Here is a 57363-nt window from a genome sequence, read left to right as displayed (position 1 = left end):
TCCTTTCCGTCGCTGATCAAGCCCAATGGCGGCGGTGGCAGTTTCGGCATCACCGAAAACTGCGTTGTGCACGACGCCGCCGAGGCGCACACCTATCTGCAGTGGCTGGCGAGGCAGAACCTGTATCCGCCGGAAGCGATCTGCCAGGATTTTCTTACTGGCGATGAGTACACCGTGGGCATGATCGGCAACCCGGCCAGCGGCTTTACCGTGCTGCAGCCCCTGGTGATCGACTACAGCAGGCTGGGCTCCGACCTTCCGCCCATCCTCACCCACGGCTCCAAGGCGGACCCGGACTCGCCCTACTGGGACAAACTCAGTTTCCAACAGGCGGAGCTGGACGACGTCACCCGGGGGCAGATGGTCGACGCCTGCGCCAAGCTGTTCAAGCGGCTGGGTTTCCGGGACTACTCGCGCATTGACTTCCGCTGCGGCGCCGACGGCGTGCCACGGCTGATCGACGCCAACACCAACCCCACCTGGTACTGGGACGGCAAGATGGCGATGATGGCCTCCTGGGCGGGCTACAGTTATGCGGACATGCTGCGCATGATCCTGGAAGCCGCCCTGGCGCGCAGCGGCGCCCATCGATAGGCGGGCGGGGGAAACCCCGCGCCACCGCCTGCTAGATCAGATGGCGGGGAATCCACTCGTCCCACTCGCGCTCGAAAAACAGCGCATCGCCATCGTAGGCATGAAGCGTCGCGCGTAGCCGGAAATGCTGCGGATCGGCCGTCAGCCGGGTCACGCATTCCACCCGCGCCGACCAGTCGTCGCGCTGCAGAACGCAGTTCTGGTCAATACGGGCCTCGGCCCCGCTGGCGTCGTATTCATGGGTGCGGAACCACTTACCCAGGCTGTACCCGGCCGTGAGATCAATATCCTCAATATAGGCCAGGGAGGCACCGCCGAAATCACCACCCTCGTTGTAGATGCGGTAGGTGGTTTCGTTATTGATCAGGTTACGCTCCACGGTGCGCCGGAAATCCCCGGAGCTGAGCGCTTCCGGCTCGGACTGAGGGCCGCGCTCCGGCGGTTCGAAGGGACGCAGCTGCTCGTCCTCCTCGCGCGGCGGGCGCACAGGCAGGTGCAGTGAACTGACGCCGGTATGGAGCGTCAGGCGAACGGGCTCCGGTGCCGGCCAGATCATGGGCCAGTAACTGGTGGATACCGCGAGGCGCATGGTGTGGCCCGGGGCGAAGGCGTAGGCAACATCCTTCATCTGCACGCGCACACGGTAGCGCTTGCCGGCTTCCAGGGGGGCCGGGTGTTCGCGGCTTTCACGCTGGGTGAGGTTGAGTACGCCCCAGGTGACCCGCGTCGAGGCCCCGTCCGGCGCCACGTCATTGAGGCGCACGATCACGTACGCAACCGGCCGGTCTACCGTTACTTCCAGTTCCGCCACCGGTGCGCCCAGGATCTCGATGCGTTCCGAAACCGTATCGCCGTCAAAGACCAGGGATTTGCCGTCATCTTCCCGCTGGTCGATTGCCATCTCGCCTTCACCACCAAAGCCGTACCAGTCACCACCGGCCAGCCCCGTGGTCTCGGGGGAGGTAATCCGCATCCGGTCCTCCGGCTCCGCCCTGCGCCCCATTGACAGCACATTGAGATACAGGGTTTCGTTCTGGATGCGCTCAGAGGGCCAGCTCGGCTCCGCCACCCAGCGCCCCGGACGGTATTCATAGAGCGGTGCGGGCGGCACATGCTCCTCCATCCAGACGCGCATCGGCGGTTCGTCCATAATGCCGTTGTCGATATCCTTCAGCCAGTAGTCCCACCAGCGCAGCATCTCCTGGAAGAAGCCGATGGCCGGTCCCGGCAGCGCGTTGTGCGGAAACGCGTGGGACCAGGGCCCGATCAGCGCCTTACGCGGCGCACTCAGGCCTTCCATCATGCGGGGAATGGCATTGGGGTAGCCGTCCGCCCAGCCGCCCACGGCATAGACGGCACACTGGATGTCATCGAAGTTCTCGCAGACCGAGCCATGTTTCCAGTAGTCATCGCGCTGCTGGTGGCCCATCCAGACCGCCGGATACAGGACCTGGTTCTCCAGCCGGTAACGCCACTGTTCGCGCCAGTCATCGCCGTAGAGCGCCGGATCCGGCGGAAAGGCCGCCGTGGCGAAGAACACCGAGCCCCAGTTGAGGTTCTCGTTCAGCAGGCAGCCCCCCATGTAGTGGGCATCATCCGCGTAGCGGTCATCCGTGGAGCACATCGTGATGATCGCCTTCAGGCATTCCGGCTGGTGCGCGGCTACCTGCAGCGCGTTGAACCCGCCCCAGGAGATGCCGAACATGCCCACCGGCCCGGAGCACCAGGGTTGGCTGGTGATCCAGTCCAGCACCGCGAGGCAGTCGTCCTGTTCCTGCTGCAGGTACTCATCCAGGATAAGCCCGTCCGAATCCCCGGAGCCGCGCAGGTCAAGTCGGATCGAGGCGTAGCCATGCCCGGCCAGGTAATGGTGCAGGGGCTCGTCCCTTAACCGGGTGAAATCGCGCTTGCGATACGGCATGCATTCCAGGATGGCCGGTACCGGATGCTCTTCGGCGTCTTCCGGCAACCAGATGCGGGCGGCCAGACGGCAACCGTCGGGCATGGTGATCCAGGTATTCTCGATTTCACGGACGGTGCGGGGGAACGAATCAACAACCTTCATAGAACATGCCTCACTGGCAAATGACGACCCTGGGTCGGGCGGAACGGCTGTCGCGTGTACTGCGATTGCGAACGCTGCGAGTATAGCAGAACCAGCGTGGAGCCAGAGGCCGTAAAACGCTCACGGGCAACGAAATTTTCGTTCCTTCCCCGCCGCTGGACGCGCCCGGTACAGGTCAGCTGCCATGACGGCGCCGCTGGTCCAGAAACTCTTTCAATACCCGCCCTGTTTCGCTCTCACTGCCCGCTCCCGCAAGGGCTTCCGGCGGGCCTTCAGCAACCACCCGGCCGCCCCCGTCACCGCCGTCCGGGCCCATGTCCAGCACCCAGTCCGCCTCGGCAATCAGATCCAGGTTGTGCTCGATCAGCACCACGCTGTTTCCGGCGTCCACCAGCCGGTGCAGCACATGGATCAACCGCTCCACGTCCGCCATGTGCAGCCCGACCGTGGGCTCATCCAGGATGTAGAGGGTGTGGGGCTGGTTCTGGCGGCGTACATCCGGCCGCGCCCGCGCCAGCTCGGTGACCAGTTTCAGGCGCTGGGCCTCGCCGCCGGAAAGCGTCGGGCTCGGCTGCCCCAGGCTCAGGTAGCCCAGCCCCACCGCCTGCATCAGCTCCAGCGCGTGGTGGATCTTTGAGTGCGCTCGGAAGAACTCGACGCCCTCGTCCACGCTCATGCGCAGCACTTCGCCAATATGCTTGCCGCCATAGGTGACAGCCAGAGTTTCCGGCGTGAAGCGATCGCCCCCGCAGACCTCGCAGGGCACGGACACGTCCGGCAGGAAGTTCATCTCCACCCGCTTCAGGCCCTGGCCGTCACAGCCCGGACAGCGCCCCTCCTTGGTGTTGAACGAGAAACGGCCGGCGTTGTAGCCGCGCAGGCGCGCCTCCTCGGTGCCGGCGAACAGCTTGCGGATGCCGTCCCAGATGCCCACGTAGGTGGCCGGGCAGGAACGCGGCGTCTTGCCGATGGGCGTCTGGTCCACCTCGAACACCCGGTCCAGGTTCTGCCACCCCTCGATGCGCCGACACCCACGGGTCGTGGGCGTCTTATCCCGTCCTGCCCCGTTCAGGACTCGCAGGTTATCGTGCAGGATGCCCCGCACCAGTGAACTCTTGCCGGAGCCGGATACGCCGGTGACGCACACCAGCCGCTCCAGCGGCAGGCGTACGTCCACCCCACGCAGGTTGTGCAGGCTCGCCTCGCTGACGTAAAGCCAGTGCTCCGCCTCCGCCGGCCGCCGTTCCTCGGCAATCAGCGGGTGGCGGATGGGATCGGCCAGGCAGCGGCCCGTGGTGGATTCCGGATTGGCCTCCAGCTCCGCGACCGTGCCCTCGGCCACCACGCGCCCGCCATTGACCCCGGCCCCGGGGCCCAGGTCAATCACGTGTTCCGCGCGGCGTATAGTGTCTTCGTCGTGCTCCACCACCAGGATGGTGTTGCCCTTGCCTTCCAGCCGGCCCAGGGTGTCCAGCAGCATGCGGTTGTCCCGCGGGTGCAGGCCGATGGTGGGCTCGTCCAGGATGTAGCACACGCCCTGGAGGTTGGAGCCCAGCTGGGCGGCGATGCGGATGCGCTGGGCTTCGCCGCCGGAGAGCGTGGGCGCGGCCCGGTCCAGGTTCAGGTAGGCCAGCCCCACCTGCTGGAGGAAGTCCAGTCGGGCCCGGATCTCGGGCATGATGTCCTGGGCAACCTCGGCATCCCTGCCCGTCAGTGCCAGGGCCTCGAAGCGCCCGGCTGCCTCGGCCACCGAGAGCGCCGTGTATTCCGCGATGTTGCGGTCGCGGAAGTAGACCGACAGCGCCTCCGGCTTGAGCCGTCGCCCGGCACAGGCGCGGCAGACGCCGGGCTCGTGGTCGTCGTCCGCTTCCAGCCAGACGGACTCCTCGCCGGTCTGCTCCTCATCGAAACCGCTCAGGGCCAGGCCGGTGCCGTAGCAGGAGGGGCACCAGCCGTGCTTGGAGTTGTACGAGAACAGGCGTGGGTCCAGCTCCGGAAAGCTCTGCCCGCAGCCCGGGCAGGCGCGCTCGGTGGAGAAGATGGTCTCACCCGCGCCCGTCAGCAGCTTCATGGTGCCGTGGCCGTAGGCCAATGCCTCGCCAATGAGCCGGTCCAGCGTCGCCTCGTTGCCCGGCGTTACGGTAACCGTGCCCATGGGCAGGTCAATGTCATGCTCCTGGTGGCGCGCCAGGCGCGGCCAGTTGCCCGTGGGCTGGTACTCGCCGTCCACCCGCAGGTGCTCGAAGCCCTTCTTGCCGGCCCAGGTGGCCAGGTCCGTGTAGTAGCCCTTGCGCGCCACCACCATGGGCGCCAGCAGCGTCGCCTCCCGGCCACGGGCGTCGCGCAGAATCCTTGCCCGGATCGCCTCCGGCGTCTGTTCGTCGATGGGAATCATGCAGTCCGGGCAGTACTGGGTGCCCAGCTTGACGAACAGCAGCCGCAGGAAGTGGTAGAGCTCCGTCATGGTGGCCACCGTGCTCTTGCGCCCGCCACGGCTGGTGCGCTGCTCGATGGCGACTGTGGGCGGGATGCCGAAGACCGCGTCCACATCCGGCCGCGAGGCGGGCTGGACGAACTGGCGCGCGTAGGCGTTCAGGGATTCCAGGTACCGCCGCTGGCCTTCGTTGAAGACGATGTCGAAGGCCACCGTACTCTTGCCGGAGCCGGAGAGCCCCGTGAGCACCGTCATCTGGTTGCGAGGGATCCGGATATCCACGTTCTTGAGGTTGTGCTCACGGGCATGGTGAATGGTGATCGCATCCGGGTCACCGCTGTAGGGCGCCGGTGCCTCCGCCACCATGGGCTGGCTTTCGGCTTCCGCGCCCTGCCCCAGGTAGTCCCGGAGTGCTTTCCCGGTGTGGCTGCCGGGCACCGCCATCACCTGCTCCGGGGTACCGCTGGCGACCAGTTCCCCGCCCCGGTCACCACCCTCGGGGCCAAGGTCGATCAGCCAGTCCGCCGCCGCCATCAGGTCCTGGTTATGCTCGATCACGGCCAGGGAATGCCCTTCGGCCAGCAACCGACGGAAAGCGCCGAGAAGCGTGGCCACGTCGTCCATGTGCAGGCCCGTGGTGGGCTCATCAAACAGGAACAGCAAGTGGTCGCTTGCCCCCTTGCGACTGGCGGCTTTCGCCAGATGGCCGGCCAGCTTGAGGCGCTGGGCCTCCCCCCCGGAAAGGGTCGGCACCGGCTGGCCCAGGCTCATGTACCCCAGGCCCACCGCCTGCAGCGGCTCCAGGCCCTGCAGCACTTTCGGGTAGTCCGCAAAGAAGCTGACCGCCTGGTTCACGGACATCTCCAGCACATCCGCAATGGACTGCGGGGGCACCGGGCTTTCCGTGGACGGCGGCAGCGTTATCTCCAGGATCTCGGGCCGGAAGCGCCGCCCGTCGCAGTCCGGGCAGCGCAGGTAGACGTCGCTCAGGAACTGCATCTCCACATGCTCGAAGCCGTTGCCGCCACAGGTGGGGCAACGCCCATTACCGGCATTGAAGCTGAACGTCCCCAGAGTGTAGCCGCGCTCTTTCGCCTCCGGCAGGCCGACGAAGACCTTGCGGATGGCATCGAAAGCACCCACATAACTGGCCGGCGTCGAGCGCGTGGTCCGCCCGATGGGCGACTGGTCGATGAGCACGGCATCATCGATACGCTCGTGGCCCTCAATGGCATCATGGACCCCGGGTACCTCCCCGGGACGACCCTTGAGCTCAGCGACGGCGCGGTAGAGTACGCTCTCCATCAGGGTGGACTTGCCGGAGCCGCTGACGCCGGTAAGCACCACCAGGGCGTTCAGGGGAAGATCAACGTCCAGGTTTTTGAGGTTGTGTTCGCGGGCGCCACGAATGCGGATGGCATTCTCAGGATCCACGGGGCTAGCGCTAGAGGCCTTTTCGCCTGCGTTCACTTGGCGGCGACCGGTCAGATAATCCGCCGTCAGTGACTGGCTGTCCGCCATGAGCTCACCCGGCGAGCCTTCAAACACGATACGCCCGCCCTGCTCACCCGGCCCCGGGCCCATGTCGATGATGCGGTCGGCGGCGTGCATCACCTGCGGGTCGTGCTCCACCACCAGCAGGGAATTACCGGCATCGCGCAGGCGGTGCATGACGCCGATGATCCGGTCCATGTCCCGTGGGTGCAGGCCAATGCTGGGCTCGTCCAGAACGAACAGGGTATTCACCAGCGAGGTGCCCAGCGCAGTGGTCAGGTTGATGCGCTGGACCTCACCGCCGGAAAGCGTGCGCGACTGGCGGTCCAGGGTCAGGTAATCCAGGCCCACGGCCACGAGGTACCCGATGCGTGCCCGGATCGCATCCAGAAGCAGGTCCGCGGCCTCGTCCAGGGGCGCGGGCAACTGAATACGCTCGAACAGCGCCGCGACCCGCCCCAGCGGCAGGTTCATCAGATCCGCCAGGTTCAGGCCCGGCTGTTGCTCCAGCGTTGATTCCGCCAGGGTGACGCCAACGGGCCGGAAGCGCTCAGCCGGATCAACCACCGTATCCGCATCCGCCTTCGAGCCCAGCCGCCAGAGCAGCGACTCCGTCTTCAGACGGGCGCCATCACAGGTGGGGCAACGGTCGTAGGAGCGGTAACGCGAGAGCAGCACCCGGATGTGCATCTTGTACGACTTGCTCTCCAGGTAGTCGAAGAAGCGCCGCACGCCGTACCAGCCGCCACGGCTGACGTTCCAGCGCCAGTTCCTATCGCCTTCGATCACCCACTTCCGGTCAGCTTCGGGCAGGTCCCGCCAGGGAATGTCTGTGGCCACACCTTCCATGCGGCACTTCGTCATCAGATCCTGCTGACACTCGGAATAACTCTCCGTCTGCCAGGGCTTTACAGCGCCTTCTTCAATTGATTTCGAGTCATCCGGAATCACCAGTCGGTAGTCGATACCCATGACCCGCCCGAAGCCCCGGCATTCCTCGCAGGCCCCCATGGGCGAGTTGAAGGAGAAGCTGTTCGGGATGGGGTCGGTGTAGTCCCGGTCGCAGTCCGGGCAGTGCAGGCCCCGGGAATAGAGCCATTCCGCCTCGGGTTCACGGTTGTCGTCCAGCGGCTGCACGATGATCCTGCCCTGACCGGCCCTGAGGGCGCCCTCAATGGCCTCGGTGAGGCGATCCCGCCGGTCCTCGGAGAGCCGCACTCTATCCTGTGTGACGCGCAGTGTGCCGTCGTCGAGCGTCTCCACGCGGGTGTAACCCTGGCGTTCCAGTTCCGTGCGCACCCGGTCCTCGCCAACATCCCCCGAAAGCGCCATATCGAAGGCGATCACCGCACGCCGCCCCGCGCCGCGTTCCAGCACGTCGGCGACGATGCTGTCCTCGCTGTCCCGCCGGACCTCGCGCCCGCAGCCGCCGCAGTAGAGCAGCGCGGCCCGCGCGAACAGCAGCTTAAGGTGGTCATTGAGTTCCGTCATGGTGCCGACCGTGGAGCGGGAGTTGCGCACCGGGTTGGTCTGGTCGATGGCGATGGACGGCGGGATGCCCTCAATCGAATCCACCGCCGGCTTGTCCATCCGGTCCAGGAACTGCCGGGCGTAGGGCGAGAAGGTCTCGACGTAACGACGCTGGCCCTCGGCGTAGACGGTGTCGAAGGCCAGCGAGGACTTGCCCGAGCCACTGGGGCCTGTGACCACGGTCAGCTCTCCCACGGGGAGGTCGACGTCAAGGTTGCGCAGGTTGTTCTGGCGGGCACCGCGGACGCGGATGACGTTCTGGTTTCGACTCATGGACGACACAGCTCAAACGTTGGAAAGACACTAAACCTATGGCGGTACGCGTCCGGAATGCAAGGGGATTGCCGATTCAGGCAAGCCCCGCTTCCAGCCAGGCGACCCATTGGCGGATGGCGGCGGCTCCGGCTTCCTGCCCCGCCTCCAGCAGCACAGCCCGTTCGCGCGCCTCGGCGTCCAGAGGTTCACGGGCATCCAGGTACCCTTCCCGGTCCAGCCATTCTTCCAGCTGGTCCGTCTTGTCGCCCCGGAAACGGGCCACCTGCCCCTCCCGCAGGGCGTCCACCAGTGCCCGGGGATCGCCCTCAAGCTGCTCCGCCAGCGCTGCCACGGGCTCGATGAAATTGTCGCTGACCGCACCCGAGGCTTCCAGGGCATTGCGATCCACCGGCTGCCCGCGGCCCTGCTGCCAGGCGGCCACCCAGGCCCGGGCAACGCGCCCCCGCGCGAGCAGCTCCCGGCGCTGCTCCGCCTCCGGAACCGCGCCTGCACCAGCGGGCCGGGCAAGCAGGTTCTCGAGCCGGCCCACCGTATCCACGCGCCAGTCCTGGAGCAGGTGATGGGCCAGCGGGAGATCGTCACGCAGCAGGTGGAACAGGTGGATGGCACCAGCGCCCTGGCGGGGACGGATCGCCGGAACCTGGAGGCGCGCGGCCCAGTCCTCGGGCGCCAGGCCCTCCGGAGCGGGCACTGTGGCCGGCGGATCCAGCTCGTACCGGTCCGGTTCCGGGGTCGCGGTGCCGCTGCGCAGTGCCTGGAGGTCCCGATGGGTGACGCTCCAGCCGAGCGCCTCTTCCCAGCGCACCCTGTCCGCCGGCTCAGCGGAGAGGTAGATCACCTGCCGGCCCTCGTCCCGGACGAGCGTACGCAGGCTGGCCGCGATGGCGCGGAAGCGTTCCGGGTCCGAGGTGGTCAGGACCTCGTCCAGGAACAGCGGCAACGGCTCGCAGCCCTGCTCCAGCTCCCGCACCCAGGCCAGCCGCACGGCCATCAGCAACTGCATGTGGGTGCCGGTGGAGAGCTCGTCCAGTGCCTGCTCGCGTTCCCGGTCCCGGTCGCGCACGCGGAACCGGCCCTGCTCATCCATGCCCAGCTCGTAGCGGTGGTGGGTGAAGCGGGCAAAGCGCTCGCGGGCATCCGCCAGTACCGCGGGCTCGCGCTCGGTGCGGTGGGCTTGTTCCACATCCGCCAGCAGGAAGCGACCGGCTTCCGCCATCATGGTAGTGTCGTAGGCATCGGCCAGGGCCTCGCGCGCCCGGTCCCGTTCGAACCGGGCGGTTTCCAGGGCGCGGTCCCGGCCGGCCTCATCCAGCCGCGTCGCCAGGCGGCTGCGTTCTTCCACCCACTGGTCATAGGCCTCAGCTTGCTGCTGGAACCGGCTCAGCCGGGCTTCAAGGCCGGCGCGATCATCCGCCTCCACCAGCGCCACCAGTTCATCGATGGTCTCGATGCCGGCCGCCTGCTGCTGTTCAGCGCGCGCTTCCGTCTTCAGGGCCGCACACAGCTCCTGGTGGCGGGGTAGCTGCTCACAGAGTGCGTCCAGTCGGGAACGCTCCCCATCCGGCAGATCCAGTTTCCGGTACAAGGCCGCAATGGCATCTACCTGCTCGCGGTGATCAGCCTCAACTTCCTCCCGCCGCGCCTGTAACCGGGCAAGGGCCTGGTCGGCACTGGTTACGGTGTCGGCCCGGCGCCCCAGGTCCTCAAAGCCTGCCCGGAGCCCGGCGGTCGTGGTGTCGTCCGGCAGCAGCCCGTAACGCTCAAGCAGGGTGCGGACGGGCGCGCGCTCCGCTTCAACCTGTTCATCCAGGCGGGCCAGGCGCTGTTCCAGGCGCGCCCTTTCAGTGCGGGCCTGGTCCAGTTCCGCCGCCAGTGCCAGGAAACGGGCCGCGCTCTCGCCGATCAGGGTGGGCTCGAAGCCCACGGCCTCCGCCAGTGCCTGCTTGTTGCCCTCCAGCTGGGAATGCTCCTCCTGCAGCTTTTCGATCTCTTCCGAGAGACGCCGCGCCTGCCGGGCTGACTCCTGCTGGTAGTCCGCCCGCGCCAGCGCGGTTTCCAGTTCGCGCAGGCGGTCGCTGACCGGTTCCGGTTGCCAGTTCTCCAGCGTAACGCCCTCCTCTTCCGCACGCCGGCGGGCCTCGCGGGCACTGGTGACCAGCGAGACACACTGCTGGGCAGACCAGCCAGCGGCTACCAGGGCGACCATCGCCGGTGCCCAGGCCAGGGGCAGGCCGTAGAACAGGCCGGCCATGGCGGCGAGTGCCGCGGCAACCAGGGCCACGGCACTGCCGGCAAACAGGCCACGCCGCCGGGCCGGTTCAAGCTGGCGCAACCAGCGCCGCAGCTCATTGATGCGGCGGCGCAGCGGCTCCGGATCTTCCACCTCCGTATTCGCGTGGTCCTGCCGGGCCTCCAGCTCCTGGAGCCGGAGCCGGACGGCACGCAGCTGTTCAGCCAGTTCACCAGCCTGGTTAACCGCCTCCGGTGTGGGCTCGGGGGCCCGGCCTTCCGGGGGCTGCAGCGCCGCGACGGCCCGGGATTCACGGGCCCCTGCCTCATCCAGCCGCTCCTGGATGCTGGCCCGCTCCGCCGCCTTACGGTCCATCTCTTCCAGGTGCTGACGGGCTGATGCCAGCTCAGATGCCTCCGGAACCGGGTCGCCCAGCCCAGCTGCTCTTTTTTCCTCCCGGGCCTCGTCCTGCTGGCGACGGTTATCACGAAGCTGTTCGGCCAGACGGTCCCGGTACCCTTCCAGTTCGTCCAGCCGCTCCCTTTCATTCCCGTGCAGGCGCTCCATGGCTTCCGGGAAGGTTGCCAGCTCGCTTTCCAGCTCCCGCCGGCGCTGGCGGGCCGCGAGCCATTCCAGGGCCTGTTGGGTCCGGGTTACTTCGGTGCGGGCCGTGCGTGCGGCCTCGATGCGCTCATCCAGCTCCGTCAGCCGGTCGCGCTCACGCTCCAGTGCGGCGTACTCACGCCGGCACTCCGCCAGTGCCTTCTCCTTACGCTGCAGCGTGCTGGATTCGGAACGGCCCTGGCGTGCCTTGATTTCGAACAGCGGGTCCTGGCGCACCATCGTCAGGTCAAAGCCGCCGGCCAGTTCCCGCTGCAGCTGTTCCAGGATGGCAGTCTCCGTACTGCCGGCCTGGAGCAGGTCACCCATTGAGAGCCAGTAGCAGCGCAGGAAGTCCCCGGGCGGCAGTTCGGGCGCGTCCGTGGACTGGCCGTTGCGCTGCCAGACCACCTGCTGGCCGCTGCGGGTCACCACCAGGGTGTCATCGCCGGCCTGGAAGCGGGCCTCAAGCGTGAGGGCCCCGTTACGGGGCACCGCGTCCTGTGCAACCAGGTGACGCAGGGCACGCACCAGGCTGCTCTTGCCCGAGGCGTTGGGGCCGGTGACCAGGGTGAAGCCGGTGTCGAAGCCGTCCACGTGCAGGCGCTCACTGAAGCCCGGCAGGTGGGTGATGGTCAGTTCGCGCAGCTTCATGCGGCCCCCTTCTCCTGCTCGAGCAGGCGTTCCAGCGCTGCCATGCCCGCCCTGCGGAGCCAGTCGACCACGTCGCTCTCATCCGGCTCACCGTCGCTCACGGCCTGCCACTGGGTGTTCGCCGCCTGGGCCCGCAGTTGCTGGCGGGCAGACTGGAGAAGTGCCTGGCGTTGCGGGTCGTCCGGGGCCTGTTCCAGCAGCTGCAGACGCCGGGCCAGCAGACCGACCGGATCGGCGCGGCGCGCCAGGACGGCAAGGTCGATGGTCGGCTGGATGTCGTAGCGCAGGGTCTCCACGAAATAGTGGATCCGGCCACTGCCGGCATGAAGAGTGTCCAGCGATTCCCGCGCCATCAACTGCGCAACCCCGGTACCCAGATCCGTCCGGCCGGTGAATGCCACCCGCAAGGCCGCCGCCTCTGGGGGGCGGTGATGGGCGGACAGGCTCTCATCCAGCTCGCCAACGGCGGCCAGCAGCCGGTCACGGGCGTCTTCCGCGGCCTCGATGCCGGTGAGGTCCACGGACACGGACGTCCAGTGCAACGGGGCGATCCGCCACTGGGTAACGGCCTGGAGGCCACGCCCGTCCAGCTCGAACAGCCAGGGGCCGCGCGGTCCCGCTTCCCCCGGATCCAGCCCCGTGGCGGACCCGAGATAGCCACTGGGCTCGACGGTACTCAGGGAGTCAGGCTTATGGATATGACCCAGCAGCCAGCCATCGAGACCTGCGGCTGTCAGCTCGGCACTGGTCACGGGCGCGTAGGGGCTGGCCGCCTGGTCCCGGTCCGCGTGCAGTACGCCCAGGTTAATCCCCGGTCCCCGCGTCAGCCTCACGCCCCGGAGCGGACTTTCCGGGACACGCGCCGTCGGGAAGGACCAGCCATGGAGCGTCAGTTCCGTATCACCGGCCGCCAGCGTGAGCTGTTCCCATTCACCACCCCGCCCCAGCAGTTCAAAGCCGGTGAGCTGGTCCGCCAGTCTCGGCAGCACCCGCACGTCATGGTTGCCCACCACACCCAGGATCCGGATGCCCCCATCCAGCAGGCGTTTCACTCCGGCGGACAGCTCCCGGTAGGCCTCGAAGAAATCATCCTCATCCTCGACCACATCCCCGGCCAGCACCACGGCATCCACGCCCTGTTCCAGCGCCTGGTCCACGATCCGGCGCCAGGCCCCGGCGGTCCCTAGCTCGGCGGAACGCCCGGCAAGTTCTTCCGGAAGGCGGCTCGGGCGGGCCCCCAGGTGCAGGTCACCGACGGCGAGAAAGGAGAACGTCATTCAGGGAAAGCTCCAGTCGGTTGTTCAGGTTCATCATCACGGCTGTGACCCGCGACACACAGCGCCGCTGCCAATCGCCTTGCCGGCGGCCCTCATCCTGCTAATCTCCAGTCAACAAATCAATCATACCCAGGGATATCCATGAACACGGAACGCTTCCACTACTCCCCAACCGCCCTGCGGACCGGCTACAACGCCATGCTCATCGGGCTCGGCGCCGTCGTCATAGGCGGATTGGCCGCCTCCTTTGGTCTAAGGGCCGCAGCGAGTGACCAGGGCCTCTGGCAGGCGCTGGCCTATGACAGCGACGGCGAGCTCAATCTCCAGCTCCTGATGCTGCCACCGCTCCTGCTCCTCACGCTGGCGGGGGTCATCCTGGTCAGGATGGGGCGCATTGAACTGGATGATCATGGCATCCGCATCAGCATGCCCCGGCTTTCCGGAGCCGGCCTGGTGGGCATCGCGACCGGCGATCACTGGGTCCCGTGGGAGCAGATCCGGGGCATACACACGGAAGTCCCGGACGCCGGCCAGCTCAGCCATGCCCTGGGGCGTGCACGCCTGCTGATCGAGACGGAAGGCGGGACCCTGAAGGTTTCGCCCTTCAATTATGTGCGCAAGGGCGGTCCGGACCACCGGCTGAGCACCCGGGATATGCTGAAAAAACCGGAAAAGGGTTATGCCCGGACCCTCGTCGATTCCGCCCCGCTTGTGACGTCACTCAGGGAGCGCGGTTACCTGAAGGAAGCGCCACCGGAAGGTGGAGAGGCCGTGGAAACGGTTCCCGGGAGCCGGCAGTACGACCTGCTCCATCATAAGGGCATGATCGCCCAACTGGTACTCCTGGCCGCGCTCGGCGGCTATGCGCTCACGGACTTCCTTTTCCTGACCGAGTACCGGATGGTGGGCGCGATTCCAATCCTGCCGTTTGCCGCCAGCGGGCTTATTGCCACCGCCCTTGCACTACCACTGGGTCGTGGCGCGCCGGTCACCGAGAGACTCGGGGTCGCCGTCCTGGTGGTTGCCGCCGCGCTGGCCGCGACCTACCCCGGGCTGATGCGGCACGCCCTGGAATCCACGCCCCAACCTGACACCCTCGTCTATGAAGCCCGTGAAACGGCATTGTTCCAGCACCCGGACGCGCCGGAACTGGATTTCCGCGGCCGGAACCTGGATGAGTTCTGGTCACAGGTTGCACCCGGTGAGGAGTACAGCTTCCGTATCCACTCGGCGGATACCGGGGCACAGGTGCTGGACCTAAGACCGGTCCACGCCCAGACCCGAATGTTCTACCAGACCCGGGATGCGGACTGAGCGTATCGGCGAAGACCGTCATCCCTTCAGTTACCCGCCCTGCCCGGTTACAGTACCGCCATGGCGAACAGTGGCTTTGCAGCAATCCGGCGCCAGTATGGTTTCCGCAGTATCGGCATCGGCAACTGGGTGACCGCGGAGGAACAACAGCGGGCCGCTGGCCGGTTCGCCGCCGCCCTGGAAGACCTTAAGGCGATTCTGGGCGGCCCGGAATCGCTTATCTCCCTGCGAGGCAGTCTGTCGCTGGAATACGGGATCGGCGGTCAGCGTGGTGTTTCCGCACACTACACACCCGCCAAACGCAGCCTGTCCCTGGCCAAGAACGCCGGCGCAGGCAGCCTGGCCCACGAATGGTTCCATGCCCTCGACCATTACCTCGCGGCACACGCCTTCAGGAGCGCCCCGACGGACTGCTTCGCCAGCGCTGCCTGGCTGAAGGAACTCCCCCCGGTGGAGCACCCGCTGAACAGCCTGCTGTTCCAGTGCTTCCGCCGGATACTGGTCAGCGAGGACGGCCAGGAGCCGAGTGCTCTGTTCCAGGCCTCCGCCCGGATGGACCGGAAGCTCGGAGCCCACTATTACAGCCGCCCCGAGGAAATGGGCGCACGGGCCTTCGAGGCCTTTGTGCAGGATGCGCCGGTCAGCAGCCCCTTTCTCGTCCGCGGCACCCGCCAGTCCGACGAGGCGCGCGCTGGGCTGTACCCGCAGGGCCCTCAGAGACAGACCATCAACCAGGCCTTCCACGCGTACTTTACCCGGCTGGGCAACGCCCTGCTCCGGGAATCAGGCAATGCAACCGCCTGAACTGGACGGGCTGAGGGCCGGCACTGTAACGTTGCGCCGCCACCCAGCCCCGCAGCTGACATTCACCCCGATGAGGAGACAAACACCAATGGCACGCATCCCCTACGCTGAAAAGGGCCAGGAAGCGGAAGGCGCGACCCCGGTCTATGAACAGTTGGAGCAGGCCATGGGCCTGGTGCCGAACGTCGTCAAGCTGCTCGGACACTCCGGCCCGGCGACCCAGGGGATCGGCACCCTGCTCGACATCTACTTCGGCCAGCTCTCGATCACCGACCGTGTGCGCGAGATCGCATACCTGACCGTGGCGCGCCTGAACGGGTGTGACTACTGTCAGGGGCATCACGTGCCGGCAGCCCGCCAGGCCGGGCTTCTGGACATGCAGATTGAGGATCTGGGTGAAGACGGTTTCGACAGCGGTGAGTTCTCGGAGCCGGAACGGGCGGTCATCCGCTTTGCCTACGAGACCACCCGGGACGTGAAGGCTTCCGATGAAGCCATGGAGGAACTGAAAGCACACTTCTCCAATCAGGCGATCGCAGAGATCACCTTCGTGGTCGCCTCCGGCAACTTCATACAGCGTGTGGGTAAAAACCTGGGCGTTGAACTCGAAGGCTGAGAACAGGGGCAGGCCCTGACCTGCCCCTGAAGCACTCAGAGTGCGCCCGAATTGACCGAGGCAAGCATCTTCCCGACAGCGTCATAGGCAGGATCCGGCCGCCAGTTCCGGTTCGAGCCAAGGTAGCTCCGCGGATCCAGCTCGATGAGGCCGATCAGCACTTCCGCGACGATCCGGGCGCCCACTGGTCCGAGCCCCTCGCCGGCGTCCGCTTGCCCACCGTAACGACCACGGCCGATCACTTCCGCTTCCATCAGCACGTAGAACCAGAGCGGTACACCGGCGGTTATGTCATCGTTCGAGCGTTCCCGGACCCTGTTCATGACATGCTCGATCTCCGACTCAGGACGCTCCATGGCCTGCGCGACGGCCTCGCCCGCCGGCAGCCGGAAGCTGTTGCCCCGGAGCAGGTTGCGGGTCGCCAGCGAGCGCACACCGTCCGCGGGAACAAACGGTAGTTCCAGCAGTTCCGGGGCCATGCTGGCGTTGAGTCGGTCGGCGCGCTGGACCTGGCGGCCTTCGGGCGTGTCGAAGAGTTCATGCCAGTCCACAATGGCCCGCTGATCCGCCAGTGGTGAAAAACCGCCGCCCAGCACACTGCCGAAGAACTCGAACGCCGTACCGCCCTTCTGGGTCTGGATCGTCATGGGCACCATGGAATGCCCGAAGCGGTAGGCTGCAACGGCGAACTCCACCGGGATATAGGGGGTGCTGCAACGATAGAACCGGCGACCGTGGGCGAGGATATCCGCCACCACGAGGTCACCGCACATGAGCGGAAGGAACTCATTCACCACCGCCCACTGGTAGTGCCAGACGACGGACTGACCGGCCGCCTCGAGCAGCGATTCATGAACAAGCTCCGGGTCCTCCGCGTGCAAAGCCTCACACTGCTGGTTATGGAACCGGATGAAGGCCAGCTGCATCTGGCTGATGATCCGGTTTTCGTCGTTCCTCGGATCCCCGATGGTCGCCGCACCGGACGCCACACGTGCCAGGTCGTCCGCACTGAGCGGATCCCCTCCCGCACTGTCAGCACCGGTAACCAGCTTGGCATTGAGGAACGGATCGGACTGGGGACCCTGGTGGTACAGGTAGGGCTGAACTTCAGGCCCGGCGCCGTAAACGGAGTCCAGGTCAAGCGTGGGCGAGCGCGTGTTCTCGGTCGACGCAGCCTGATTCACTCTGTCGAAACTGGATTCCGTGTCCAGCGTGATGTCGTGGTCAATGAACTGGCCGAAAATCACCATCCCTGCGGGGACGGAATGGGTACGTGCGGCATTGCCACCCGAATCCATCGGACCACCCGCGGCGCCGAGACCTTCCAGGACGCCGGGGTCCGTATAGGCACCGGGCAGCTCGGGAAACAGTCGCCCGAAACGATCCTCGCTGATGGGGTGATTGGGGGATTGGCAATGCTCTGACAGCCCCTTCAGAGGCTGCAGGCCGTGATGATGGGTCATGGCGTTCCTTCCCTGATGTGGAACATGGATGAGTCAGTTCCGCGACTCCCTTCACCGATACCGGCACTTCCAACCACAGCCGGGACCACCCCGTACTCAAGGGGACACCCACGGGAACCACCGATTGCATTCTACAACCGTTCAGGGAGCGTAGCGCGAACAGGGGAACGCAACAACCGTCTCGCAGGGCGAGCAGCTTTGCAGGCTCAAAAGGCTGGACTACGCCAGTGCGACTGGCTGACTCTGGAGGATAAAAATGGTCGGCGTGGCAGGATTCGAACCTGCGACCCCTTCCTCCCGAAAGCAAAATTGACCCCCTAAAACCAATCACCTATAAGCCATAAACGTCTGATAACAGGGGTTTAGAAACCGCCCCTGTTTTTTGTTGTTCGCATTTTTCCGCCCTTTTGTGTTACGTTTGCATTACGCATTACGAACTTGCGACCCCTTCCACCCAACTAAAGGGGGCCGCTTGAACGGAACCACAGACCCATGCCAGGGGGACAAATGGGACGCAGAAAAGACGACCGCGAATGCTCGCTAACCGACGCTCAGGCGGAGAAGTTCGACCGGGAAGCATCCGAGAACAAAACGCTGTGGTGTGACCGCCCGACCGGCCTGCACCTGATGAAGCGCAAGCGGGGCAGCACCTGGCGGTATCGCTATCTGGATGAAACCGGAAAGCCCCGGATCGTTGCCGTGGGCAAGCTGAAGGAACTGAAGCCGGAACAGGCGGCGGCTATCGTCAAAAAATGGCGCGAGGATGACGCCAACCCAATCGACGACCGCAAACAGCAGCGCCAGGAAGCACTCAGCGCCGCACAGCAGGCCGAACGCCGCACCCTGCGCAACTACCTAGAAACGTTTTACCGCCGCCACATGGAGGCGTGGAAGCCGGAGAACGCGAAGAATACCGAGCAGCGTATCCGCAACCATTTTTCCGAGTTTCTGGACAGGGATATGGCGACCCTGAGCAAGCAGGATATACGGGACTGGCAGACGCGTATTGAGGAACTAGGCCGCGCATACTCTACCCTCCGGCGCACCTATGGCGACCTGAAAACCCTACTCAATCAGGCTGTAGAGGATGAGGTATTGGATGCGTCCCCGCTGGCATCCGTGAAGCTGCGTTCCCCGAAGATGACGGAACAGGAACGCGAGGACAGGATAGAAAAGGCTAAGGAAGCCGAGCGGCGGATGCTGACCGATGACGAGATCCGCAGCATCCTAGCCGGGCTGGAGGCTTTCGCAGAGGAAATCCGAGCGGAGCGGCGCAGTAGCCGCGCCCACGGGAAAAGCTACCTTCCCGACCTGGACGCGGTGAACCACCCGCATTGGTTCATCCCCATGACCCATATGGCCCTTCATACCGGCCTACGCCCCGGCGACCTTAGAACCCTGACGTGGGATGAACTGAAAATCCGCTTTGGTCGCCTCCGCAAAGTGACCGAGAAAAGCAAGGTGGCATTGCGGCGGGCCAATCAGGAACCGGCCATTGTGGATATGAAGCTGAACAGCACCATTCAGAAGATCATGGCCGATTGGTGGCAGGATCAAGGCCGCCCGGATACCGGGCTGGTGTTCCCCTCGCCCCGCACCGGGAACCAGCTCGACAAGCACGCCGCCCGCAAACCCTGGAAGCGGGTGAAGGATCTAGCCGGGCTGGGTGATCTGGACTTTTACTGTTTCCGGCATCACTTCATATCCGCCCAACTGGCGGCGGGCGTCCCCATGCTGACCGTGGCGAAAATGGCCGGGCATAAGGATGTCGCCATGATCCAGAAGCACTACGGCCACATATGCGAACAGCAGTCGGATGATGCTGTGGACGTGGTGGGCGCGACAATCACCAGAGCGGCTAAGGGGGCGGCGCTATGAAAGGCCACGGGTTTGACTACGACACGCAAAGAATGCGGCGAGAGTTTGCACGACTTCTGGAGGCTAATCCCGAAGCGTTCAAGACGTGCGTAGAAGAATACCAAAGGCGGGGGGATGAGGCTTTCCCGCCACCAGAAAGGACAGGTGGCAGCCCGAAAACGCCAGAGCAAATGCTGGTATTACTGCTAGCAGATTATCGCTCCCGGCAAAAAGGAGAAACCCGCGCGGCTTGGATTGCCAGGAAAGCCGAGGAAGGGATACCCGCAAAAACTCGCTTTGATTCAAAGAACTGGCAAACTTATGACGCGATTGAAGCCGCCATTAAGACGGCAGAGAAGCGATACAAGCAAGATGCCGACTTCGCCCATGATGTTGATTTCTACCAATGGGCTTTGCGGGTTTTAGAGGACTAAAGCCCAACCTTTTTTACCCTGACCACGCCCTGAATATGCGGAGAATTAATAAGCGACCTTAAACGAACAAACGAGGCGCTTATGAACTCCGCAACCCGCCAAACAGAGCAGGCGTTTTTCCGGCCTGCCGATGCGTGCCGCTATCTTGGTATTGGCAGAACCAAGCTGCACGACCTTACCGAAACAGACCCCGACTTCCCCAGAAAGATCAGGCTTTCCCCTCGCTGCGTGGGCTGGACTCGCGGCCAACTGGATCAGTGGCTGGAAAAGAAAACGGCGGAGGTGACTGTATGAGTGCCTACGTCACAGTCCCCGTCGCATCCGAGCAAACCGGCGTCAGCCGTCTGTTAATCGAGAGCGCAATCCGTGAAGGCGAGATCCCGGCTTGGAATTGCCAGGGCGAGGCTGTAGTGATTCTGGCTGATGTTCGCGCTTACAAGGCCCGCATTCTAGCGGACAGGGAGGCCAACAATGGGGAATCTTGAGGGAATCACCCCCGCCCCGGCGGCAACCGGGAACGAGGGGGCAAAGCAGAGCGGGCGGCTCAACTCTGATTATACCGCAACTGAGCGGGAAGTAACCAGCAGCACCCCGGTTTTCCCGCTCTATACGTCAGTGAAGGCGAAAGCCCCGGAACGGCTAATCAGTCTCGATGAACTGGCCGTTATGATGATGAACCCCACGGAAGGCCCGAAGGATCAGGCGGCCATCATTACGCCATTCCAGGCGCAAGGCAAAAAGAAAACGGACGCCCTAAACGCCGACTTCTACGCTATGGCGCTGGACCATGATGATGATGACCTTGAGCGGGAATCTTTAGCCGAGCTGTATCAGCCGTGGGGTATGGCGTGGACTGTGTTCGCCTCTGCAAGCCACCAGCAAGCCAAGCATGGTGTGGTCGCCAATCGCTGGAAGGTAGGCATTCCGTTCAGTCGCCCGGTAGGTTATGAGCGGTACGTGATGCTGGCAGACGGAGCCCGGCTAATGGCAGGCACTGACAAAGTGCAGGCCCGCGTTCAGCAGGTCATATACGCGCCCAACGTCATTACCAATGACGCGCCCTATGACTACATTCACCACGAACCGGACGCGCCTTTTCTGGACCCGCTGGATGACTCCCATCCGTTCATAGCGGCATGCCTGGAGGCGTACCAGAAGGAACAGGAACGCCAGCAAGCGGAAGCGCAAAAGGCCCCACCGAAGCCCCGGCGCGAAGTCTCAGAGGCTGATGGGCGCATCATAGACAAGGTGGTTTCTTCCTTCATTCTGGAGGGCGAGCTACAGGCCAACGGCTACCGAGAAGTAGGCAAACGCTACCTGTCACCCTACAGCACCACCGGCACGCCCGGCGTCATCATCCTGACCGGCGAGGATGGGAAGGAACGCGCCTATTCCCACCACGGGGCGGATGACCCCCTTTCGAACCTCAACAATAACGGGCACGCGCTGGACGTGTTCGACGTGCTTTGTATTTTCGAGTACGGCGGAGACGTTAGCCGAGCTGTTGCGGATCTGGCCCCCAAGGTAGACCCGGAAGGCCAGAAGGAACGCCAAAAGGAATACGCGCAGAAAAACGCCAAGGTAGAGGCGGAATCCATGCTCAGTGATAGCGCCAACTGCCCGCCACCGGCTGACCTGTTCGGCAAGTTCACCACGCCCGCGTTCCCCGTGGAGCTGATGCCAGCGCCGATCCGTGACTATGCGGAAGATCAGGCGGAACTGATTGGCGTAGACCCGGCCATTATCACCATGGCGGCACTCGGAGCCGTGGCGGGCTGTCTGGATGACCGCGTGGAGATCCAGCCGAAGCGGTACGACCCCACCTGGACGGAATCCGCCCGGCTGTGGATCGGCATTATTGGCGACCCTTCCGCGAAGAAAAGCCCCGGCATTAAGAAGGCCCTTTCCCCTGTTCGCAAGATCGCCGCCGAATGGCGCGAGGAATACGCGAAGAAGATGAAGGCATGGGAAGAAGCCTGCAAGCAAAAGGAAAAAGGCGAGGAAGATCCGCCCGCCCCGCAACTGCGCCGCCTGACCACCAGTGACGTGACCGTAGAGAAGCTGGGCGACATTCTCGCCAAGTGCGACCCGCGCGGGATCATCGTAGACAAGGACGAGCTAACCGGCTGGCTTGCCAGCATGGACGCCTATAAAGGCGGATCAGGCGGCAAGGATAAGGCCGCATGGCTGGAAGCCTACAACGGCGGAGGGCTGGAGATTGACCGGATCGGGCGCGGCTCCACATGGGTAGAGAACTGGAGCGCGTGCGTTATCGGCGGCATTCAGCCCCAGGTCATCAACGAGTACGCCAACGCCAACAACCACGACGGCATGCTTCAGCGCTTCATGCTGATCCACGCAGCATCCGCACAGCAAGGCGTAGACCGCCGCCCCAATATGCAGGCGAAGGAAGACTATGAAGCCCTGTTGCGGCAACTGGTGGGCACTCAGGCGGGCAATGAACCCGTCACCCTGTCACCGGAAGCCCACGAAGTGCGCGAGGCATTCAACGACCGCCTTCATAGAGCTGTCACGACCATGCCTAACCGTCACCTGACCGCAATGCTGGGCAAGTGGGAAGGGCTGTTTTCCCGCGTCTGTCTGGCGTTTCACGCGGCTGAATGCGCTCATTGGATGGAGCACCCGACAGCCAACCAGGTCAGCCGGGAAACCGCTCAAAAGGTGGACCGCTTCCTATGGAACGCCATGCTTCCGCACGCGATCCAGTTTTATGACGGCATGGACCCAACCGAGGATCAGGCCAGGCAACTAGCCGGGCTGGTGCTGGCTCGCCAGTGGAGCCGATTCACCGTTAAGCGTGACCTCCATAACTACATGCTCGCCTATCGCAAGATGAAGGAATGGGAGCGCGAGGAAATGCTAGATCGGCTGGAGGCTTACAACTGGATAGGCCCGGAGCCCGGCTGTCGGCTGAATGAGCGAGGCCGCCCAAGCGCCTATCTGGTGAACCCGCAGATTCACACCATGTACCAGGACCACGCAGAGCAGGAACGCGAGAGACGGCAGGAAGTCGCCCGGATCATGGCGGATCTGAAAGAAGGCGGGTGAATGTAGTAAATGTAGTATGCGCGCGCGTAACGGTAATGAGTCCACGGATGGAGTAAAGAGGGAGAGAAGGGAATTTCTTTTTTAGCACGGGCGCGCGTACTACATCCTCTACATCCACGGGGAAACAGACTGGCTAAAGATTAGAAACCGGAGACACCAATGAAACAGATCAACGAAACAGACATAAAACGCGCCGCCCCCGAGGGCACCGCCGAAACCCTGGAGCAGCTACTGGCACAGCTCCACGAGGCAATGCAGACCGACGCAGAGCAGACGCGCAACAGGTGGGCAGAGGTTATCGAGGAACTGGCCCATGTAAGGAAGGCGTCACCCTTCTATCGCTGGGCAACGGAAAAGCTGAACCGTCGCGTTATCGAATCAATCTGGACCCTGGAGGGCAAGCAATGAGGCTTCCGAAACGACCCAACGACCTGACCCCGGCAACCGCCCGCCTGGTTGATGGGGTACTGGTGGAGCTGTACGAGATCCGACACGTCCATGAGCTGGCCGAAGCTGGCGAAGATCACAGGGGCAACCGGGCCGATGCAGCACAGGCACATGACGAACTGCGCCGACTGCTGGCGGACGCACCGGCCTCTCTGGAGCAATGGGCCAAACGTGCCCGTTACGTTGCGGACATCATGCTCACTGAACTGATGGGGAGTAATGCGGCATGACAGACAAACAGGAACAAGACCAATCCGCAGCACGCAAGCGCCTTGTCAACGCTATGGATCAGGCACGCGGGAGGCTACCGGCTGACACTCTCGCCCTGCTTCTGGTGGATCAAGCGGATGATGCACTGGTTGAAGCGATAGGCACGACTGGCGCCTCTGCATGGCTCCGCCGCTGGCTGCAAGATACGACCGGCACACGAGTCGCACACAACGCCACACAAGGCCGCGCATTGATAGGCACGGCAGACATGGAGGACGGCATACATGGGTATTGAACACGCCACACATGGGCTCTCAGGAAGCGGTAGGGGCGCATTCTGTCTTACACAGGCAGGTCACTGGACCGTTGAGGGTAGCCAAATAAACACGCCGAATCGGGCAACCATTTTTGTAGATAACGAGGTAGACAGCAATGAGTAAACAAACAGCTCCAGAGTATTTAAGCGAAACCGCCCAGGAATGGTATGAGCGAGCCGTGACCGAGTTCGGCCTTGAGACTTCCGGGGAACTGGCCGTACTCGCTGAGGCCGCGTCCAGTATGGACAGGATAGCCGAGTGCCGGGAACTGATTAAACGGGATGGACTTGTGATAGAGGGCTCTCGCGGGCTGGTGTCGCACCCTGCTACGCGAATGGAACAACAGCATCGAGGGCTCGTTCTACAGGCATGTAGGCAGCTCGGAATCAGCTCACCCGTGGAGTCGTAACGATGGCAAACCCGCGCAGGCGAAAGGCTTTCAAAGACAACGTGTCTCCGGCGGAACTGTCGTGGCTGACCGGGGAAGGTATCGAGGCTCTGACCGGCATGGATCGGTGGATGTTCGATCAGCTCCAGGCTGGTCAATGCAGTTGGTTCAAGGGCCAACCCCGCCGCCCGGATGAGCTTCTGGAGCGGTTCGCCGCGCTGGTGCCGGATGACCGGCTAGAGGAACTACGGGGTGCCCTCGCTGATGGGGAGGGGCGGTAAATGCCCTAGACCAAGAGGCTTTATAGACCAGAGGGTATATCCATCTTCTAATCCTAGTCTGATTTTTAACCAATCATTGGAGTAAGCTACATGGCGAACAGAAAGCAACGATCCGACAGCATCACACAGCACGGCGAGTGGAAACGAGGCTCACTGCCCTATCCGCCCGATCACGTAAATTTGCAGGAATCGGCCAAACCCTTCTGGTGGTCGATCATTGCAGCCAAAGCACCAGACGCATGGACAGCGCCCGACCTTGAGCAAGCTGCCGAGCTGGCCCGGACTAAAGCCGACCTGGAGCGGCTACGCGGTCAGATTGCAGAAACCGGCGACCTAACCCCCGATGGCGAGAAGATCCACCCGCTACGCAAGCTGGAGGAAACGCTGGTGGCACGCAGTATCCGCCTTTCCCGCGCCCTTCAAGTTCACGCGCTCGCAACAGTCGGCCAGTCAGGCGACCAGCGGCAACGGAACCAGGATTGGCGCGATACGGCAGGCGCTGGCAGTGATGATGATTTGATTCCGGGAGGTAGGCACTAATGAGCAAAGTAACGAATTTACAGAGCAGGACGTACAGGCACCAGCAAGACCTAGCCAACGCCCTGGCACGGGAGCTGATCGACCAGGGTGGCTCCGCTATTGGGCAAGCCCAGGTTACCGCCTTGGTGGCGGGCAAACTAGCCGCAAGGGCTGGCCTGGACTCGGAGACATATATGGTGTTCGTTCGGGAGCTATGCGAAGCCGTGGCGAATGAGGCCGGAGTCTCCGCAGAATCTGCATATAACCATTCAAGTCACTAAAACCTTTTGCTATAATGAAATGGAATAACGGGCACGACCGCCGGTTATATCCAGACCATGGACATAGAGAGATCAGACATGAGCATCCTAGACAAAACAGCAGAGCTGCTGACCGGAAAAAAGAAACAATCCTCCGCAGACCTTTGGGCCGCCCATCAAGAGGTACAGAACCGACTCGGTGAAATCGAACGCGAGGTGAAGGCGATCAAGAGCCGCGATCTTGAGGCCGCCCGCGAAACGGGGACAGCCGAACAGGTGCGAGCCCTGGAAAGCCAGCTCGAAGCGCTCCAATCAGAGGAACGCACCCTGCTGGCCCGCCGCAGTCGCATTTTCAAGGAAAGGCAGAACGCCCGCGCCGATGAGGCTGTCAGGGATGCGGCAAAGACTAAGAAGGCGCTGAACGAGGCCGTATCCCATGCCGAGCAGCTACGCGAGCAACTGGCCGCCGCTGAGTCGGAAGTTAATCGTCAGATGACCGGCCTCCGCGAGATGCGTCAAATGGCCGGCAACAATGCGGCGCTGGACCTTGATTCCGGGCTGGCTCAACGGCTGGCGTTCGTTATCGTTGGCCCTGGCAATCACAGGACTACCGTTGGAGATCGTGATCGTCTGGCCCGTGAGTTCGCCCCGCCGAAACGTCAGCCCCAGCCCGCAGCGCAAGCTAAAGGCGGTTTGGTCAAGGAGGGCACAGCATGAAAGAGCTAGCCGAAAACCGAAAGGACGCCCGCCCTCAACGAACCAGCGAGGACGAAAACTATACGGGGGTGGCACGCCATCCCCTCGCCCGTAGGTGGCTGGAAAGGTGTATCGCCAGCGAGCGCCGGAAAGGTGTAGCGGCTGGTCCTGGCGAAACACGGGAACGGCATTATCGCCGAGCCGAGTCGCTGCGCAGCCAGCTAAAGCCGGGGGGTGCATCGTGAAACTTAAAGGTTACGCTGCTGTATTCAATTCGGACAGCGAGAATCTGGGCGGATTCGTTGAACGGATCGCGCCCGGCGCTTTTGCGGGCACCCTGCGCCAACAGGATCAGGTGCTGTTGAACGGCCATGATTCAGGCAAACCCCTTGCCCGCGTATCCGCTGGCAATCTGCAACTATCCGAGGATGATACAGGACTGAGGTTTTCAGCGGATCTGCCGGATACACCTGGAGGCCAGGAGCTGCACGGGATCGTGAATGGCCGCGTGGTCATTCAGATGAGTTTCGGATTCAGTGTTAGCCGCGCCGCTGATGAGGTTTGGGAAGAAGGGCCGGACGGGCTCCTGATTCGCACGTTGAAGCGCGTTTCCCTGATGGAGATTTCCCCGGTCACGTTCCCCGCCTATGCGGCAACCAGCGTCAGCGCTGGCGATTCTGTCAGCGGCAAGAGATCCGCTCCAAGCAAGGCTAAGGCACAACGCAAAGGCGGAACCGCCGTGGTATCGCGATCAGGTGGGCCGCTTCCATCATGGGAACGCAAGCGTATTCAGGACAAGATGAAATCCGGCATCAACGCACGTGACCCCATCGCGGGCATCGTCGTTGGTGCCCGCTGAGGTTTGACCAACCTCGACCCGTGCGTCTCTCTGCTGCCCCGGCGCTGGCAGTGGTCGAAAAAGCGCCGCCCTCGCTCGCTCTGAGGGTTTCCCCGCCCCGCTATGGTTCGCCCTGGTGGGGTTTTTTTGTGCGCGGGTCTATGCAAAATCGTTCTAAGCAGGTTTTGCTTTCCCTGTACCTGACCTAAACCACAACCTGAACATATACGACCCATCCTATTGATCCGTAACGCCACAAACCGCCATGCAATCCGCGTGACTTGGCCATAGAGACATATGCCATATTGATCTAAGGCCCGCGCCTTGGTGGTGTCGCCATAGCCCAGAAAATCGAGGAGGCGCTGGCTGGGCGGCAGGGTAGGCCAGAGAAAACCTGCAAACATTTGCAGGATTCTGAGGAACCACAAGGCAATTCCCGCGACCTAGCCGCCTCTGCCGTGGGCTGGTCTGGTGAGAAGTACAGGCAGGCAAACCACCCACCACCAGACCGGCTAAAAAGTGGGCAAAATGGCCCGCCGTTGTTCGCGTTACCCTGTTACGTTTGTATTACGTCAGCCGGTTTTGCGTAACATAAGGCCGTTTCCGGCTTACCCGGAAGTCTGCAAGATGCTGATTTAGAAGGGAATAATGGTCGGCGTGGCAGGATTCGAACCTGCGACCCCTTCCTCCCGAAGGAAGTGCGCTACCAAACTGCGCCACACGCCGTTATCAGGGCTGGGATGCGGCCTTGCCGCAACGGGAGCGAATTATCGGGACTGTGACGTACTTCTGTCAAGCTGGACTGGCCAATAAGTCCGATCCGGAATGCAAAACGTAGCCTTCCGCATCTAGAATGAATAATGTGTTCAACCGCCAGAGGATTGCATGCCCCTACCCCCCTTCCCTTTTGACAATAGCTATGCACGGCTTCCCGAACACTTCCATCGGCCTGCCCAGCCGGCCCGGGCTCCTGACCCGGAGCTGATCCGTTTCAACAGTCCGCTCGCCGAGGAGCTGGGCATTGACGTCAATGAGTCCGATGAACACGAGCTTGCCGCGGTTTTCTCCGGTAACAGCCTGCCTGAGAACGCCGAGCCTACTGCCCTCGCCTACGCCGGTCACCAGTTCGGCAACTTCGTGCCCCAGCTGGGCGACGGCCGCGCCATTCTGATCGGTGAGGTCATCGACCAGCACCAGAAACGTCGCGACATCCAGCTCAAGGGCGCCGGGCGTACCGAATTCTCCCGTGGCGGTGACGGAAGCGCGCCCATAGGCCCGGTGATCCGCGAATACATCGTCAGCGAAGCCATGCACGCGCTGGGCGTTCCCACAACCCGTGCGCTCGCAGCGGTAACCACAGGCAACGCGGTCATGCGTGAGCAGCCCGAGCCCGGTGCGGTACTGACCCGGGTGGCGGCCAGCCATATCCGGGTGGGCACCTTTGAATATTTCGCCTACCGGCGGGATACCGATGCCATCCGCACCCTGGCCGACTACGCCATTTCCCGGCACTACCCATCGCTGATGTTCGAGGATCAGCCCTACCAGGAACTGTTCAGGGCCGTGGCGCAACGCCAGGCCGAGCTGATCGCGGACTGGATGAGCATTGGGTTCATCCACGGCGTCATGAACACGGACAACATGGCCATCAGCGGTGAAACCATCGATTACGGCCCCTGTGCTTTCATGGACCAATACCATGCCAACACCGTATTCAGCTCCATAGATGCCATGGGGCGCTACGCCTACAGCAACCAGCCCGAGATCGGATACTGGAACCTCGCCCGCTTTGCCGAATGCCTGCTCCCGCTGTTTGATGGCGAAAAGGAAAAGGTTGTCGAAACGGCAAAAGCCATCCTTGGTGAATACCGGGAACACTACAACAGCGCCTGGCGTAACCGTTTCGGCCGCAAGCTCGGCATCAGCAGCCTTACCCAGGAAGATGAAGCCGTGGTGCACGAACTGCTGGGGCTCATGCAGCAGATCGGCAGTGACTTCACCGCTACGTTCCGCGAGCTGACCCGGCTCGCCCATCAGGGCAACGTGCAGGAGGCCGCAGCCGCGCTTTTGGGCGATACACAGCAGGCGCGGGACTGGAGTGCACGCTGGATCGCGCTGCTCGACACTCCCGAAGCGATGTGGCAGGCGAATCCCGCCATCATCCCCCGCAACCATCAGGTAGAGGCGGCCATCAGCGCTGCCCGTCAAGGTGACCTGCGGCATTTCCATGATCTCATGGCGGCACTGGAAGCCCCCTTTTCAGCTACCTCTGACGCCTCCCCATACCGGCACCCGCCTGCACCGGAAGAACAAGTGGCCAGAACCTTCTGCGGTACCTGAGTTGCACAGTTCACATTCCTGAATAGCCGCTATTATCAAAACGGCCATTCTTTCTCATTTCCGGCCAAGCCGCTTGGCACGTACGTCTGCCTCTGTATAGTGCCCACAGCTGTACGCCGGATCTCGATTCGTCAATTTGACATTAATTAACGAATAACCGGCCAATTCCATAGGATTGCCAAACAATTACATTATCGGGAATGATGGATTCCGGAGGGCTCTCAGGATGGATGTGCCTACTCACTCAGTTCAGGATGCTCAGGCTTACGATGTTCCCATACTGCCCACGCGGTATGTGACACACTTCCTGCGCTTCATGGAACAGTACGGTATCCGCCCTCCCGCTCTGCTGGAGGGCACGGGGCTTGACGCTTCCGAGCTGGAAACCAGTGAGGAAGGCATGACCATGAATGAGCTGCTCATACTGCTCCGGCACGCCAGCGAACTATCCGAGGATGAGCGTCTCCCCTTCGAGTTCGGCAAACAGCTCGACATCAATGCACATGGCCTGGTTGGCGCCGCTGTCCTCTGGCAGAACGACTACTTCCGCCTTGTAGAGATGATCATCGAATATGAGCGCGTCTGCCTGCCAATCCATGACCTGCGCCTGACTCTGAAGGACGAAACGGTACAGATCCAGCTCCATGACATCTGGGATCTGGGCAGCCTGCGCTCGTTCATGATCCGGATCTACATGGGCAGCATCTATGAACTATCGCGCCATATCTGCAGGGATATGCTCCTCGAGTTCGATACCCCTACGAACCTTACCCCCGAGCAATGGCAGACAGCAGCCCCCGAGGCGGTAATCCGCTTCAATGCCGGCGCTGCCTGCGCGACACTGCACCCGGCCCAGCATACGGCCTCCAGCATTGGGCAGGAGCTGTCCTCGTTCCTTGCAAGGCACCGGTCGCGCCAGGATCTGAAGGCATCCGATGACCACAGCAGCGTCACTGAGCGGGTACGCCGCCAGATTCTCGATGACCCGGGCCTGAACTGTACGCTGGAACGTATTGCCCAGAACCTCCAGATGACCCCCCGTTCACTGCGCCGCCACCTGCAGACCGAAGACTGCTCTTTCAGGGATCTGCGCAACGAGATCCGCTGCCATTACGCAGACCGCTACCTGGCCGATACCCGGATGCCACTGAGCACCATCGCCTACAAGCTCGGCTTCAGTGACCAGGCCAGCTTCACCCGCGCCTACCGTTCCTGGACCGGCCGTACACCCGGGCAGACACGCCGCCGCATCTGACCACCGCCTCTTCCTCATTCCCCGATCACCCTGCCGCCGCCCCCATTGCAGGGGCAAGCCTGCAATGTCCCCTCGCGTCCCCAGAAATGAACAATCGCTCATCCTGTGTTCACAGCCACCAATTGACGTTCATCACGAATTCGACAACCGACCGCCCCAATAACCGTTTTTAACAATCCTGTTTCCTTTTTGAGCAATGACCCCGGACCAGCAGACACGCGAGTGTTGGAGGTGCCGGGACCGTTACAGGATGCGCCTTCTTGGTCCCGACACCGTGAATACAACAAACAATGAGGATGACGTTGATGAACGCCATAACCGAAAAGCCTACAAGTAAGCCCGGGCGCCTGCTGCTCAGCAGTGCCGTTGCCGCGCTGCTTGCAACGGGCGCAACCACAGTCAATGCCGAAGAGGTCTCGCTGACCGTCGAGCACACCTGCCCGCTGCCGATCATTGGCGAGCAACCGCTGGTGTCCGAGATCAGCGCGGACCTGCCCGCGGAGGTGACCGCTGGTGAATCAACCGGCGAGCTAAACATCAACGCGGTCACCACCATCAACAACACGGCCCGGCAGGGGCTCTACGCCGTCGGGGGTCGTACCCTGGAAGGGACCGCGACAGCGGAGAACAACATTGCCCTTCCGGAAAGTGACCAGCCGCTTTCAGTAACCCTGAATATCCCGCAGCAGCCGATTCCGGGTGAAAGTGGCTCGTTCACAGTGGACTCCAGCGCCACTGTCGATCCGCTCACTTTTGACAACCCCGGACAGGGCACCATTACCGTTGGCGATCTTCAGCTGGACCAGATCGTTCGTGATGTGGACGGTAATATTGCCAACGACCCGGTAGGCGAGTTCACCTCTGACTGCACCCTTGTCGGCAACATGGAAGACATGGTGCTGCATACCTTTGAAGTGGTGCCGGACGAGACACAGCCTGCCAATATCACGGTTGATCCGCAGGATACACTCGACCTGGGCAGCGCGATGGCCGGCAGCCCGCTCAATGGCAGCATCACCGTTGGCAACGACGGCGGCGAGGCGCTGAATGTCAACAGTGTGACCATTGCCGGCGCCAATGCCGACCTGTTCACCCAGAGCAACGACTGCACCACGCTTGATCCGGGTCAGAGCTGCTCCGTGGATGTGAACTTCCAGGCAAGCCAGCCGGGTACTTACAGTGCCAGTGTCCAGATCGACTCCACAGATCCGGATGCCGAAGACTCACCCAAGGTGGTCGACCTCACCGCCGAGGCGACAGAGCAGCCCAAGCCCGCGCTTGAGCTCAGCGCCCCGGAAGTTGATTTCGGCACCATTGACCTGGCCAATACCAACAGTGCTGAACAGACACTGGATCTGACCAACACAGGGGAGGCGAACCTTGAGATCAATGATCTGAGCATTGCCAACAACCCTGACGGTGTCTTTACCCAGACCAACGATTGCCCGAGCGGCCTTTCTCCGGAGCAGTCCTGCACTGTTACCGCGACTTTCCAGACCAACCAGGTCGGTGACTACAGCGCGAACCTCGAGGTTGCCACCAATCTTGAGAACTCTCCGGAGACGGTAACACTGTCCGGCACAGCCGAAGACACCAGCGGCGATAACGGTGACGGCGATAACGGTGACGGCGATAACGGTGACGGTGACAACGGGGACGGAGACAACGGTAACGGCGGTTCCGAACCCGTTGACGTCACCTTTGATCTGGAAGGCGTCACCAATGTCTCAGCCAATGGCTCCGACGTACCGCTGAACGGCCAGATCGATAGCCAGATCAACCTGGGCACCGGTGAGTTCACTGCGGACCTGCAGCTTGACCCAACCCAGGCCCAGTTCCAGATCTCCGAGCTGTTCCACAAGATCCAGGGCCGTGCGGACATCGAGTTCGAACCGGTTGGTGAAACCACCGGCACCCTCGACCTCGAAACAGGCCAGCTGACCGCGGAAAGTGAACTGATGATCAAGATCCCCGAGGCACGGGTCTCCATCATCGGCTTCGGCTTCGGCTCGGATGGCATCCGGATCGGCGGCGGCCACTCCTGCCAGACCGCAGAGCCGGCCACCATCAACCTCTCGAGCCCGGAAGGCGAAGAGTTTGATCCGCTCCAGGGCGGCACCGTCACGGGTACCTATGTTGCACCGGAACTTGAGGATTGCGGCCTGCTGACCGGCATCCTCAACGAGTTCTTCGAAGGTCCGGGCAACACCATTGAGCTTGAACTGTCGCCCCGTTTCGAGGAGTAACGGGGAAACAGAGAGGGCGGCCCGCCCATGGCGGGTCGCCCAAACAACCAAGAGGAGAAATCACAATGATGACAATGAAGAAAAGCCTGTTGGCCCTTTCAGTCGCTTCCCTGCCGATGGCAGCCACCGCTGACCTGCAGCCCATGAACGACCAGGACATGGGTAATGTCACCGGTCAGCAGGGTGTGACCATCGAGCTGTCCACCGCTGCAACCATCGACCAGGTGGAGTACAGCCAGAGCACAGCGGATGCGGACACCGGCTCTCTGCTGATTGACGGTATCCGTATCGGTGGTCACGACGATGGGGAATCCCTGGATATCGACGTTAACGTTGATCTGATCACTGAAAACGACGACCTTGGTCGTGCCCCTTACGGCGCGGATCCCGGTAATGTGGAGGATGGCGATGCCTATATTTCCGTGCGGAATCTGGGCAATGAGCCGACGCCCGTCGAAGCTGGCGTCGACCTCGACCGCCTTGGGCTCGCCTCAAGTGATGATGACAGCTCCGCAACGCTGATCTCCGACTTCACGGCGGACTTCTGGGTCAGCCAGCTGGATATCACCGCGCGGGTGAACAACCAGATCGCCGACGGCAATGAGGACACCGGGTCAATCCGCATCCGGAATGTGTTCCATGCGGACATCGGCGCGGACTTCGATGTTGCGGCGGTAAGTCTCCCCAGCATCCGCATGGCTGGCGCAGACCAGCTTGAGAACCTCAAGGGCGATGCAGGCGATCTGAACCGCAACGCTCTTGCCGTCACCGGTGTGACAGTCAACGCGGAAATTGGTGCAGGTCCTGCCCTCTCCACAACCGCGGGTATTGACGGCGCGCCGGATAACACCCTGCGCGTGGACATCAATGAGCTGACCACCAGTATCTGGATGCCCACGGTTAACGTTGGCAGTGGCGACGGCACAACCGCCAGCATCGGTAATGTTGGTATTTCCAACCTCAACATCGCTGATACTCAGATGGCCATCTACGGTCGCGAGTAAATGCGATCCAGAGGGCCGGTCCTGCCGGCCCTCTTTTCCTCTCCCTATCCCGCTTAAGTAAAGCCATTCCCTTCGCTGTCCCTGAATAAAGACGGGAAACGCCCATCCCTTTCAATATGGCCTGCTGCAGAATTGATGGAAAAAGGACACGGTGCCCTCGATACAACCGCGGATCCGATATGGAACCGTCGGGGAATTATACAGACAACTGTATATTGTTCGGGAACGACAGGCTCAGGAAAGACGTGGGGATAAACGCGTAACGTAGTGAAAAGTGGCGGTGGGCCAGACCACAAATAGGCCGAAAAACCGCCGTATAATCATGCATTTACGCGCCCCTATCTTCTATAACCCCCTGCCAGACTTCATATTCTTGTGTTACCGCGTTTCATCCGATAGCATCGCAGTGTAAATCCTTTGGTACGTAGTTATGTACGTGCTCAAACCCCGGATTAGAACCCCGGCGATAGGAGCGGATGAGATGCCGAGGAAAGCGCAACGACTGACCACCACAGCCATCAACAAACTGCAGCCCGGCATCGGCAAGGACGGGAAACCGTACAACCGCTACGTGGCCGTGGGCGGGGTATCCGGCCTGATGATCGAGGTGGCGGGCGGCGGCGGCAAGTCCTGGGTGCTGCGCACTACCGTTGGCAGAAAGCGCCGCCATATCGGGCTCGGTGGTTACCCTGACGTGCCGCTCGGGCAGGCGCGAGAGAAAGCCCAGGCGATCAAGGACAAGATCAGTCAGGGGATCGACCCCGTAGAGGAAAAGCGAGCCGCCAGGCGGGCTCTGATCGCTGAGCAGCTATCCTCGATCACGTTCGACCAGGCGGCCGATGAGTACATCCGCATGAAGGAAAAGGAGTTCCGCAACCCTCGCCAGCGTCAGCAGTGGGCAAACAGTCTGCGCGATTACGCCACCCCCCATATTGGCGATACGCCGGTTAAGGAGATCGACCTGGCCCACATCAAGGCCGTTCTGGATCCGATCTGGGAGTCGAAAACCGAGACCGCAAACCGGATCCGCGCCCGGATGGAGAATATCCTGGGCTGGTGTGCGATCCACGGTTACCGGGAAGGCGACAACCCCGCTCGCTGGTCCGGTTACCTGGATGAGGTCTATCCGTCGCCGGAGAAGATCAAGAAACGCGGTCACCACGCGGCCATGGCCGTGGAGGATCTGCCCGAGTTCATGGGCCAGCTACGCCAGCGCGACAGCACCGCCGCCATGGCCCTGCGCTTTCTGATCCTGACAGCCACCCGCACCAATGAGGTCATTGGCGACAAGCGCATCGGCAAATCGGGCATCACTTGGAAGGAGATTGATCTCGCCAGCCGGATCTGGACCGTACCGGCCGAACGGATGAAAACCGGGAAGGAGCACACGATCCCACTGTGCGACGAGGCGGTCGCGATCCTTCAATCCGTGCCCCAGGGCGGCCCTGACGATCTCGTGTTCGCTGGCCCGAAAGGTGATATCCCGTCCAATAACTTCCTTTCCTCGCTGCTGAAACGCATGGAGGTTCCGGTCACGGCCCACGGCTTCCGCTCCACCTTCAAGGATTGGGCGAGAAAGCACACAGGCTACGCTGATGAGGTCTCCGAGCTGGCTCTGGCACACGTGAACACAGACGCCACACGCGCCGCATACGCCCGCTCAGGGCTCATTGAAAAGCGCCGCCAACTGATGGGCGATTGGGAGCGATTCACCCGCGAAGGACTGCCGCAAGATGACAGTGCAACCGTGACACCAATCGGGGAGGCACGGGCATGAACGAGTGGGCGCACAGTTCGGATTGGTGTACCCGCCTGCCGAAACGCCTTTCCGATACATGGCAGTGGTTCAGCGCTATATGGGCGTATGACTACGGCGACCCTGAGCCGCTGGGAACGCTGATTCAGGGTGGGGATATCCCGGCGGAGTATCGCCAGGCGGTTTCGGATATTGTGACCGGCAAGCGCAAGCCAAACCGCCGCGCCGCAGCGAAAGCGAAAATCCCGGCCAGGGAGCGCGCAGAGGCCGCATCCGCCATATCGGTCTGCCAGGGATTGCGGGACATGGTGAAGTATAACGCCATCAACCCAGACCTAGACCCCGAAGGGGAGTGGGGAGCAGGCGCAGCGGCTGTAGCGCACACTGTCGAGCCCGTGGAACTAATGCGCGGCGCTGACGATGTAGGCCAGGATGGTCTCAGGATCGTCTGCGAGGAGTATGGCGTCAGCGAGGAGGCAGCCGAAAACCTGATGCGTGAAGCCAAAGCAAGATTGGCCCGTTGGCCCGAGGTTTGAACAACTGCGTTTGTACTACACGGGCTCTTTATAGGGTCTGACCCTTCGTGTGGAACATGGGGTGTGTCATCAAGCAACGTTGAGGCACACCAAGATGAAATACCTGTCAGATAAGCAAGTCTCAGAGCGCTATGACGTATCCCGTGCCACGGTCTGGCGCTGGGTGCGGAACGGCGCTTTCCCCTCCCCCATCAAGATCACTGCCGGCTGTACCCGCTGGAAGCTCGCGGACCTGGAAGCCTGGGAATCAAAGCAGGAGGGCGCGGCATGAACCACGAAACCGGCATTGACCGCATCACCCGAGCCAGAAGCCAGATGCAATCCATGGTGCTGATGTTCCAGATGTACCTGGAGGCCCTGCACAGCGGCGAAACCGACCAGCTCCCGCCCGAGATGCTCATTAACTACGTGTGGCAGCTGGAACAGAACCTGGAGGCCATCGACCTGGGATTGAAGGAAGCACAAGAGGGGGGCGAGGTATGAACGGCTGGACAACCATCCCGGCGGCCAGTGAGCTGACCGGCATCCCGATCCCGATGATCCACCAGGCCATGCTTGCCGGTGACGTGCGCGCCCGGCGCTGTACTGGCGAGACGGTGGTCGTGCTCTCAGACGTCCGCGACATGCGGGCCAGGATGATGGCGGAGAGGGGGTGTTCTGAATGCAGGGACTGAAAGAAACCGCCCCCGCCCCGGAGGCAGCCGGGAACGAGGGCATAGGGCAGCAACAGCAACGCTACACAGAAAGGTTCGCATTTCCCTACCTGGTGCGCAAGGAGATCGACCTGGTTTCCCTGGTGGGATCGTGCTTCAGCCGGATCCGCATTGTGCCCGGCAAGCTGGCCCGCTTCGACGCCAACGGCAACCCCGCGACCCCCTTTCAGGCCACCATGCTGTTCCGCGAGCTGGTCAACGTCGCCAACCAGTCCACGGGCTGGGAGCGCATTCTCCCCTGGCCCATCCGGCGCAGCCCCGGTGACAAGCCTGGTGACAAGTTCGTCACCGCGGGAACGGCAGTCTCGATTGGCTTCACGCCCATCGGGTTTGAGCCCTGGGAGCTGATGAGCATGCCCGAGCGGCTGATCGCCTGCGCCGGCCTGGCCGATGGGTACCGGATCCATCAATGCACGGGTGAGCCGGTGGCCTGCGCCGTGGGCGAGAACAACCTCCCCCGCATCGTGCGCAGCCTGCGAATGATGAACCCCTCGGTGGTCGTGGCCGTCGATAACGACTGCGCCGGCCGTGACGCCGGCCAGGCAAGCGGGTGCCGCTGGACCTGTCCCGAAGGCGTGAAGGATTGGTCCGATCTTTACCAGGAGCACGGCATGGACGCGGTGCGCGAAGCCATTAAGGAGGTCGCGTAAATGGCCGATGATCTGAACCCACCACTCGATATCTACGATGAAGCCGCCGACGCGGTGGCTGAACCTGAGCCGGAGCCGGAGCCGGAGCCGCCAGAAGATCACGCAGAGGATCAGCCGCGCCCGTTCAACCTGGAGAACGCCCGAGTCACGGATCTACTCTACAGCGACCCTCCCGCGCGGCGCTGGATCGTTCAGGAGCTGCTGCCGATGGACGTGGCCGGGATCCTGGCCGCTGCTGGTGGTACCGGCAAGAGCATGGCGACGCTTCAGCTGGCCGTCAGTGTGGCGACCGGCATCCCGTGGCTCAACATGGAGATCAGCGAGCCCGGATCCGTGCTGATGCTGTCCGCAGAGGATGACCGGGACGAGGTTCACCGCCGGCTTGCGCGAATCATGGAGCACTACCAGAGCGACCTGGCCGGATCCGATGAAGCGGGTTTCCAGCGGTACAGGGACGCGGTGAGCCGGAACCTGTATGTGTTCGACCGGGTAGGCGCTGACAACCGGCTGACCGTCAAACAAAACGGCGAAACGCAGCGCACCGCCCTGGCCCGAGATATTGCCGACGCCGCCGCCCCTCTGGATGACCTCAAGCTCATCGTGCTGGATCCGCTTTCACGTTTCGATGGTGGCGAGCCCAACGACAACAGCGACGGAACGCGGCTGATTGAGGCTGCCGAGGCCATCCGCCGCCATACCGGAGCAACAGTCCTGCTACCGCATCACGTCAGCAAGGCCAGCATCCGTGACGATGACGCCGGCCAGGAGGCCGTCAGAGGCGCGTCAGGGCTGGTGGATGGTGCCCGCTGGGTAGGCATGATGGCGGGATTGAAAAAGAGCCAGGCGGAGCAGTACGGGCTCGATGAAGATGATGCAGGGCGCTATGTCCGATTCACGACGCCGATGTTCAACTATGGCCCGCCCTGGGAAGGTGTGTGGCTCAAGAGACTGGCCGGAGGGGTGCTGGTGCCTTCAGAGCTGCAACCTGCGAAGGAGCAGAAGAAAGATAAGAAGGCGGATGCAGAGTATCAGCGGATTCTCGCTGGCATCGTCTCCCTGGTTCGCAAGCATGGCCCAATGTCGCGCAAGAAGATCGAGCAAGACTATGGCGGGCAGTCCAATATCCTCAAGGCCGGGGAGAAAAGCGTCAGGAATGCAATGACGCGAGCCGTGGAGCAAGGTGACCTGATTCTGATTCAGCGCTTCGATCGTCACCAGCACATCGCAATCCCTGGCGAGGGCGTGGCAAAGGAGGCCAGCTGATGGGCGTGGCAGTGTGGCAGCGCGGCAGGTGTGGCACTTGCCACGCCGCCACGGCTGAGCCCTTGCGAGACAACGGATTCACGGCGGTGCGTGGCAGTTACCCAGTTTGCCACGAGGTACGCTGAAACGCCCGTATGACGCGGCGCGGCACGTGGCACGCGGCAGCCCCTAAAGGGGCGTAGTCATGTTTGCCACGCCCTTCAGGGTGCGGCACACCAGCTGCCCGCACACCTGGAACCGGACAAATCGGACGCAAACCGGACACGAAAGCGGACAAGAACAGACAGGCTCTGGAAGGGGAAGATGGTGAAAGTCACGCCAACCCGCAGGCCCTGGTAGCCCACACAAAATGATGGCGGTTATCATCACTGCCACTACCTGCTAACTTTCAGATACTTGCACGTTGCTCGACGCCTAACGTATCTTTCTACGTACCAACTTTGATAAGATATTCGCACGTAGAACCCATCTTCTGATCCAGTAATGAGTCCGTAACCCATGGCTAGACCGTTTGAAAAGCTCCCCGCCGGAGCCCGTAACCACCTGGAGGCAATGGCCGCCAACGGCCTGCTATCGGAATCGGCAGCGGCCACTGCGCTGGGCATGCCGTTCGACCAGTTCCGCCGCGTCATCACTGAACACGAGCCCTCTAAGCGCATATGGGAGGACGCACTGGCAGTAGAGCGTGACCAACTGCTCAATGCCCTGTACTCCAAAGCCGTGGAAGGCGACGTCAAAGCCTGCCAGACCCTGCTGGCCTCCCGGCACGGTATCAGCGATAAGCAGCCACAGAACGGCGGTGGTGGCGGTGTGAGCGTGGTATTCAATCTGCCCGACGCCATGGACCCGGCGGAGTACGCGAAACGCGTGCAGGTACAGCAGGAAAGGCTGAACGATGACAGCCAGTAACCAGCGCCCGGATGATCTGAGCCAGTGGCAACAGCAGGCCATGGCCGTGCCGGAGGAATACGACCTGTTCCTCGGTGGTGGCCGTGGTGGCGGTAAGACTCATCTACTCGCTGCCCTGTTTCTGCGCCATTGTGAGCGTCACCAGGAACGCGCCCGGTGCCTGGTGGTGCGCAAGTCCCATCCCGGCCTCCAGGATCTTGAAGCGGAGTTCCGCGACTTCTTCACGGCAGTCTACGGGGATCGCCTGCGCTTCGACGGCCAGAAGCACAAGTTCACCCTGCCCAACGGGGCGACCGTGCAGCTCGATCAGATGGAGCGTGAAGCCGACTTCCAGAAGTATCAGGGCAAGTCCTTCAGCCATATCGCGGTGGACGAGGCCGGCCAGTACGCCAGCCCTGCCCTGGTGGACCGGCTGCGCTCATCTCTGCGTGCCCCTGCTGGTGTGCCGGTTCGCTTCATCCTGATCGCCAACCCCGGTGGTGTGGGCCATACCTGGCTCGTTCGTCGATACGCGCTGGCCGCGTCCTGGCAGCCCTACACCGATGAGGCCACCGATTTCGAGTTCGTCACCATCAACAGCACCTACCTGGACAACGAGTTCATCGACCGGGAACGCTACGCCCGCAACCTGATGGCGTCCTGTGCCACGGATCCCGAGCTGGGCAGAGCCTGGCTGGAAGGCGACTGGTCCGTTATTCGCGGTGCTTACTTCGCATCCGTGCTGGATCAGCAGCGGGTGATGGTCGAGCCCTGGCCGCGCCTGCCCTCCGCCGCGCCGCTCGATATGTGGGCTGATGGGCCATCCGGTTGGCGGTACTCGCTGGCCCATGACTACGGCAGTGCAGCGCCGTCTGTGACGTTTGTGGTGGCCGAAAGCCCCGGAGCCTATGGCCCGGATCGTTACTTCTACCCCTCCGGCTCCATCGTCCTGGTCGATGAGGACAGCACCACGCACCCGGACGATATCAGTGCCGGTCTGGGTCTCACTGTGCCCGACCAGGCCAGCCGGATCGTGGATATGTGCCGACGCTGGGGCATCTCCCCACACGGCGTGGCCGATGACGCGATCTTCAACAATCACGGATCCGCCGCCGGCACCATCGCTGATGAGTTCCGAAAAGCCGGCGTTCACTTTCGCAGGGCGCATAAAGGATCCCGGATTGGTGGCTGGCAGGCCATGCGCCGGCTACTCGCTGATGCCGGCAAGCCCGACAAGCCCGGCCTGTATGTGTCCAGATGCTGCCAGGTCTGGTGGGAGACCGTTCCCAACCTGCCTCGAGATCAACGAAACCCGGAGGACGTGGACACCACGGCCCCCGACCATGCCGCCGATGCGTGCCGGTACGCACTGACCCGCATTGAAATCCCCCATGTAACCATCCGCTTTTGAGGTATCCCATGAGTGAAGAAACCTTTGAACAGCTCCAGGAAGAAGTCCAGAAACTGCGCGACAAGAACAAGCAGCTGCTGAACGAAAAGAAAACCATCCAGGGCGAGCGCGACCAACTGGCCGACAAGGTCCAGGGTCTGGAGAGCGAGCGCGATAACCTCAGCGGTGAACTGAACCGCATCACAATCGAGCAACCGCGCCGCGAGATCCTGGAGGACGTCAGCGTCCCGGATATGACCGACACGCTCCAGCGCGAGCTCGATCACCACTTCGATATCGAACGCACCGATGATGGCCGCGATATCCTCAAGCACAAGGACGGCACCCCGGTCACAGTTGAGGAGGAAGGCGAGGCGCTGGAGCTCAACAGGGACGGCCTGCATGCGCTGTTCGACAAGGGCGTCCTCCCGAGCCTTGGCCGCATGCTCCTGGGCAGCCAGTCCACCGGCGGCGGGGCACCCGGCAACATGGGCGGCGGTCCACCCCCGAGCACGGGCCAGAAGCAGCCGCCGCGCCCGGATGGACGTTTCGGCATGCGCTGATTACAATGCAACCAAGGCGGTGAAGCCCGTGGTGGATCCGCCTGCCCCTTCCAGGCCCGTGGCCTCTATCCTCCGTAACCCGTGGTACGTGGGAATCATCCGAAACTGACTTAGAGGTGATTCTCTATGGCTATCGTACGTCTGTCGGACATTATCGAGCCGACCAAGTTCACTGATTACATCGTTCAGAACACGATGACCCGCACCGCCCTCATGCAGTCTGGCGTTATGACGCGTAACAGCGTGATTGACGATCAGATTACCGCCGGGGCTCACAGTTTCACCGTCCCGATCTGGAATGACCTGTCGGACGATGAAGCGGACATCATCTCCGACGACCCGAATGAAACGTCCACCCCGCGTGGCCTGAGCACGGATAAGCAGGTGGTGCGCAAGGCGTTTCTGCACGGCAGCTGGTCCGCCATGAACCTGGCTTCCGAGATCGCGGGTGATGATGCGCTGAACCGCGTCCAGAACCGCGTCCAGGCGTATTGGGATCGCCAGCTCCAGAAGCGTCTGGTGGCCACCCTCAACGGGGTACTGGCGGACAACCAGGCCAATCACGGCGGCGATATGGTGCTCGATATCTCTGGCGAGACTGGCGACGCGGCCAGTTTCAGTGCCGAGGCGGTGATCGAGACCACGGGCACCATGGGTGACGCCATGCAGGATGTGACCGGGATCGCCATGCACTCGGATATCTACCGTGCCGCGCTCAAGAACGACCTGATCGAGTTCGTACCGGATTCGCAGGGCGCTCTGACGCTGCCCACCTTCCGTGGCCTGGCCGTGGTGATGGATGACGCGCTGCCCGTGAACGGTGAGAGCTACACCACCGTGCTGTTCGGTCGTGATGCGGTTGGCTTTGGTGTATCGGCCCCACGGGTTGCCGAGGGCACCGAGGTGGAGAGCCTGCCCTCCTCCGGTAACGGCGGCGGTCAGCAGGTGCTGCACTCGCGCATCAATGCCGGTGTGCATCCGGCTGGCTTCAGCTGGAAGGAAGCCACCATTGCTGGCGAGTCACCCACCATTGCCGAGCTCGCGGACGCGACCAATTGGGAGCGAGTCGCAGAGCGTAAGGCGACCCCGCTGGCTTTCCTGGTCAGCAAAGTGTGACCCCACACCGGGCAGGGAGGCCCGGCTCTACCCGGAGGTGCAACGATGATTACCCACGATCAACAAGACTTCTACAACCTGGTGGCTCAGCCACTACCTCATCCATTCAGAGCCCGCGTCTACAACCACACAGGCCGCCATATCGCGACCCTGTACGAACGCACCCGCGACACGCTCCAGGCGCGTGCACAGCGTTTCTGTAGCGCCATTGGCCGGGGATGGGCGGAGTACCCGGACGATGAGTAAGGACACCCACCCGGATCACGGCGTCTGGATCTTCCGCGCCCGAGGCAACGGCTCCGCCCCGGTGGCCGGCTGGCAGCTGGTGAAGGGATCCGAGTCCATTGAGACCTGGCGACAGAGCGGCGAGACCCTGGTCGCGCTCCAGCGCCGGCACCTTGCCGCGTGCCGGGAACTGGCGGACTGCCCTCCCCGGCCTGTATCGGTTGCCCTGGCGGAAGAATAACCCCTTTCCGGGCCATTGACGGCCCACCTTGTCGCGCCTCTATTCCAAATCGGTCTTAGCACGATGATTGCATTACTTAACCTAGCACATGAGATAACCCACTACAGGCTACTGTTTCATAACGCCATGCAATACCTATGCTTGGCCGCAGAGACATATACCCGGACGGCATAAACCCGCGCCTATCGTGATTCAGCATCCGGGATCGGTGTCCCTCCTAAGCCCCTGATACCCGCCAATTCTGTCAGAGCACCGGATTTCTGCCCGAGACTGGCCCCGGGCCACGCGAACGGGGTGTGACGTGAGCAAATCTCACTTCGGTATTGTGGTCAGCCCCAGGCCACGCGCACGCCCGAGCAAATGAGCCTGCTTCGGGGGCGGATTTACAACCGGAGTAAGAAGGCGCGCGGGGCGCCTGAAGGGAACACGAATCGAGCGACTCAAATAGATCAAAATGATCCAATTGAAAAGCGAAGCACCGCCGAAACCCTGGCCGACAAGCACGGCGTATCGGCGCCCACCATCAAACGCGACGGCCAATTCGCGGACAGCGTGGAATCGCTGAAAGAGCACGCGCCCGGACTCCGAAAACCCCGGAATCAGGGGGAAATTGCTCTACAAACAGGCCGTTACCACCATTTTCAGGATGGTACGTAGCAAGTCACGTAAATTATTTTTTGGCTTATAAGTGACTGATTATAAAGGGATAGTGGCGGTGGGCCAGGGATTCGAACCCCGGGAGGGCGTTAACCCTCGGCGGTTTTCAAGACCGCTGCATTCGACCACTCTGCCAGCCCACCAGGAAGGTGCTGTCGGAACGGACAGCAGGCGGAATATTACCTTAAATCGGCGTCATGTCAAAGTGTTGAAGCCCCCAAATGCATACGGAAAGGCTTTGCACTGGCCCCTGGACGCTTTATGATTGGGTATACAGTCAAGAGTCCATCAAGGAGATTCCGCACATGGCCGACAACCGTTTCCCCAATGCCGCCCAGAGCCGGGCCCAGGGCGGGGTCCGCGAAGGGCTGAGCACCGAGGTCACGACGGTACTGCGCAACACCTACATGCTGCTGGGCCTGACCCTGGCGTTTTCCGCTGTAACGGCCGGAACCAGCATGGCGCTGAACCTGCCCCATCCGGGCCTGATCCTGACACTGGTCGGTTTCTACGGCCTCCTGTTTGCCACCCACAAGCTCCAGAACAGCGTCTGGGGCCTGGTCACCACCTTTGCCCTGACCGGCTTCATGGGCATGACGCTGGGCCCGATCCTCAACACCTTTGTCGCCAACGGCGCGGGGCACCTGGTCACCACCGCACTCGGGCTGACCGCTACTATCTTCCTTGCCCTGTCCGCCTATACCCTGATCACGCGCAAGGACTTCAGTTTCCTCGGCGGCTTTATCTTTGCCGGTGCCCTGGTGCTGATGGGCGGCATGCTGATCGCGTTCCTGTTCAATCTGCCGAACCTGCATCTGGCGATCTCAGCGGGCTTCACGCTCTTTGCGTCCGCCTGCATCCTGTATCAGACCAGCGCCATCATCAACGGCGGCGAGCGGAACTACATCATGGCGGCCATTGGCCTCTATGTATCGCTGTATAACCTCTTCATCAGCCTGCTCCACCTGCTGATGGCGTTTGCCGGCGAGAACTGATCGGGCTTTGAAGGCGGCCTTTCACATCACTGCAGGGCCCAACGAACGCCAGGCGCTCCATTCCGCCTGGTGTTTCGCCAGTGCACTTCTCCAGGCCGGCCACAGCATCAACCGCATCTTCCTCCAGGGGGATGCGGTTTTTCTGGCCGCAAACCCCACCCCAGCCTCACCCTTCCGGAACGAAAACGCCAACCAATGGGAACGGCTTATCGCAGCATGGTCGCTTCCGGCAACCGTATGCATCGGATCGGCGGAGCAACGGGCCCTTGGTGAAGGCCATCTGAGGCCCGGCTGGTCGACTGGTGGCCTGGGTGACTGGGTGATGGCCTGCACCGAGGCGGACCGCATTCTCCAGTTCACGGGGGAGCGGTGATGACAGCGCCGGGCCCTCCCCCCCTGCCCGATCAGCTCTTCGTGCTTGACCGCGGCGAGGACAGCGGCGAATTCCTGGATATGCTGCTCACACTCTGTACCTTTGGTATGAGCACCAGCCTGTTGCTGGTGGAGTCAGGCATTACGGCACTGACGGCAGAGCACCGGGGAATCCCCGTCACGCGGTTTTCGGAGATGGGGTTACAGCAGCTCATGGTGGGATTACACGGCGCCGACGATCCGGATCCTGAGCTGCCTGACTCCGTCACCACCCTGAACAGCGACCAGATCCGGGATCTTTACGCACGGGTTCCAAGGATTCTGCATCCATGACGGGGCGTGTGCACGTGCTGTCCAAGGCCCCGGACCACCCGCGGCATCAACGGTGTCTGACGATGCTGGGCCCCGGGGATACGCTGGTGCTGACGGCAACCGCCCTGAAACGGTTGGCGCACCGGGAACCGCTGGATGGCGTTCAGGCGGGCAGGATCCTGGCCCTGACGGAAGCCCCCGAGAACCTGACCCTGCCCCCGGGATGCACCGCCATAACGCATGCCGCTTTTGTGGAACAGGTCCTCACGGCTCATCAGCCCGTTTTCTGGTAGCGGCCTCAGCTCAGAGCCCGACCAGCACAACGGGCACCAGGGCCGCCAGCAGCCCACAGACACCACCCGCCAGCATCAGCCGCCCTTCCTCGGCGGCGAATACCGGTCGGAGAAGGGACTGGAACGCTTCCGGAGACAGTGCCGCGATCCGCTCCTCGATAAGCTCAGCCACGATGCGCGCCCGGTCATGGTTGAAGGCATCATCCCGGAACACCTCCTCTGAGGCACTCAGGGCCCGGTCATTCATGCTTTTCTTGAGCTCCGTATAACCGGAGGCGCCCACGGCCATCTGGGTGCTGACACGCAGCACCGTCGACTGATCCAGAAGCGGGCGCAGGTGTTTCTGGATGATGGCACGTGTCCGCCCGGACTTTTCCCCATGGACAATAGCGTGGGCCACCTTTTCACAGGTGAGAAGTTCATGGGCGACACGCTGGCCCCAGATGTGGCTGATCTCCGGCTGACGGCGCATCAGCAGCCCCTGGATGCGGAAAGGTCCCCAATGCTTTCGCTCCCGCGGCCTGAATATCAGGGTTATCGCGATCCAGTTGGTCAGAAGGCCAACAAGGAAACCGCCCCCGAGAAGCAGCCAGCTGGAGGGCCAGACGCTCCATCCCACAGCAAGCGCAACACCCAGAAGCAGCCCTATGACGGCGCCACTGCGGATCACGAAGCGGAAGGTGGACGCGCCGGCATCCTGCAAAATATTGTTCATGAAATCCGGATGCTGACGCAGTTCCTCGCTCATCAGGGCCCGGAGGTCCACCAGATCACCAAGTTCCTCCCCGAAATCCGCCACCATGGCGTCCACCCGTTCCGGCAGGTTGTGCTCGACATAGCGGTAGATCCGCCCTTTGACGCGCCGCGGCAGGTTATCCCAGAGCACGGGATGATGCTCATACATCACATCATCCACGTATTCCTCGAGATGGGGCATGATCCGGCTCACCACCTCCCCGGTGATCAGCGCCGGATCCAGTCGCTGGTAAAGGCCGGTGAGGTCGCCACTGCGCGCCAGGGTCCGGTCAATGCACTCATGGGCCATTTCCTCCGCCCGACGCGGAACCACGCCCTGCCAGCCCAGGAACGGGGGCCTGCCAACAGGCTCAATCGGGTGGAAAAGCATCAGAACGGCCAGGCGGTTGGTAGCCCAACCGACCAGTGCGGTGAACAGGGGCAGTGCCCAGATGGTGAGCGGTAGTTCGGATACGGTCACGTGTGCGGTCCCTGAGCGCGTATTCAGGACGACACTCTAGCGGAAACCGGCGCCTAACGGTATGCAGCAGCGCCGCGTGGCACTGCTGAATCCATCAGTAGTAGGCGTTCTCGCGGTAGCTGTGGTCGGTCACGTCCTCGATACCACTGATCTCAGGGAGCTGTTCCTTGAGGGTACGCTCCACGCCCTGCTTGAGCGTGAGACTCACTGCCGCGCAACCCTGGCAGCCACCGCCGAAACGCAGCACGGCCACGTTGTCATCGGTCAGTTCAACCAGTGACACCTCGCCGCCATGGGCTGCCAGGCTGGGGTTGACCTCGGACTGAAGGACGTAGTTCAGGCGTTCCGACAGGGGCGCGTCCGCGCTCACCTGCGGTACCTTGGCATTGGGCGCCTTGATGGTCAGCTGGCCACCGGTCTGATCCTCCTGAAAATCGATCACTGCCTCTTCCAGAAAGGTGATGCTGTTGTGATCGATGTAGAGGGGGAACTCATCCATGTCGAGCTGCTCGTCGGACGGCACCACCTCGTGGGGCGGGCAGTACGCCAGGCAGGTCTCGGCGTGACGGGTTCCGGGCTGGGTCACGAACAGCCGGACTCCCATCCCCTCAACGTCCTGTTTCTGGACGAGCTGACCCAGATAGCGCCGGGCTGATTCGGTGACGGTGACGGTATCCAATGCCGCTCTCCCTCTTGATGGTCAAGTATGCGTCTATTGTAAGGAAGCAGTCCCGGGAATAAAAGACCAACCAAACGGGTCAGGAATTACGGCGCTTGCACAACATCAAAAAAATTTGATGAACTATCAGGACTTTTCCGGATTCTGTGTTAGCATTCGTTTACTTCAAGCAAAACCCGCAAAAGGGACACGGATAGTATCCCCCTTCAGACAACGCTCAGGATGACGCTCTCCCTGCCATACAGGGTGACCGCCTGGCGCACATTTTCTGTCTCAAGATTCGATAACTGACAATGAGGTAGTTGAATCAATGAGTGATCGACAAACTCGACTCGAGCAGCTCCGAAAGGCGCTGCAGGAACGCATCGTCATCCTGGATGGCGGCATGGGTACCGAAATCCAGAACCTCCAGCTCAGCGAGGCACAGTATCGCGGTGAGCGGTTCAAGGATTACGAATACGAGGTCAAGGGCAACAACGACCTCCTCTGCCTGAGCCAGCCGGAAAAACTGTGGGACATCCACAAGCAGTACATGGACGCCGGTGCGGACATCATCGAAACCAATACGTTCAACTCCACGCGGGTGTCGCAGTCCGACTACCACATGGAGGACCTGGTTCCCGAACTGAACCAGAAGGCGGCCCAGCTGGCACGTGAATGCGCCGACGCCAAGACCGCCGAGGATCCCAGCAGGCCGCGTTTCGTGGCCGGTGCCGTGGGCCCAACGTCCAAAACGGCGTCAATTTCGCCGGACGTGAACAACCCCGGCTACCGCAATACCAGCTTTGATGCCCTCTACGAGGACTATTACGAAGCCATTGAGAACCTGATCATTGGTGGCGTCGACATCATCCTGCTGGAAACCATTTTCGATACGCTGAACGCCAAGGCCGCCATCTACGCGGCACAGCAGTACGAAATCGATTCCGGGGAAGAAGTGCCGCTGATGATCTCCGGCACCATCACGGATGCCTCCGGCCGTACCCTGTCCGGCCAGACCACCGAGGCGTTCCTGAACTCGGTTGAGCACGCCAATCCGCTGCTGATCGGCCTGAACTGCGCCCTGGGCGCCGACGCCATGCGTCCGTACGTGGAAGAACTCGCCAACAAGGCGCCCTTCTACGTGAGCACGCACCCGAACGCGGGCCTGCCCAACGAATTCGGCGAGTACGATCAGACGCCGGAAGAAATGGCGGACATCATCGAAACGTTCGCCCGCGATGGCTTCCTGAACGTCATTGGCGGCTGCTGCGGCTCTACCCCGGACCACATCCGGGCCGTCGCGGAGCGCGTCAGCAAATACGAGCCACGCAAGGTGCCGAAGCGTGAGCCCAAGCTCCGCCTGTCTGGTCTTGAGCCGTTCACCGATGATGACAACGTCGTGTTCATCAACATTGGTGAACGGACCAACGTCACCGGCTCCAAGAAGTTCCTGCGCCTCATCAAGGAGGAGCAGTACGAAGAGGCCCTTGAGGTGGCCAAGGACCAGGTTGAGAACGGTGCGCAGATCATCGACATCAACATGGACGAAGGCATGCTCGACGCCAAGGAGTGCATGACCACCTTCCTGAACCTGGTGGCGTCCGAGCCGGACATCTCCAAGGTGCCGATCATGGTCGACTCCTCCCGCTGGGAGGCGATCGAGGCCAGCCTCAAGTGCATCCAGGGCAAGAGCATCGTCAACTCCATCAGTCTCAAGGAAGGTGAGGAAGACTTCCTGAAGAAGGCACGCTCCGTTCGCCGCTATGGCGCGGCCGTGACCGTGATGGGCTTCGACGAGCAGGGTCAGGCGGACACCGCCGAGCGCAAGATCGAGATCTGTAAGCGCTCCTACGACCTGCTGGTCAATGACGGCTTCCCGCCCCAGGACATTGTGTTCGATCCGAACATCCTGGCGATCGGTACCGGCATTGAAGAGCACAACAACTACGGCGTGGACTTCATCGAAGCCACCCGCTGGATCCGCGAGAACCTGCCCTACGCCTCCGTCAGTGGCGGCGTGAGCAACCTGTCGTTCTCCTTCCGCGGCAACAACGCCGTGCGGGAAGCCATGCACTCGGCCTTCCTGTATCACGCCATCAAGGCGGGCATGAACATGGGCATCGTCAACCCGGGCCAGCTCGTGGTCTACGATGACATCGATCCGGAGCTCAAGGAGCACGTCGAGGACGTGATCCTGAACCGCCGCGACGACGCGACCGACCGTCTGCTCGATATCGCCGAGAAGTACAAGGGCCAGGGCGGCCAGGAAAAGAAGGAAGACCTGGAATGGCGCGAATGGCCGGTTGAGAAGCGGCTTGAGCACGCCCTGGTCAAGGGCATCACCACCTACATCGACGAGGACACCGAGGAAGCCCGCCAGCGCGCGGAGCACCCCATCGAGGTGATCGAGGGCCCGCTCATGGACGGCATGAACGTGGTCGGTGACCTCTTCGGCGAGGGCAAGATGTTCCTGCCCCAGGTGGTCAAGAGCGCCCGTGTCATGAAGCAGGCGGTGGCCATTCTTATCCCGTACATCGAGGCCCTGAAATCCGAAGGCCAGAAGGCCAAGGGCAAGATCCTGATGGCCACGGTCAAGGGCGACGTCCACGACATCGGCAAGAACATCGTCGGGGTTGTACTGCAGTGCAACAACTTCGAGGTGATCGACATGGGCGTCATGGTCCCCTGCGACCAGATCCTGCAGAAGGCCAAGGAAGAGGACGTCGACATGATCGGCCTCTCCGGCCTGATCACGCCCTCGCTGGACGAGATGGTGCACGTGGCCAAGGAGATGCAGCGTCTGGACTTCCAGGTGCCGCTGCTGATCGGTGGTGCCACCACCTCCAAGGCGCACACCGCGGTCAAGATCGACCCTGAGTACCAGAACGACCAGGTGCTCTACGTGAACGACGCGTCCCGCAGTGTGGGCGTGGCCGCCAAGCTGGTGAGCGAGACCGGCAAGCAGGAACTGGTGGACAATACCAAGGCGGAATACGACAAGGTCCGCGAGCGGCGCAAGAACCAGGGCCGTAAGGCCAAGATCATCCCGATCGAGAAGGCCCGCGCCCGCGCTCCGGAGCTGGACTGGGAGAACTACACTCCGACCAAGCCCGAGTTCCTTGGCCTGAAGACCTTCGAGGACTACAACCTGGCGGAACTGCTGGACTACATCGACTGGTCCCCCTTCTTCCAGAGCTGGGATATGCCTGGCAAGTACCCGGACATCCTGGAACATCCCGAGAAGGGCGAAACCGCGAAGAACCTCTTCGATGACGCCCAGCGGATGCTCCACTGGCTCATCGATGAGAAGAAGATCCTGGCCAAGGGCGTGATCGGTTTCTGGCCGGCCAACCGTGTGGGCGATGACATCGAGATCTACACGGATGACACGCGCCAGGAAGTCCTGACCCGCGTCCATCACCTGCGCCAGCAGGATGACAAGGCGCCGGACAAGCCCATGATGTGCCTGTCGGACTTCATCGCCTCGAAGAAGTCCGGTATTCCGGACTACATCGGCGGCTTTGCCGTCACCGCCGGCCACAAGGCCGACGAACTGGCGAAGGAGTACGAGCAGGCCAACGATGACTACAGCGCCATCATGGTCAAGATCCTCGCCGACCGCTGCGCCGAGGCCCTGGCCGAACGCATGCATGAACGCGTGCGTAAGGAATTCTGGGGCTACCAGACGGACGAGCAGCTCAGCGCCGAGGACCTGATCAAGGAGCGCTACCAGGGCATCCGTCCGGCGGCCGGCTACCCGGCCTGCCCGGACCACACGGAGAAGCCCGAGCTGTTCCGCCTGCTTGAGGCCGAAGCCAACGCCGGCATGGAGCTTACCGACAGCAACGCCATGCTGCCGGCAGCGGCGGTCTCCGGCTGGTACTTCGCACATCCGGAGTCCAAATACTTCGCGGTGGGCAAGATCAGCGTGGATCAGGTCGAGGACTACGCCAAGCGCAAGGACATGAAGAAGTCCGAAGTGGAGCGCTGGATGATGTCCAACCTCGCCTACGACCCGGACGAGTAATCCGCTCACAGCCCTCCTCCGGGAGGGCTCCGGGTAGAAGAACGCAAACGGGCGTCAGGCCACCTGATGCCCGTTTTTTATTGCTTTATAATGGTCGGATCAAACCAGCCCACAGGAGGTTTTGTGAGCCATAGTGATCAGAACAAACCCGGACTCTGGCAGGTGGTTTTCAGCATCCTCGCCGCCGCGCTGGGCGTGAATTCAGAGAGCAATCGTCAGAAGGACTTCAGCGCGTCTTCGCCCTGGCCATTCATCATCGGCGGGATCATCTTCGGTGTAGTCTTCGTGGTGGGTATCGCGCTTATTGTGAAGATCGTTCTGGAGAGCACCGGGGCGGCCTGAGCGCCCCGGCATTTCACACAGGATTACTGCGTGGCAACAAAGGTGGTTGCAAGTGCCACGAAGAGCAGGATCAGCCCGACCGCAGCGAATGCATCAACACGCTCGTCACTTTTATTCGGTGCTGCATCGTTCCGGCCTTCTTCGTTCTGGTTGCCGTAGCTCATTGCTTTCTCCCAACAAATGCTTATGGTCAATCGGCGACGGTGCCCATGATAACCCGCCTTGGGCCCCCTTGCCAGCATCCGCGACCGGTCACTGGAAACGCCCCGCGCGCACCCACTCAACCCCTTTCATGATGCCGGACTCCACCGCGCTAGCGGCACTGAGGCCGAGCTTCTCGGGCAGCGTACGGCGGCGCTCGTAGCGCACCAGCAGGACATCACGCTCATCACAGGCCTCAGTTATAACCTGATCCGAGGTCTTGAGGTCATCCGCCAGACTGACATCCAGTGCCTGGCGGCCAAACCAGATCTCCCCCGTGGCGACCCGATCAATATCCACCGCCGGGCGGTGTTCACTCACGTAGTCCTTGAACAGCTGATGGGTCTGCTCCAGATCCTCGGTGAACTTGCGCCGGCCCTTCTCTGTATTTTCGCCGAACACCGTCAGGGTGCGTTTATACTCGCCCGCGGTCAGCACCTCGAAATCCACGTCATTGCGCTTGAGAAGACGATGCACGTTCGGAAGCTGCGCCACCACGCCAATGGATCCCAGAATCGCAAACGGAGAGGCGATGATCCGGTCCGCGACACAGGCCATCATATAGCCTCCGCTGGCAGCGACCTTGTCCACACAAGCGGTCAGCGGCAGCCCGGCGCGGCGGATCCGGTCCAGCTGTGCCGCCGCATAGCCGTAGGAGTGCACCATCCCACCAGAACTCTCGAGCCGGATCATCACCTCATCCTGCCCGGGCTCGGCCACTCCGAGTATAGCCGTGACACAGCGACGCAGCGCACCGGTCTGGCTGGCCTTCAGGTCCCCCTGAAAGTCCACCACATAGAGGCGCCCGCGGCGTTGCGCGCCGTCATTCCCCTTCTCTTGTTCAGCCTTTTTGGCCTTTTTCCGGCTGCGCCTGAGTTCCTTCAGCCATCGCCGGCGGCCGGCACCCTCGTGCAGATGGGCCTCCAGGGTGTCGCGGTTGTCCCGCAGGCGATCATTCACCCTGATGACCTGCAGCTCACCCTCATCCTCCTGGTTACGCCCGCGCTGCGCTGCCGTCATGATCATCGCCGCCACGATCAGAGCGGCCACTGCGAAGGTCACGATCTTGGCCAGGAAAAGCCCGTATTCCGCAAGAATCTCCACCAATCACTCCTTTACCGAAAGTTCCATACACAACCCGTGACTATTCTACGCATCACCACGGCACAGCATAAGAACCCGGTGATTCGGGTATTCAAACAAGCGTTCGATCAAGCTTGACAGCATTGACGCCCCCACCTACAGTCGGCCGAAGCCATCCCATGGCGAAACAACAACGGCAACCAAGGACTTCGAGCATGTCTGTACAACCCGTATTCGAAAAACTCGAGAAGAACTTCAACGCGGACGCTGCTGCCGGCCTGGACCTGGTATTCCAGTTCGACATCGAGGACGATGCCTCCTATCACCTGATCATCAAGGACGGCACCTGTGATCTGAAGGAAGGCACACATGACGACCCGTCCGTGACCCTGATTATGAACTCGGAGACCCTTCAGGGGATCGTCAGCGGCGAGACAGATGGCATGCAGGCATTCATGGCCGGGCAGCTGCGCGCTGAAGGCGACATGATGCTGGCCACCAAGCTGGGTGAGCTGTTCAACATCGGCTGAGGCCTTACCCGGGAACGCCGAACCCACCGGCGTTCCCGACCACCTTCGATGCGTACTTCCCTGCCCCCTCTAGAGACCCACATCCTGGAGTGATGTCTCCGCCAGGCGGAGCAGTTCCGGGTTCGGCGCGGCATTCATTCCCAGCTCCTCGATGTAATACTCCAGTGAGGTGATGGCATCCGCCAATGCTTCCAGAATCCGTGATTCCGGTGGCTGCTGAGTGTTCAGAAGCTGGTTCTCGATCGCCCCCGTCACACGGGCGACAACACGGGCCGCGTTCTCGTTTCCGAGAAGCTGCATCCCACCCTCGATACTGCGCAGGGTGGCCGGCACGTTCGCCAGATGCAGCTTATCGAAATCGGATTCAAGAAACGCGGTAATCGCCTGTTTCGCCAGGGTAAGCGCTGAACTGGCCTCGTCACTGAGCACAATCAGCGCTTCCTGCACGTAGACCGACCCCTCATCCCGCCGCACCTTGTGCGCAAGACGATCGGTGTCCGCCGTAATGCCATGGCTGGCCAGGTGCTGGGCCGCCTCCTCAATATTCAGAACGGCATCCGCGACTGCATAGAGCTCCCCTTCCGATGGCAGCGCGCCTTTCTGCTCCCAGTCCCTGAGGCGTCCGGCTTCCTGGCGAGCCAGCGAACTGAGCTGATGGAGGTCCAGAATCAGCAGGGAGTTACCCACCCGTTCCAGGGAATCAGCAATGGTCGCGAGCTCCGTGGTGTCCGGATCGATCCCCCGTTCGACAATATCCAGCCGGTCCTTGAGTTCGCTCAACTCCTCATTGATCGCGGCCGCAAAGGAGCGCAGAACGTCGGCGCCAGGCCCATACAGGTGGCGCTGATGCTCAATCAGCTCTGCCTCGGTGATATCCGGCTGCACCAACCCACTGTTATCCAGAACACTCCGTACTTCCGGATCGCTGGAGCCGCTGCGGTAGAGGATATAGACGAGTTCGCGCACCAGTGCATCCGACGGCGACTGCTGTGCCACCGAACTGCGGCTGTAGACCAGGTCCCGCGCCTGCTTCTCGATGCGCATGAACAGCCGCTTGCGGTTGCGCTCAACCGGCAGCTGCTGCTCATCCAGCACATCGGCTGTCATGCTGACCAGGCACCAGAACGACTGCATCGCGCCCTCACCACAAAGCCTTGCAAGACCATGGGCCGAACGCGAGATCAGCCGACAGCTGGTCCGGGGATCCTGATTGCGCAGCAGCCCGAGCAACCCCACCTGGTACATCAGGCGGAAGCGGCGTGCGTGCACCTCGAATTCCGACTCGTCAGAGGTCGCCAGTGGCGGCACCGGACGCTGGCCACAGAAATCGGGAGCCACACTCAGGCCGGCACCGAAGAACCAAGAATCCGGATAGGGTGTATCCCGCCGTGCTTCACGGATCTCGTTGACCACCGGCAGCAACAGCTCGGGCCGATCCACCTGCTGGCGCTGGTAGTATTCGATGTAACGCCTCAGTGTGAACAGGGCGTTACTGAGCGCGGTCAGGAGGTTGTTCTTGTCATCCGTGGCCCCCACTGGCACCTCGTTCGCCAGGACCACCGCTTCCTGACAGAGCAGCGCGCCTCCCTTGAGTTCCACCAGGGAAAAAATCCCGCGCAGCTGATTGAGATAATCCACACAGTTCTGCAGATCCTCCTCGCTTTCACGGTTCTCCTGGAACTGCTCAAGACTCTGTTCCGCCTGACCGATCGTCTGTTCGATCTCCTCGCGGACCAGCCCGAAGGACTGGGTCTTGCTTGCCAGTGACGCCTGCACCATAAACGGGGCTTCCACTATAGAGTCAGATATTCAATAACCTGTAGCAGGTTTTTCAGTTTTCTCAAGAAATACCCTGCTCGTCCCAGAGCACATTGGTCTTGGCTGCCATGCCATCGAGGAAGGCCCGATGCGCATTCAGTTCCTCTTCATCCGCCTCGGGGACAGCCAGCGGGGATCGCCCGGGATCCAGCCGCCGGATTTCCGTACCGGCATCCTGTCCGTCTTCAGCCTCTCCCAGGGACAGAGCTGTCTGACCGCCGGTCATCGCCAGATAGACCAGGGCCAGTATCTCAGCATCCAGCAGTGCCCCGTGCAGTTCCCGGTTACTGTTGTCGATACCGTAGCGACGGCACAGCACATCCAGGTTATTCTTCTGCCCCGGGTGCTTGCTGCGCGCCATCACCAGCGAGTCCCGGATGCCGCACACATCAGTAGTGCGCGGGTAGCCCCCGTCAAGCATCCCGAACTCATGGTCCATGAAACCCACGTCAAAGGGCGCGTTATGGATGATCAGCTCGGCGCCACGGATGAACTCCAGGAACTCATCCGCAATCTCCCGGAATGTCGGTTTGTCGGCCAGGAACTCATTGGTGATCCCGTGGACCTCGATGGCGCTGTCCTCCACCTCCCGTTCCGGGTTGATGTACACATGGTAGTGACGGCCGGTCAGCTCACGATCGGCAACTTCCACGCAGCCGATCTCAATGATCCGATGACCCTGCTCGGGTTCCAGCCCCGTGGTCTCAGTATCCAGCACAATCTGACGCATGCTTCAGCCCCTGCCTTCCATCACTTCCGCCGCTCCCCTGTTTGCCAGGGCGTCGGCCTGTTCGTTGCCATCGTTACCGCTGTGCCCACGTACCCAGTGCCACTGGATCCGGTGTGACTGAACCAGTTCATCCAGCCTCTGCCACAGTTCCGCGTTCTTGACCGGCTTGCGTGCCGATGTTTTCCAGCCATTACGCTTCCAGTTGGCCATCCACTGGTTGATGCCGTTGCGCACGTACTGCGAGTCCGTGTAGATGTCCACGTCGCACTGGCGCCTGAGCGCTGCCAACCCCTCGATCGCGGCCCGCAGCTCCATGCGGTTGTTAGTGGTGCCCGGCTCGCCACCCCAGAGGTGTTTCTCGTGGTCACCGTAACGCAGCACCACACCCCATCCGCCCGGCCCCGGATTGCCCTTGCACGCGCCATCCGTGTACAGCGTCACCTGGCTCATGAAAGCTCTCCGCTGTCACCGGGGCGGGTTTTCACCACCCTCAGTCTGGCCCGTCCCATCCCAGGTGACACGTTACGATTTGCAACCGGCATGGATGCCACCCCGGGTTCGGGCATCACCGGCCGCAGCGGAATCCCCGCCGCATCCCGTTTTTCCGCTACAACACAATAGAATCCCCCGAAAGGCACCTGAATCCCCCGTTCATAGAAAGGTTCGAGAAAGGCCAGCCGCGTCTGCAGGCGGCGGCCACCGACCGGCGGGCGGAAGAACCCGTAGCGTGCCGGTGCCACACAGCACCCGAGCACCTGCGCCCAGTCCTGAACACGCCGTGCCAGTAGGAAGCGGCTGTTCCAGGGCGCCTCACGCCGAAGGCCGAACAATCGGCGCAGACCCCAGAGCCCAACCGGGTTGAACCCGATGACGATGACCTGACCACCGGAGCGCACTACCCTCACCGCTTCCCTCAGGGCCTGACGTGGGTCCTCGGCCAGATCCAGCGTGTGGTGCAGTACCACCGAGTCCATCCAGTCATCATGGAAGGGCAACTCCTCGGGCCTGGCGATGACCGGCCCGCGATCCGTATCAGAGTTCACTTTGGGCAGCACCTGTGGCTGCTGCCCCTCCGGCAGGCGTGGTGTGACTGCCAGTGCCGAATCCAGACCAACCTCAAGATGGCGTGTACCGAAGACACGGGTCATGGCCGTCGCCACACAGGCCTGTTCCTGGTTCAGCAGAGCCGAACCCAGCCCGGTTCCGAGCCAGTGTGCGAATGCCTCTGCGTTCATACTGATTCCCCCTGTCCGCAGCGCAATTGTCGAGCCCT

54 protein-coding genes and 2 tRNA genes (1 of these 56 running past the window's edge) are annotated in these 57363 nt (G+C 62.2%); 41 read left to right on the top strand and 15 right to left on the bottom strand.

The window, feature by feature from the left end:
* A protein-coding gene (locus tag CK501_RS05820) for a D-alanine--D-alanine ligase family protein (RefSeq protein ID WP_095616805.1) crosses the window boundary here: on the top strand, positions 1-594 show its 3' portion. It extends 441 nt beyond the left edge of the window; 594 of the gene's 1035 nt are visible here — the last part of the coding sequence; its start codon lies beyond the left edge, outside the window; the stop codon is at positions 592-594.
* A gap of 31 nt (positions 595-625) precedes the next feature.
* On the opposite strand, the gene CK501_RS05815 is transcribed toward CK501_RS05820, so the two are convergent.
* From CK501_RS05815 to CK501_RS05800, 4 genes are all read right to left on the bottom strand, one after another.
* A complete protein-coding gene (locus CK501_RS05815; RefSeq protein ID WP_095616804.1) occupies positions 626-2659 on the bottom strand; it encodes a CocE/NonD family hydrolase in 2034 nt (677 codons plus the stop codon).
* A 175-nt stretch (positions 2660-2834) separates the two neighbouring features.
* On the bottom strand, positions 2835-8390 hold the full coding sequence (gene uvrA / locus CK501_RS05810; protein ID WP_095616803.1) for an excinuclease ABC subunit UvrA: 5556 nt from the start codon (positions 8388-8390) through the stop codon (positions 2835-2837).
* A gap of 76 nt (positions 8391-8466) precedes the next feature.
* Positions 8467-11877, bottom strand: coding sequence for an AAA family ATPase (locus tag CK501_RS05805; RefSeq protein ID WP_095616802.1), 3411 nt, complete (start codon positions 11875-11877; stop codon positions 8467-8469).
* On the bottom strand, positions 11874-13154 hold the full coding sequence (locus CK501_RS05800) for a metallophosphoesterase (protein WP_095616801.1): 1281 nt from the start codon (positions 13152-13154) through the stop codon (positions 11874-11876). Before CK501_RS05800 ends, CK501_RS05805 begins: the two co-directional genes overlap by 4 nt.
* Before the next feature lie 141 nt (positions 13155-13295).
* On the opposite strand from CK501_RS05800, the gene CK501_RS05795 reads away from it, so the two are divergent.
* From CK501_RS05795 to CK501_RS05785, 3 genes are all read left to right on the top strand, one after another.
* Entirely contained in the window at positions 13296-14468 is a 1173-nt protein-coding gene (locus CK501_RS05795; protein ID WP_095616800.1) for a hypothetical protein, read from the top strand.
* 60 nt (positions 14469-14528) lie between these two features.
* Positions 14529-15272, top strand: a complete 744-nt coding sequence (locus CK501_RS05790) for a CLCA_X family protein (protein WP_095616799.1) — start codon at positions 14529-14531, stop codon at positions 15270-15272.
* A gap of 88 nt (positions 15273-15360) precedes the next feature.
* Positions 15361-15888, top strand: a complete 528-nt coding sequence (locus tag CK501_RS05785; RefSeq protein ID WP_158223058.1) for a carboxymuconolactone decarboxylase family protein — start codon at positions 15361-15363, stop codon at positions 15886-15888.
* A 35-nt stretch (positions 15889-15923) separates the two neighbouring features.
* On the opposite strand, the gene CK501_RS05780 is transcribed toward CK501_RS05785, so the two are convergent.
* Positions 15924-17351 carry a peroxidase family protein gene (locus CK501_RS05780; RefSeq protein ID WP_095616797.1) on the bottom strand — a complete coding sequence of 476 codons (1428 nt, stop codon included), beginning with the start codon at positions 17349-17351 and terminating at the stop codon, positions 15924-15926.
* 507 nt (positions 17352-17858) lie between these two features.
* On the opposite strand from CK501_RS05780, the gene CK501_RS05775 reads away from it, so the two are divergent.
* The 13 genes from CK501_RS05775 to CK501_RS05710 all read left to right on the top strand — a co-directional run bounded on the left by CK501_RS05775 (position 17859) and on the right by CK501_RS05710 (position 26688).
* Positions 17859-19229, top strand: a complete 1371-nt coding sequence (locus CK501_RS05775; RefSeq protein WP_158223057.1) for a tyrosine-type recombinase/integrase — start codon at positions 17859-17861, stop codon at positions 19227-19229.
* Positions 19226-19642 carry a hypothetical protein gene (locus CK501_RS05770; protein WP_095616795.1) on the top strand — a complete coding sequence of 139 codons (417 nt, stop codon included), beginning with the start codon at positions 19226-19228 and terminating at the stop codon, positions 19640-19642. The genes CK501_RS05775 and CK501_RS05770 overlap by 4 nt, the downstream gene beginning before the upstream one ends.
* An 81-nt stretch (positions 19643-19723) precedes the next feature.
* Complete coding sequence (locus CK501_RS05765; protein ID WP_095616794.1) at positions 19724-19936, top strand: helix-turn-helix transcriptional regulator; 213 nt, start codon at positions 19724-19726, stop codon at positions 19934-19936.
* Positions 19933-20127, top strand: coding sequence for a MerR family transcriptional regulator (locus CK501_RS05760; RefSeq protein ID WP_095616793.1), 195 nt, complete (start codon positions 19933-19935; stop codon positions 20125-20127). Before CK501_RS05765 ends, CK501_RS05760 begins: the two co-directional genes overlap by 4 nt.
* On the top strand, positions 20114-22711 hold the full coding sequence (locus tag CK501_RS16865) for a DUF3987 domain-containing protein (protein ID WP_198949412.1): 2598 nt from the start codon (positions 20114-20116) through the stop codon (positions 22709-22711). The genes CK501_RS05760 and CK501_RS16865 overlap by 14 nt, the downstream gene beginning before the upstream one ends.
* Positions 22712-22870: 159 nt before the next feature.
* Positions 22871-23119, top strand: coding sequence for a hypothetical protein (locus CK501_RS05750; RefSeq protein WP_095616792.1), 249 nt, complete (start codon positions 22871-22873; stop codon positions 23117-23119).
* Entirely contained in the window at positions 23116-23388 is a 273-nt protein-coding gene (locus tag CK501_RS05745) for a hypothetical protein (protein ID WP_095616791.1), read from the top strand. Before CK501_RS05750 ends, CK501_RS05745 begins: the two co-directional genes overlap by 4 nt.
* Positions 23385-23663, top strand: a complete 279-nt coding sequence (locus tag CK501_RS05740; RefSeq protein ID WP_095616790.1) for a hypothetical protein — start codon at positions 23385-23387, stop codon at positions 23661-23663. Before CK501_RS05745 ends, CK501_RS05740 begins: the two co-directional genes overlap by 4 nt.
* Before the next feature lie 137 nt (positions 23664-23800).
* The gene (locus CK501_RS17235) at positions 23801-24094 is read left to right on the top strand and encodes a P27 family phage terminase small subunit (protein WP_095616789.1); all 294 of its coding nucleotides are present in this window, start codon (positions 23801-23803) and stop codon (positions 24092-24094) included.
* A gap of 2 nt (positions 24095-24096) precedes the next feature.
* Positions 24097-24354: a hypothetical protein gene (locus CK501_RS05730; protein ID WP_095616788.1), complete on the top strand. Its 258-nt coding sequence runs from the start codon at positions 24097-24099 to the stop codon at positions 24352-24354.
* A gap of 90 nt (positions 24355-24444) precedes the next feature.
* Positions 24445-24894: a TerS protein gene (locus CK501_RS05725; RefSeq protein ID WP_095616787.1), complete on the top strand. Its 450-nt coding sequence runs from the start codon at positions 24445-24447 to the stop codon at positions 24892-24894.
* 338 nt (positions 24895-25232) lie between these two features.
* Positions 25233-25850, top strand: coding sequence for a BAR domain-containing protein (locus CK501_RS05715; RefSeq protein ID WP_143421390.1), 618 nt, complete (start codon positions 25233-25235; stop codon positions 25848-25850).
* A gap of 220 nt (positions 25851-26070) precedes the next feature.
* A complete protein-coding gene (locus CK501_RS05710; RefSeq protein WP_158223056.1) occupies positions 26071-26688 on the top strand; it encodes an HK97 family phage prohead protease in 618 nt (205 codons plus the stop codon).
* Between the two features lie 628 nt (positions 26689-27316).
* Here the strand turns inward: CK501_RS05710 and CK501_RS05705 are convergent.
* Positions 27317-27393: transfer RNA gene (locus CK501_RS05705), tRNA-Pro, on the bottom strand.
* Between the two features lie 159 nt (positions 27394-27552).
* Here CK501_RS05705 and CK501_RS05700 point away from each other — a divergent pair.
* From CK501_RS05700 to CK501_RS05620, 17 genes are all read left to right on the top strand, one after another.
* Positions 27553-29007: a protein adenylyltransferase SelO gene (locus CK501_RS05700; RefSeq protein ID WP_095616783.1), complete on the top strand. Its 1455-nt coding sequence runs from the start codon at positions 27553-27555 to the stop codon at positions 29005-29007.
* A gap of 226 nt (positions 29008-29233) precedes the next feature.
* Positions 29234-30262, top strand: coding sequence for a helix-turn-helix transcriptional regulator (locus tag CK501_RS05695; protein WP_095616782.1), 1029 nt, complete (start codon positions 29234-29236; stop codon positions 30260-30262).
* Positions 30263-30567: 305 nt separating this feature from the next.
* Positions 30568-32508, top strand: coding sequence for a choice-of-anchor D domain-containing protein (locus tag CK501_RS05690; protein WP_158223055.1), 1941 nt, complete (start codon positions 30568-30570; stop codon positions 32506-32508).
* Positions 32509-32573: 65 nt separating this feature from the next.
* A complete protein-coding gene (locus tag CK501_RS05685; protein ID WP_095616780.1) occupies positions 32574-33512 on the top strand; it encodes a DUF6160 family protein in 939 nt (312 codons plus the stop codon).
* A gap of 481 nt (positions 33513-33993) precedes the next feature.
* Positions 33994-35289 (top strand): tyrosine-type recombinase/integrase, encoded by a 1296-nt coding sequence (locus CK501_RS05680; protein ID WP_095616779.1) that lies wholly within the window; start codon positions 33994-33996, stop codon positions 35287-35289.
* The gene (locus CK501_RS05675; protein ID WP_095616778.1) at positions 35286-35804 is read left to right on the top strand and encodes a hypothetical protein; all 519 of its coding nucleotides are present in this window, start codon (positions 35286-35288) and stop codon (positions 35802-35804) included. The genes CK501_RS05680 and CK501_RS05675 overlap by 4 nt, the downstream gene beginning before the upstream one ends.
* Before the next feature lie 94 nt (positions 35805-35898).
* Positions 35899-36075, top strand: coding sequence for a helix-turn-helix transcriptional regulator (locus tag CK501_RS05670; RefSeq protein WP_095616777.1), 177 nt, complete (start codon positions 35899-35901; stop codon positions 36073-36075).
* Positions 36072-36287, top strand: a complete 216-nt coding sequence (locus CK501_RS05665) for a hypothetical protein (protein ID WP_095616776.1) — start codon at positions 36072-36074, stop codon at positions 36285-36287. Before CK501_RS05670 ends, CK501_RS05665 begins: the two co-directional genes overlap by 4 nt.
* On the top strand, positions 36284-36478 hold the full coding sequence (locus CK501_RS05660) for a hypothetical protein (RefSeq protein ID WP_095616775.1): 195 nt from the start codon (positions 36284-36286) through the stop codon (positions 36476-36478). The genes CK501_RS05665 and CK501_RS05660 overlap by 4 nt, the downstream gene beginning before the upstream one ends.
* Positions 36466-37167: a hypothetical protein gene (locus CK501_RS05655; protein WP_095616774.1), complete on the top strand. Its 702-nt coding sequence runs from the start codon at positions 36466-36468 to the stop codon at positions 37165-37167. Before CK501_RS05660 ends, CK501_RS05655 begins: the two co-directional genes overlap by 13 nt.
* Positions 37168-38430 carry an AAA family ATPase gene (locus CK501_RS05650; protein WP_095616773.1) on the top strand — a complete coding sequence of 421 codons (1263 nt, stop codon included), beginning with the start codon at positions 37168-37170 and terminating at the stop codon, positions 38428-38430.
* 498 nt (positions 38431-38928) lie between these two features.
* Complete coding sequence (locus CK501_RS05645) at positions 38929-39339, top strand: hypothetical protein (protein ID WP_143421389.1); 411 nt, start codon at positions 38929-38931, stop codon at positions 39337-39339.
* Positions 39326-40729, top strand: a complete 1404-nt coding sequence (locus CK501_RS05640; protein WP_095616771.1) for a phage terminase large subunit — start codon at positions 39326-39328, stop codon at positions 40727-40729. Before CK501_RS05645 ends, CK501_RS05640 begins: the two co-directional genes overlap by 14 nt.
* Positions 40730-40737: 8 nt before the next feature.
* Positions 40738-41271 (top strand): hypothetical protein, encoded by a 534-nt coding sequence (locus tag CK501_RS05635; RefSeq protein WP_095616770.1) that lies wholly within the window; start codon positions 40738-40740, stop codon positions 41269-41271.
* Between the two features lie 126 nt (positions 41272-41397).
* The gene (locus CK501_RS05630; protein WP_095616769.1) at positions 41398-42387 is read left to right on the top strand and encodes a major capsid protein; all 990 of its coding nucleotides are present in this window, start codon (positions 41398-41400) and stop codon (positions 42385-42387) included.
* 45 nt (positions 42388-42432) lie between these two features.
* The gene (locus CK501_RS05625) at positions 42433-42633 is read left to right on the top strand and encodes a hypothetical protein (protein ID WP_095616768.1); all 201 of its coding nucleotides are present in this window, start codon (positions 42433-42435) and stop codon (positions 42631-42633) included.
* The gene (locus CK501_RS05620) at positions 42626-42853 is read left to right on the top strand and encodes a hypothetical protein (RefSeq protein WP_095616767.1); all 228 of its coding nucleotides are present in this window, start codon (positions 42626-42628) and stop codon (positions 42851-42853) included. Before CK501_RS05625 ends, CK501_RS05620 begins: the two co-directional genes overlap by 8 nt.
* Before the next feature lie 710 nt (positions 42854-43563).
* On the opposite strand, the gene CK501_RS05615 is transcribed toward CK501_RS05620, so the two are convergent.
* Positions 43564-43653, bottom strand: a tRNA-Ser gene (locus CK501_RS05615).
* 162 nt (positions 43654-43815) lie between these two features.
* Between CK501_RS05615 and CK501_RS05610 the strand changes: the two genes are divergently transcribed.
* Genes CK501_RS05610 through CK501_RS05595 form a run of 4 tightly spaced genes read left to right on the top strand, consistent with a single transcriptional unit; the run spans position 43816 to position 45482 of the window.
* Positions 43816-44505 carry a Bax inhibitor-1/YccA family protein gene (locus CK501_RS05610; protein ID WP_095616766.1) on the top strand — a complete coding sequence of 230 codons (690 nt, stop codon included), beginning with the start codon at positions 43816-43818 and terminating at the stop codon, positions 44503-44505.
* A 7-nt stretch (positions 44506-44512) separates the two neighbouring features.
* Positions 44513-44878 carry a DsrE/DsrF/TusD sulfur relay family protein gene (locus tag CK501_RS05605; RefSeq protein WP_158223054.1) on the top strand — a complete coding sequence of 122 codons (366 nt, stop codon included), beginning with the start codon at positions 44513-44515 and terminating at the stop codon, positions 44876-44878.
* On the top strand, positions 44878-45210 hold the full coding sequence (locus tag CK501_RS05600) for a hypothetical protein (RefSeq protein ID WP_095616764.1): 333 nt from the start codon (positions 44878-44880) through the stop codon (positions 45208-45210). Before CK501_RS05605 ends, CK501_RS05600 begins: the two co-directional genes overlap by 1 nt.
* A complete protein-coding gene (locus tag CK501_RS05595; protein WP_095616763.1) occupies positions 45207-45482 on the top strand; it encodes a hypothetical protein in 276 nt (91 codons plus the stop codon). Before CK501_RS05600 ends, CK501_RS05595 begins: the two co-directional genes overlap by 4 nt.
* A 10-nt stretch (positions 45483-45492) precedes the next feature.
* Here CK501_RS05595 and CK501_RS05590 read toward each other — a convergent pair whose 3' ends face one another.
* Together CK501_RS05590 and nfuA are read right to left on the bottom strand one after the other, a co-directional pair.
* Complete coding sequence (locus CK501_RS05590) at positions 45493-46698, bottom strand: DUF445 domain-containing protein (RefSeq protein WP_198949411.1); 1206 nt, start codon at positions 46696-46698, stop codon at positions 45493-45495.
* A 94-nt stretch (positions 46699-46792) separates the two neighbouring features.
* Positions 46793-47377: a Fe-S biogenesis protein NfuA gene (gene nfuA / locus CK501_RS05585; protein ID WP_095616762.1), complete on the bottom strand. Its 585-nt coding sequence runs from the start codon at positions 47375-47377 to the stop codon at positions 46793-46795.
* Between the two features lie 310 nt (positions 47378-47687).
* Here nfuA and metH point away from each other — a divergent pair, with 310 nt between their 5' ends.
* Together metH and CK501_RS05575 are read left to right on the top strand one after the other, a co-directional pair.
* Positions 47688-51386: a methionine synthase gene (gene metH, locus CK501_RS05580; RefSeq protein ID WP_095616761.1), complete on the top strand. Its 3699-nt coding sequence runs from the start codon at positions 47688-47690 to the stop codon at positions 51384-51386.
* A gap of 123 nt (positions 51387-51509) precedes the next feature.
* Complete coding sequence (locus tag CK501_RS05575) at positions 51510-51728, top strand: DUF2970 domain-containing protein (RefSeq protein WP_225741667.1); 219 nt, start codon at positions 51510-51512, stop codon at positions 51726-51728.
* A 23-nt stretch (positions 51729-51751) separates the two neighbouring features.
* On the opposite strand, the gene CK501_RS16820 is transcribed toward CK501_RS05575, so the two are convergent.
* Both CK501_RS16820 and sohB read right to left on the bottom strand, forming a co-directional pair.
* A complete protein-coding gene (locus tag CK501_RS16820) occupies positions 51752-51892 on the bottom strand; it encodes a hypothetical protein (protein ID WP_158223053.1) in 141 nt (46 codons plus the stop codon).
* An 88-nt stretch (positions 51893-51980) separates the two neighbouring features.
* Complete coding sequence (gene sohB, locus CK501_RS05570) at positions 51981-53033, bottom strand: protease SohB (RefSeq protein WP_095616759.1); 1053 nt, start codon at positions 53031-53033, stop codon at positions 51981-51983.
* Between the two features lie 194 nt (positions 53034-53227).
* Here sohB and CK501_RS05565 point away from each other — a divergent pair, with 194 nt between their 5' ends.
* The gene (locus CK501_RS05565; protein ID WP_095616758.1) at positions 53228-53542 is read left to right on the top strand and encodes an SCP2 sterol-binding domain-containing protein; all 315 of its coding nucleotides are present in this window, start codon (positions 53228-53230) and stop codon (positions 53540-53542) included.
* 69 nt (positions 53543-53611) lie between these two features.
* On the opposite strand, the gene CK501_RS05560 is transcribed toward CK501_RS05565, so the two are convergent.
* From CK501_RS05560 to CK501_RS05545, 4 genes are all read right to left on the bottom strand, one after another.
* Positions 53612-55321 carry a chemotaxis protein gene (locus CK501_RS05560; RefSeq protein WP_095616757.1) on the bottom strand — a complete coding sequence of 570 codons (1710 nt, stop codon included), beginning with the start codon at positions 55319-55321 and terminating at the stop codon, positions 53612-53614.
* Between the two features lie 61 nt (positions 55322-55382).
* A complete protein-coding gene (gene dnaQ, locus CK501_RS05555) occupies positions 55383-56090 on the bottom strand; it encodes a DNA polymerase III subunit epsilon (RefSeq protein ID WP_095616756.1) in 708 nt (235 codons plus the stop codon).
* A gap of 3 nt (positions 56091-56093) precedes the next feature.
* A complete protein-coding gene (gene rnhA, locus CK501_RS05550; protein ID WP_095616755.1) occupies positions 56094-56540 on the bottom strand; it encodes a ribonuclease HI in 447 nt (148 codons plus the stop codon).
* Positions 56537-57325, bottom strand: a complete 789-nt coding sequence (locus tag CK501_RS05545) for a class I SAM-dependent methyltransferase (protein WP_095616754.1) — start codon at positions 57323-57325, stop codon at positions 56537-56539. The genes rnhA and CK501_RS05545 overlap by 4 nt, the downstream gene beginning before the upstream one ends.
* Positions 57326-57363 lie beyond the last annotated feature (38 nt).

Origin of the sequence: Halovibrio salipaludis, from assembly GCF_002286965.1 — a bacterium.
GTDB lineage: Bacteria > Pseudomonadota > Gammaproteobacteria > Pseudomonadales > Oleiphilaceae > Halospina > Halospina salipaludis.
Note: the sequence above shows the minus strand (reverse complement) of the source record. Positions and strands in the feature narration are given on the sequence as shown.

Bases quoted from the DNA above. Each gene is read 5' to 3' on its own strand.
- CK501_RS16865 (WP_198949412.1), top strand. From the start codon at position 20,114: ATGGGGAATCTTGAGGGAATCACCCCCGCCCCGGCGGCAACCGGGAAC.
- CK501_RS05745 (WP_095616791.1), top strand. From the start codon at position 23,116: ATGAGGCTTCCGAAACGACCCAACGACCTGACCCCGGCAACCGCCCGC.
- CK501_RS05765 (WP_095616794.1), top strand. From the start codon at position 19,724: ATGAACTCCGCAACCCGCCAAACAGAGCAGGCGTTTTTCCGGCCTGCC.
- CK501_RS05600 (WP_095616764.1), top strand. From the start codon at position 44,878: ATGACAGCGCCGGGCCCTCCCCCCCTGCCCGATCAGCTCTTCGTGCTT.
- CK501_RS05635 (WP_095616770.1), top strand. From the start codon at position 40,738: ATGAGTGAAGAAACCTTTGAACAGCTCCAGGAAGAAGTCCAGAAACTG.
- metH (WP_095616761.1), top strand. From the start codon at position 47,688: ATGAGTGATCGACAAACTCGACTCGAGCAGCTCCGAAAGGCGCTGCAG.
- CK501_RS05560 (WP_095616757.1), bottom strand. From the start codon at position 55,321: ATGGTGCAGGCGTCACTGGCAAGCAAGACCCAGTCCTTCGGGCTGGTC.
- CK501_RS05715 (WP_143421390.1), top strand. From the start codon at position 25,233: ATGAGCATCCTAGACAAAACAGCAGAGCTGCTGACCGGAAAAAAGAAA.
- CK501_RS05670 (WP_095616777.1), top strand. From the start codon at position 35,899: ATGAAATACCTGTCAGATAAGCAAGTCTCAGAGCGCTATGACGTATCC.
- uvrA (WP_095616803.1), bottom strand. From the start codon at position 8,390: ATGAGTCGAAACCAGAACGTCATCCGCGTCCGCGGTGCCCGCCAGAAC.
- CK501_RS05630 (WP_095616769.1), top strand. From the start codon at position 41,398: ATGGCTATCGTACGTCTGTCGGACATTATCGAGCCGACCAAGTTCACT.
- CK501_RS16820 (WP_158223053.1), bottom strand. From the start codon at position 51,892: ATGAGCTACGGCAACCAGAACGAAGAAGGCCGGAACGATGCAGCACCG.
- CK501_RS05650 (WP_095616773.1), top strand. From the start codon at position 37,168: ATGGCCGATGATCTGAACCCACCACTCGATATCTACGATGAAGCCGCC.
- CK501_RS05565 (WP_095616758.1), top strand. From the start codon at position 53,228: ATGTCTGTACAACCCGTATTCGAAAAACTCGAGAAGAACTTCAACGCG.
- CK501_RS05695 (WP_095616782.1), top strand. From the start codon at position 29,234: ATGGATGTGCCTACTCACTCAGTTCAGGATGCTCAGGCTTACGATGTT.
- CK501_RS05775 (WP_158223057.1), top strand. From the start codon at position 17,859: ATGGGACGCAGAAAAGACGACCGCGAATGCTCGCTAACCGACGCTCAG.
- CK501_RS05620 (WP_095616767.1), top strand. From the start codon at position 42,626: ATGAGTAAGGACACCCACCCGGATCACGGCGTCTGGATCTTCCGCGCC.
- CK501_RS05730 (WP_095616788.1), top strand. From the start codon at position 24,097: ATGGCAAACCCGCGCAGGCGAAAGGCTTTCAAAGACAACGTGTCTCCG.
- CK501_RS05770 (WP_095616795.1), top strand. From the start codon at position 19,226: ATGAAAGGCCACGGGTTTGACTACGACACGCAAAGAATGCGGCGAGAG.
- dnaQ (WP_095616756.1), bottom strand. From the start codon at position 56,090: ATGCGTCAGATTGTGCTGGATACTGAGACCACGGGGCTGGAACCCGAG.
- CK501_RS05660 (WP_095616775.1), top strand. From the start codon at position 36,284: ATGAACGGCTGGACAACCATCCCGGCGGCCAGTGAGCTGACCGGCATC.
- CK501_RS05625 (WP_095616768.1), top strand. From the start codon at position 42,433: ATGATTACCCACGATCAACAAGACTTCTACAACCTGGTGGCTCAGCCA.
- CK501_RS05685 (WP_095616780.1), top strand. From the start codon at position 32,574: ATGATGACAATGAAGAAAAGCCTGTTGGCCCTTTCAGTCGCTTCCCTG.
- CK501_RS05595 (WP_095616763.1), top strand. From the start codon at position 45,207: ATGACGGGGCGTGTGCACGTGCTGTCCAAGGCCCCGGACCACCCGCGG.
- CK501_RS05795 (WP_095616800.1), top strand. From the start codon at position 13,296: ATGAACACGGAACGCTTCCACTACTCCCCAACCGCCCTGCGGACCGGC.
- CK501_RS05790 (WP_095616799.1), top strand. From the start codon at position 14,529: ATGGCGAACAGTGGCTTTGCAGCAATCCGGCGCCAGTATGGTTTCCGC.
- CK501_RS05610 (WP_095616766.1), top strand. From the start codon at position 43,816: ATGGCCGACAACCGTTTCCCCAATGCCGCCCAGAGCCGGGCCCAGGGC.
- CK501_RS05655 (WP_095616774.1), top strand. From the start codon at position 36,466: ATGCAGGGACTGAAAGAAACCGCCCCCGCCCCGGAGGCAGCCGGGAAC.
- CK501_RS05785 (WP_158223058.1), top strand. From the start codon at position 15,361: ATGGCACGCATCCCCTACGCTGAAAAGGGCCAGGAAGCGGAAGGCGCG.
- CK501_RS05800 (WP_095616801.1), bottom strand. From the start codon at position 13,154: ATGACGTTCTCCTTTCTCGCCGTCGGTGACCTGCACCTGGGGGCCCGC.
- CK501_RS05700 (WP_095616783.1), top strand. From the start codon at position 27,553: ATGCCCCTACCCCCCTTCCCTTTTGACAATAGCTATGCACGGCTTCCC.
- CK501_RS05815 (WP_095616804.1), bottom strand. From the start codon at position 2,659: ATGAAGGTTGTTGATTCGTTCCCCCGCACCGTCCGTGAAATCGAGAAT.
- CK501_RS05740 (WP_095616790.1), top strand. From the start codon at position 23,385: ATGACAGACAAACAGGAACAAGACCAATCCGCAGCACGCAAGCGCCTT.
- CK501_RS05690 (WP_158223055.1), top strand. From the start codon at position 30,568: ATGAACGCCATAACCGAAAAGCCTACAAGTAAGCCCGGGCGCCTGCTG.
- CK501_RS17235 (WP_095616789.1), top strand. From the start codon at position 23,801: ATGAGTAAACAAACAGCTCCAGAGTATTTAAGCGAAACCGCCCAGGAA.
- CK501_RS05760 (WP_095616793.1), top strand. From the start codon at position 19,933: ATGAGTGCCTACGTCACAGTCCCCGTCGCATCCGAGCAAACCGGCGTC.
- CK501_RS05645 (WP_143421389.1), top strand. From the start codon at position 38,929: ATGGCTAGACCGTTTGAAAAGCTCCCCGCCGGAGCCCGTAACCACCTG.
- CK501_RS05675 (WP_095616778.1), top strand. From the start codon at position 35,286: ATGAACGAGTGGGCGCACAGTTCGGATTGGTGTACCCGCCTGCCGAAA.
- CK501_RS05545 (WP_095616754.1), bottom strand. From the start codon at position 57,325: ATGAACGCAGAGGCATTCGCACACTGGCTCGGAACCGGGCTGGGTTCG.
- CK501_RS05805 (WP_095616802.1), bottom strand. From the start codon at position 11,877: ATGAAGCTGCGCGAACTGACCATCACCCACCTGCCGGGCTTCAGTGAG.
- CK501_RS05680 (WP_095616779.1), top strand. From the start codon at position 33,994: ATGCCGAGGAAAGCGCAACGACTGACCACCACAGCCATCAACAAACTG.
- CK501_RS05725 (WP_095616787.1), top strand. From the start codon at position 24,445: ATGGCGAACAGAAAGCAACGATCCGACAGCATCACACAGCACGGCGAG.
- CK501_RS05665 (WP_095616776.1), top strand. From the start codon at position 36,072: ATGAACCACGAAACCGGCATTGACCGCATCACCCGAGCCAGAAGCCAG.
- rnhA (WP_095616755.1), bottom strand. From the start codon at position 56,540: ATGAGCCAGGTGACGCTGTACACGGATGGCGCGTGCAAGGGCAATCCG.
- CK501_RS05750 (WP_095616792.1), top strand. From the start codon at position 22,871: ATGAAACAGATCAACGAAACAGACATAAAACGCGCCGCCCCCGAGGGC.
- CK501_RS05780 (WP_095616797.1), bottom strand. From the start codon at position 17,351: ATGACCCATCATCACGGCCTGCAGCCTCTGAAGGGGCTGTCAGAGCAT.
- CK501_RS05640 (WP_095616771.1), top strand. From the start codon at position 39,326: ATGACAGCCAGTAACCAGCGCCCGGATGATCTGAGCCAGTGGCAACAG.